This is a genomic window from Citrobacter sp. wls615 (assembly GCF_005281355.1).
GTDB classification, from domain to species: Bacteria; Pseudomonadota; Gammaproteobacteria; order Enterobacterales; family Enterobacteriaceae; genus Citrobacter; species Citrobacter werkmanii.
Genome location: NZ_SZXM01000066.1, coordinates 1 through 53,443, shown reverse-complemented (window position 1 = coordinate 53,443; position 53,443 = coordinate 1). Strand labels below are relative to the sequence as shown.

Sequence of the window (53,443 nt, the reverse complement as noted above, 5' to 3'; positions counted from 1 at the left end):
TCAGCCACTCGGACACCTCACCATATTGTATTGCTGCCTGACCGCTTGGGGGGCAACGGGGCGCTACTATAGGGAGTTGCGCTAAAACGGTCAAGCAGAATTTACGTGTTAACTCTCGTTTGGTTACACAGTGTACATATTCCTCCGCCCGAACCGGCGCGGAGGATATAATTAACGCTGAGAGTCCAGTTTTTCGCCGTTGGTCACAACTTCCTGGGCTTTGCTGTAGCTTTCGATCAGCAACTGATAAGCCGGGAAGACTTTGGTATACACTTCCGCCCACTCAGCGGCGTCTTCACGGTTCCATGTCCCCTGTATTTCAGAAGCGACTGCAGCGGTATCCATCGGCACGACACCAGCCTGAACCACGCGAGCCAGGGTGATTTCCTGCGCCATCTTGCTGTAGGTACCGGACGCGTCAATCACCGCGAAGACCTTGTAACCTTCAGCCACTGCGCTGATGGCCGGGAAAGCCATGCAGACACTGGTGATCGTACCGGCGATAATCAATGTCTTACGACCCGTTGCTTTTACCGCGTTCACGAAGTCTTCGTTATCCCAGGCGTTGATTTCACCTTTACGCGCTACGTATTGGGCATGCGGCGCATTGGCGTGGATCTCCGGGATCAACGGGCCGTTAGGTCCCTGCGGTACGGATGCCGTGGTAATCACCGGCATTTTCGCCAGGGTCGCCATTTTAGCCAGCGCAGCGGCACGTGCACGCAGTTCAGGCATTGGCATATCGCCGACGGTCTGGAAAAGCCCACTCTGATGATCGATAAGCAACATGACGGAATCATTCACATCGATAACCGGACGTGAGCCATTAAAGTTTGCAGGACTGGACATATTCTTCTCCTTCGATTCAGATTTGGCCAAAACGGCCGGAGTTAAAATCGCGTACAGCTTCAGCGATTTCTTGTTTCGTGTTCATAACAAACGGGCCGTAACCTACAATCGGCTCGTTCAACGGTTCGCCAGACAGCAGCAGCACGATGGCATCGCTGGTGGCTTCAATGTGCAGCGTTTTCCCCTGCTGGCTTAGCACTACCAGTTGCGCTTCGCTGGCTGGCGTGGTCCCGTTTACAGTGATATTGCCTTTCAGTACCACCAGTGCGGTGCTCCATCCTTCCGGCTGAGACAAAGTGAGCTGATGATTACGTTGTAGTCGCATATCCCAGACGTTCAGCGGCGAAAAGGTATGTGCAGGCCCTTTGGTTTCCTCGTAGCTACCCGCAATAACGCGAACGCTTCCTGTTTCATCAGGCAGAGCAACCGTGGGAATAACATCGCTGGTGATGCTCTGATAACCCGGCGCGGCCATTTTGTCTTTTGCCGGCAGGTTAACCCACAGCTGTACCATTTCCAGTTCGCCGCCCCGACGGGTAAATTCCGGTGAATGGAACTCTTCGTGTAATATTCCTGCACCTGCGGTCATCCACTGCACGTCGCCGGGACCGATAATGCCGCCGCGACCGGTTGAATCACGGTGTTCAACTTCGCCGCTGTAAACGATGGTCACCGTTTCAAAACCACGGTGAGGGTGTTCGCCGACGCCGCGCTTTTCGTTACCCGGTGTGAACGTATGCGGACCGGCGTAATCCAGCAGCAGGAATGGACTTAACTGCTCTGCATGAGACTGGTAAGAGAACATTGAGCGAACCGGAAATCCATCGCCAACCCAGTGTGGGCGAGGTGCGGTGTAGACGCCTGTTACTTGTTTCATTTGTGTCTCCTCAGTGGCGTTGTCTTGATGTGAATAAGCTTATATTCATGACAGCGAATTGAGTAGTCGCTAAAATGGTCTTCACTGTCTCATAAATAGGACAATAAAATGACAAAGCCGGATCTCAATGATTTTGCCTGGTTTGTACATGTTGTAGAGGAAGGTGGATTCGCAGCGGCGGGACGTGCGCTTGATGAACCGAAATCAAAACTGAGCCGACGTATTGCGCAACTTGAAGAGAGGTTGGGGGTTCGACTTATTCAGCGAACCACCCGGCAGTTTAACGTGACTGAAGTCGGACAAACATTTTACGAACACTGTAAGGCGATGCTGGTGGAAGCGCAGGCGGCGCAGGATGCTATTGCGGCTTTACAGGTTGAGCCGCGCGGCGTTGTAAAACTGACTTGTCCGGTCACCTTGTTGCATGTGCATATTGGGCCAATGCTCGCCCGATTTATGGCCCGTTATCCCGATGTTTCCGTGCAGCTTGAGGCGACGAACCGCCGCGTTGATGTGGTAGGCGAAGGCCTGGATGTGGCGATTCGCGTCAGACCTCGTCCATTTGAGGATAGCGACCTGGTGATGCGGGTACTTGCAGACAGGGGACACCGGTTATATGCCAGCCCGCGATTAATTGAACAAATGGGCGCGGTCAACTCTCCGGCGGAATTGACCCGTTGGCCGGGGCTGAGTCTGGCATCGGGTAAACATGTGCATCGCTGGGAGTTATTTGGCCCACAGGGCGCACGGGCGGAGGTGCATTTCACGCCGCGTATGATCACCACTGATATGCTGGCGTTACGTGAAGCTGCGGTTGCCGGTGTGGGGGTTGTACAACTGCCGCAACTGATGGTGAAAGAACAATTAGCGGCGGGTGAACTGGTGGCATTGCTCGATGGTTGGGAGCCTAAGCGGGAGATTATTCACGCAGTCTTTCCGTCTCGTCGGGGATTACTGCCCTCAGTACGCTCATTGGTGGACTTCTTAACAGAAGAATATGCGCGGATGTTTGAGGATTAAATACCTGTCCTCAGCCTATAAAAAAGGCCGGTTAAACCGACCTTTTATTATCTGGACGCCATTCGGGCGTTAAAAACAATCAGCGACTACGGAAGACAATGCGGCCTTTGCTCAGGTCGTACGGGGTCAGCTCAACAGTCACTTTGTCGCCCGTCAGGATGCGGATATAGTTTTTACGCATTTTACCGGAGATGTGTGCAGTAACCACGTGACCGTTTTCTAACTCTACGCGGAACATGGTATTAGGTAACGTATCGAGAACGGTACCCTGCATTTCAATATTGTCTTCTTTGGCCATCTAATCCTCTGGGGTATCACTACCGTAATTTGAACCGGCAAGATAATGCCGAAGTTCTTTTAATAAGTAAAGATTTGTGCGTTTAAAACACAGCAAATCGGGTTTGGCGCATTACTCTAACCGCACACGGCAAAGCCGCACTTAAAGCGTAACGTGTAAGGGAACGAGGAGATAAACGATAGGCGTTGCCTGGCGCGAACTGTTCCTTAACGGCGGCGGGGTAATGGGCTAAACCAACTCTGCGGCACAATTATAACACCCCGACAAAAAATGTGCCGAAAACATTCACCCCTGAGGCGAAAATAACGTCCTTGGTATCCAGAAATGGCTCGGTAGCCGCTGCTGACGCAGTATGCTCAGCTGCTCAAGGTACTCCCGCCGCGGGGTTTCGATGGCGCCCAGGGATGCTGTGTGGCTATTTAATACCTGGCAGTCGATTAATTTTCCGCCCTGACGGATAAATTCCGTGCAAAAAACAAGTAGTGCAGTCTTGGACGCATTTTCCTGACGACTGAACATTGATTCGCCACAAAACAGCGTACCTTGCGCCACGCCGTACATGCCGCCGACTAATTCATTTTGTCGCCATACTTCAATTGAATGCGCATGTCCCAGTTCGTGCAGACGATGGTAAGCGTCCACGACATCGTGTGTGATCCAGGTACCTTCTTCCCGATCGTTCGCACAGCCTTCAATCACCTGACCGAACGCGTAGTTGAGCGTCACACGATAAGGCGAATTTTTATGAAAGCGTTTCATGCTGCGACTGAGGTGAAAGTTCTCAGGCCAAAGAATGGCGCGCGGATCGGGTGACCACCACAGAATAGGGTCGCCGGGAGAAAACCACGGGAAAATACCGCGCTGGTAGGCCATCAACAGGCGGGCAGGGCTAAGATCGCCACCCAGCGCCAGTAGACCGTTAGGCTCGCGTAGAGCGCCTTCCGGTGATGGGAAGGCTATAGAATGGCGGGACAGTTGCACCAGGCGCATGACAGCGAAACTCCACTACGCGAGTTTGATCGTTCAATAATAGCTTACAGACGTTGCTTAAACTGGTAATAACGCCCCTGCCTGGCTAACAGATCTGCGTGATTACCTTGCTCAATAATTTGTCCGTTGTCCATCACTATTATTTGATCAAAACGCGACAATCCGCGCAGACGATGTGTGACCATCAGGACGGTTTTGTCCTGCATCACATCGCCAATTAATTCAAGCATTTGGCTTTCCGTTGTGGCATCAAGCCCTTCGGTAGGCTCGTCCAGCAGCATCAGCGGAGCATCGTGCAACAAGGCGCGGGCGATAGCCAGACGACGGAGTTCGCCGCCAGAAAGCTGACGACCACCTTCACCCAACCAGGCATTGAGTCCATCGCCATCAAGCAGTTTGTCCAGCCCGACGTGGCACAGGATCGCGGATAATGCTTCATCGCTGGCGTGCGGTGCTGCCAGCAGCAGGTTATCGCGAAGCGTAGCGCTGAACAGATGTACGCGCTGTGGCACGACGCTGATGATTTGACGCAGCGTGGCTTCATTCAGGGCTGAAAGCGGTCGATCGTTAATCAGGATTTCGCCACTCTGCGGATCCCATGCGCGGGTCAGCAATTGCAGCAATGTTGATTTTCCGCAGCCGGTGCGACCCAAAATAGCGATGTGCTCACCGGGTTTTGCCAGCAAGGAAAGGGTGTCGAGTGCTTTTTGCGTCTGCCCCGGATAGCTGAATGAAACCTCACGCAGGGTAAGGGTGAGCTGCTCAGAAACCGGAGATTGGGTATCCGGGAAGGTGACTTCTGGCTGCTGTTCGATCAGTTCGGTGATGCGTAATGCAGAGGCGATAACCTGGCCGAGATGCTGAAACGCGCCGGTGACAGGCGCTAATGCCTCAAACGCAGCCAGCGCACAGAAGACGAACAGCGCAATTAGCGCGCCTGGCTGAGTGTTGCCGCCCACGCCGCCTGAGGCCATCCATAACATCATAATCACCGCCAGCGCGCCGATTAACAGCATGATAGCCTGCGACAGTGCCGTTAATTCGGACTGACGTCGCTGCGCTTCATGCCACTGCAATTCGGTGGCTTCCATTTGAGCGCGGTAGCGTTCGCTGGCGCCGAAGATGGTCAATTCAGCCTGGCCCTGCAGCCAGGAAGTTAACTGCTGACGATATTGCCCGCGCAGATGCGTCAGGCTTTGCCCGGTACTCTTGCCTGCCTGATAAAAGAGTGGGGGCAGAATGAATAAGGTCAGCAGCATAATCCCGCCGAGGGTGACCGCCAGCGTGAAATCGAGAACGCTCAGTCCCAGCGTGACCACCATGATGACGACAAATGCTCCCACCAGCGGAGACAGAACGCGTAAATAAAGGTGATCAAGCGTGTCGACATCAGCCACGACGCGGTTAAGTAATTCACCTTGTCCATAGCGGGACAGGCCAGCAGGGGAGAGCGGTAGCAGCTTGCTGAAGGTATAAATACGCAAATGTTGCAGCACACGGAACGTGGCGTCGTGGCTGACCAGACGCTCGAAATAACGGCCTGCGGTTCGGGTGATTGCCGCACCACGGACGCCTGCGGCGGGGAGCATGTAGTTAAAACTGTAAATTCCGGTGACGCCCACCACCGCGGAAGCAGACAGGAACCAACCTGAGAGCGTCAGCAAGCCAATACTTGCAAGCAGCGTAACGATCGCCAGAACGATGCCCAGCGTTAACATCCATTTGTGACGTTTGTACAGCGTCAGATAGGGTAGCAAAGCGCGCATTTAGATATCCTCCTGACGATGAGCCAGTAGTGTTGCAAAAGCACCGTTGGCAGCGCTAAGTTCATCCCAGCTACCTTGTTCAACAATCTGACTATCCTGCATGACCCAGATAGCGTCCCAGTCGGCAAGATCTTCAAGCTGGTGTGTCACCATCAGCGTGGTCTGGCGGCGCGATGCTGCGTTCAATGCCTGCATCACGCGTTGTTCACTGTGGGCATCAAGGCTGGCTGCGGGTTCGTCCAGCAGAAGCAACTGACACGGATTAAGTAAGGCGCGCGCCACGGCCACGCGCTGCGCTTGACCAACAGAAAGTCGGGCCGCCTGATCGCCGACTGGCGTATCTACGCCCTGCGGCAACAGCGGTAAAAACTCGCTCACCCAGGCACTGTCGAGTGCGGCCTGAAGCTGTTCTTCACTGGCATCGGGCCGTGCCAGCAGTACGTTATCGCGTAATGTGGCGGCAGGGAGCTGCGGGTTTTGCCCAACCCAGGACAGCTGTTTGCGCCAGGAATCAGGCGACAGGTCGCGTAGTTCAAAACCGTTAATCCGCAGCGACCCCTGATAAGAAAGAAAGCCGGACAGAACATTCAGCAGCGAACTTTTTCCGGAGCCGCTACGCCCCACCACCACCGTACGTTGACCTGCTGCCAGGGTAAAGTTGAGCGGCCCCGCAAGCACTTTGCCTTCCGGCGAGGTGATGACCAGATCTTGCGCCTCAATTGAAACGGCATCTTTCGTCGCCAGCTCAATCTCACCACGCTCAGGGTGCGCCAGCGGGGTTTCCATAAAGGTTTTCAGACTGTCTGCAGCTCCAACGGCTTGTGCTTTGGCGTGATAAAACGTCCCAAGATCGCGCAGGGGTTGGAAAAACTCCGGTGCCAGAATGAGCGCCAGGAAACCAGACGCCAGCGTGACGCCCATGCCGTAGTGACCGAAGTCGAGCTCGCCGAGGTAGGAAAAACCGAAGTAAACCGCAACCAGCGCAATAGACAGCGACGTAAAGAACTCAAGGACGCCAGATGACAGGAATGCCAGGCGCAGGACTTCCATGGTGCGCTGGCGGAAATCCTGTGATGCTGCGCGAATACTTTCTGTTTCGGCTTCACCGCGACCAAATATTCTCAGCGTTTCCATACCCCGAAGGCGATCGAGGAAATGACCGCTGAGGCGGGCAAGCGCCTGAAAGTTGCGGCGGTTAGCGTCGGCTGCGCCCATACCGACCATCGCCATAAACAACGGGATCAGCGGGGCGGTTCCGAGCAGAATAAGCGCGGCTACCCAGTTTGACGGAAATACGGCCGCCACAATCAACAGGGGAACGCATACGGCCAGCGCCATTTGCGGCAAATAACGCGCATAGTAATCATGCATATCGTCAATCTGCTCGAGGATCAGCGTAGCCCAGCTCCCGGCTGGTTTACCCTGTATCCAGGCCGGACCCGCCTGTTGCAGGCGATCCAGAACCTGGCGACGAATCTCAAAGCGAATATGTTGCCCGGCGTGAAACCCGACGCGTTCGCGTAACCAGACAACCCATGCGCGCAGGATGAAAACCAAAATCAGCACGATGAAAGGGAGCAGCAGCGCCTCTCGGGGGATGTTGCCCATGATCATATGGTCCAGAATTCGGGCCATGAGCCAGGCCTGAGCGACAATTAACAGGCCGCTCACGAATCCCAGCAGGCGTGAAATATTCAGCCACCGTTGGGAAATTACACTTTGCTGTTTTAACCAGCGGGTCAGCTCTTTTTGACGGGTTTTATTCATTGCACGCTTAGCAGGTGAGTTATTGGAATTTTTGGGCAGGACAATGTTACAACGAGGCAAAAATAAAGGCGACTTATAGTCGCCTTTTTTACTTTTGTTACTGATTTGTAAAACTTATTTGCAAGCGTCTGCCAGACCGTCGAGATAACGTTCTGCGTCAAGCGCAGCCATACAACCCGTGCCCGCAGAAGTGATCGCCTGGCGATAAATATGGTCCATCACGTCACCGGCTGCGAAGACGCCTGGAATGCTGGTTTGCGTCGCATTGCCGTGAATACCGGACTGAACTTTAATGTAGCCGTTTTCCAGTTCGAGCTGACCGTCGAAAATGGCGGTATTCGGGCTGTGACCGATGGCGACAAACAATCCCGCAACGTCTAGTGATTCGACGTTGTCAGCATTTTGCGTATCGCGCAGGCGCAATCCGGTTACGCCCATTTGATCGCCAGTCACTTCTTCCAGCGTACGGTGCGTATGCAGCACGATGTTGCCGTTTTCCACTTTATCCATCAAACGCTTGATAAGAATTTTCTCAGCACGGAAGCTGTCGCGACGGTGAATCAAATGTACTTCAGACGCGATATTCGCCAGATACAACGCTTCTTCAACAGCGGTATTACCGCCGCCGATCACCGCAACTTTTTGGTTACGGTAGAAGAAACCGTCGCAGGTGGCACAAGCGGAAACGCCGCGGCCTTTAAATGCTTCCTCTGAAGGTAAGCCCAGGTAACGTGCTGACGCGCCGGTGGCGATGATCAATGCGTCGCAGGTGTATTCACCGCTGTCGCCGGTCAGACGGAAAGGGCGGTTTTGCAAATCAACTTTGCTGATGTGATCAAAAATGATTTCTGTCTCAAATTTGGATGCATGTTCGTGCATACGTTCCATCAGCAGCGGGCCAGTAAGATCGTGCGGATCGCCAGGCCAGTTTTCCACTTCTGTTGTTGTGGTCAGCTGACCACCTTTTTCCATACCGGTAATCAGTACCGGTTGCAGGTTAGCGCGTGCAGCGTAGACCGCAGCGGTATATCCCGCAGGGCCTGAGCCCAGAATAAGAAGTTTACTGTGTTTGGTTGCGCCCATGAGATCCCCATAGTTGTTGGCAGGCAATGAGCAGGATTGTAGGGAATTTACAGGCGTAAAAAAAGAGTATGGCGATTTTGTTAACAATATGTGTAATAGCGGAAACCGATGAACGGCAGATTTAGTCGTAACACTATAACGATTTCTACTTAAAATCGGTCAGTTATAAGGTGATAAAATGACGAATTTCCATCACCGCGACTGAATAACTGGCATGTTGTACTAAAAATCGATGTTTTGCTTTGACAATCCCCTGCTGTTTTGCGAAAACATTCAAGGAAGAAAAAAACTGTGTCATGTATGTGCTGCATAATCATGCATGTAGATACCATGTTTACCGTGTTAGCGAAATCTACGCATGGTGTGGACAGATGCCATTCGTGATGTCGATAGCCGCCGACAGGCAACGGTCTTCTCACCATAAACCCAGACATTGCGAGCCGTAAATCCCTCTGGGTTGCGGTTTATTTTGATGGGGAGCGACTCTGAACAGTGATGTTAGTAGAGTCAGGCAGGAGTAGGGAAGGAATACAGAGAGACAATAATAATGGTAGATAGTAAGAAGCGCCCTGGCAAAGATCTCGACCGTATCGATCGTAACATTCTTAATGAGCTGCAAAAGGATGGGCGTATTTCTAACGTCGAGCTTTCTAAACGTGTGGGACTTTCACCAACGCCCTGCCTTGAGCGTGTGCGTCGGTTGGAAAGACAGGGTTTCATTCAGGGCTATACAGCGCTGTTAAACCCACATTATCTGGATGCATCACTTCTGGTTTTTGTTGAGATAACTCTGAATCGTGGCGCCCCGGATGTGTTTGAACAATTTAACTCTGCAGTACAAAAACTTGAAGAAATTCAAGAGTGTCATTTGGTTTCCGGTGATTTCGACTATTTGCTGAAAACACGCGTACCGGATATGTCAGCATACCGTAAGCTGCTGGGGGAAACCCTGCTGCGTCTGCCTGGCGTAAATGACACACGTACTTATGTAGTAATGGAAGAAGTCAAACAGAGCAATCGTCTGGTAATTAAGACGCGCTAACACGGAACAGGTGCAAAATCGACGCAGTTTGATTACACTCCTGTTAATCCATACAGCAACAGTGCCGGGGCAACCCGGTGCTGTTGTCCGTTTTAGCATCGGGCAGGAAAAGCCTGAAACCTGGAGAGCCGTTTTTGAGCCAGGAATACACTGAAGACAAAGACGTCACATTGACGAAGTTAAGCAGCGGGCGCCGACTTCTGGAAGCGCTACTGATCCTTATTGCCCTTTTTGCCGTCTGGTTGATGGCTGCCTTACTCAGCTTTAACCCTTCGGATCCCAGTTGGTCGCAAACCGCGTGGCATGAACCTATCCATAACCTGGGAGGCATTCCCGGTGCATGGCTGGCGGACACGCTGTTCTTTATTTTTGGCGTCATGGCCTACACCATTCCGGTCATTATTGTCGGCGGCTGCTGGTTTGCCTGGCGACATCAGGCCAGCGACGAATACGTCGATTATTTTGCCGTTTCACTGCGCATTATTGGCGTTCTGGCGCTGATTCTCACTTCTTGCGGGCTGGCCGCCATTAACGCTGATGACATCTGGTATTTCGCCTCTGGCGGGGTGATTGGCAGCCTGCTCAGCACTACGCTACAGCCATTACTGCATAGTAGTGGCGGTACACTTACGCTTTTGTGCATCTGGGCTGCGGGATTAACGCTGTTTACCGGCTGGTCATGGGTGAGCATTGCTGAAAAACTGGGCGGCTGGTTACTTAATATCCTGACATTTGCCAGCAACCGTACCCGCCGCGACGATACCTGGGTCGATGACGAAGAATATGAAGATGAAGAAGAGTTTGTCGACGCCGCTGATGGCAAACCAAACGAATCGCGTCGGGCTCGAATTCTGCGCGGTGCGTTAGCGCGCCGTAAACGCCTGGCTGAGAAATTTACCAATCCGCTGGGCCGTCATACTGATGCTGCGCTGTTCTCCGGCAAACGCATGGATGATGAAGACGACATCGAATACAGCGCCCGTGGCGTGGCCGCCGATCCGAACGATGTGCTGTTCTCTGGTAATCGGGCAACATTGCCTGAATACGACGAACTCGATCCACTGCTGAACGGTCATTCGGTGACAGAGCCAGTAGCCGCCGCAGCAGCAGCCACAACGGCATCTCAGGCCTGGAGCGCGCCGGTCGACCCGCTGTTGCAAACGTCGCCAGTTACCAGCACCGTTATGGAACAGTCGACGCCAGCCGTTGCCTGGCAATCCGCGCCTGGCCCGCAAGCCGGTGAGGCGGTTATTGCGCCAGCGCCTGAAGGTTATCCGCAGCCAGCCGAATATGCTCAGCCTGCGGTGCAGCAGCCGTATGAGCCATGGCAACAGCCGGTTGCACAGGAAAATCCACAGCCGGAATATTACGCGCCACAGACGCCTGAGCCGGTATATGCGCAATCCGTCGCGCCGCAGCCGCAGGAATTCACTGCGCAGCAAAACTGGCAGTCGGAACCTGTTTATCACCCGGAGCCTGTGCCGCAACCTGTCTATCAGCAGGAGCCAGACTTCCAACAGCCTTCTGCGTTCCAGCAACCTGTGGTTGAACAACCTTCCGTGGTGGAACCTGAGCCAGTCGTTGAGGAGACGAAACCGTCTCGTCCGCCGCTCTACTATTTTGAAGAAGTCGAAGAGAAACGAGCGCGCGAGCGTGAGCAGTTGGCCGCCTGGTATCAGCCTATTCCAGAACCCGTTCAGGAGCCTGAGCGTGTTAAGCCGTCTATGCCATCTATGCCGACGGCAGCCTCCATTCCGCCCGTTGAGTCTGTTGCTGCCGTTGCGCCGATGGCTGCCGGCGTGAAAAGCGCCGCTTTGGGGGCAGGTGCCGCAGCCGCAGCACCTGTCTTTAGCCTTGCGGGTGGCGGTGCGCCGCGTCCGCAGGTAAAAGAAGGCATTGGCCCGCAGTTACCGCGTCCGAATCGTGTGCGTGTGCCTACTCGTCGTGAGCTGGCTTCATATGGCATAAAACTGCCCTCACAGCGTATGGCTGAAGAGAAAGCTCGCGAAGAGCAGCTTGATACAGATGCGTACAGTGACGATGAAATGGATGCAATGCAGCAGGACGAGCTGGCACGTCAGTTTGCCCAGTCTCAGCAGCATCGTTATGGCGAAGAGTATCAGGACGATACCCACCAGGCTGATGACGATGATTCAGCCGCAGAAGCGGAACTGGCTCGCCAGTTTGCCTCTTCCCAGCAGCAGCGCTATTCCGGCGAACAGCCTGCCGGGGCGAATCCGTTCTCGCTTGATGACTTTGAATTTTCGCCAATGAAAACGCTGGTGGATGACGGTCCGCATGAGCCGCTGTTTACGCCAGGCGTGATGCCGGAGCCTGCGCCGCAGTACCAGGAACCTGTCGCACCGCAGCAGCATTACCAGCAACCGGCACAGCCTGTCGCGCCGCAGCAGCATTACCAGCAGCCGGTACAGTCAGTTGCACCACCGCAGCATTATCAGCAACCGGCACAGCCTGTCGCGCCGCAGCAGCATTATCAGCAGCCGGCACAGCCTGTTACACCGCCGCCGCAGGATAGCCTGATCCATCCACTGTTGATGCGTAACGGCGACAGTCGTCCGGTTCAGCGTCCGAGTACGCCGCTGCCATCGTTAGATCTGCTCACGCCGCCGCCGAGTGAAGTTGAGCCGATTGATACTTTTGCACTTGAACAAATGGCGCGTCTGGTAGAAGCGCGTCTGGCGGACTTCCGTATTAAAGCCGATGTAGTGAACTACTCTCCTGGCCCGGTTATCACCCGCTTTGAGCTAAACCTGGCGCCAGGGGTTAAAGCCGCGCGCATTTCCAACCTGTCGCGAGATCTGGCGCGTTCGTTGTCAACTGCTGCGGTTCGCGTGGTCGAGGTTATTCCTGGCAAACCGTATGTCGGTCTGGAATTACCGAACAAAAAACGGCAAACCGTTTATCTGCGCGAAGTGTTAGATAACGCGAAATTCCGTGATAACTCGTCTCCGTTGACTGTGGTATTGGGTAAAGATATTGCGGGCGAACCGGTTGTTGCCGATCTGGCGAAAATGCCGCACCTGTTGGTGGCAGGGACTACTGGTTCCGGTAAGTCGGTTGGGGTGAACGCCATGATCCTCAGCATGCTGTACAAAGCGCAGCCAGAAGACGTTCGCTTTATCATGATTGACCCGAAAATGCTGGAGCTGTCGGTTTATGAAGGCATTCCGCATCTGTTGACTGAAGTTGTGACCGACATGAAAGATGCTGCCAACGCGCTGCGCTGGAGCGTCAATGAAATGGAACGTCGCTACAAGCTGATGTCGGCGCTTGGCGTACGTAACCTTGCCGGTTATAACGAGAAAATCGCTGAAGCAGCCCGTATGGGACGTCCGATTCCGGACCCATACTGGAAGCCAGGCGACAGCATGGATGTTCAGCATCCGGTGCTGGAAAAACTGCCGTATATCGTGGTGCTGGTGGATGAATTCGCCGACCTGATGATGACCGTTGGCAAAAAGGTGGAAGAACTGATTGCTCGTCTGGCGCAAAAAGCGCGTGCGGCGGGGATCCACCTGGTGCTGGCAACCCAGCGACCATCCGTTGACGTCATTACCGGTCTGATTAAAGCGAACATCCCGACGCGTATTGCCTTTACCGTGTCCAGCAAAATTGACTCACGTACTATTCTTGACCAAGGCGGCGCGGAATCGCTGTTGGGTATGGGCGACATGCTCTATTCGGCACCGAACTCGACGATTCCTGTGCGTGTACACGGCGCCTTTGTTCGTGATGAAGAAGTTCACGCGGTGGTTCAGGACTGGAAAGCGCGCGGGCGTCCGCAATATGTTGACGGTATTACCTCTGATAGCGAAAGCGAAGGTGGTGCTGGAGGCTTTGATGGTGGCGAAGAGTTAGATCCATTGTTCGATCAGGCGGTGAACTTTGTTACCCAAAAACGCAAAGCTTCCATCTCTGGTGTTCAACGACAATTCCGTATCGGCTACAACCGAGCGGCACGCATCATCGAACAGATGGAAGCGCAGGGAATTGTCAGTGAGCAAGGGCATAATGGTAATCGTGAAGTGTTGGCTCCGCCGCCCTTCGATTGATTGCAAAGTTAAGTAATTCAGTATTTTCTACTTTCCTCATGCTGATTTTTGGCCTGAAATGGATAGCAGAGGGATCTCCCCGTTGGGAGTGACGTATTTTGAGGAATAACGATGAAAAGAATCGCAATCACCTGTGCATTACTGTCGAGCTTTGTGGTCAGCAGCGTCTGGGCTGACGCTGCCAGCGACCTGAAAAGCCGCCTGGATAAAGTCAGTAGCTTCCATGCCAGCTTTACGCAGAAGGTTACGGACGGTAGCGGTGCGGCAGTGCAGGAGGGTCAGGGTGATTTATGGGTTAAACGTCCTAATCTGTTTAACTGGCACATGACGCAGCCTGACGAGAGCATCCTGGTCTCCGATGGTAAAACGCTGTGGTTCTTTAACCCGTTTGTTGAACAAGCTACTGCGACCTGGCTGAAAGACGCCACCGGCAACACGCCATTCATGCTGATTGCACGTAACCAGGCCAGCGACTGGCAGCAGTACAACATTAAGCAAAACGGCGATGATTTTGTGCTGACGCCGAAAACCAGCAACGGTAACCTGAAACAGTTTACGATCAATGTTGGGCGCGACGGGACGATCCATCAGTTTAGCGCCGTTGAGCAAGACGATCAGCGCAGCAGTTATCAGCTGAAATCGCAGCAGAATGGCGCGATTGAACCATCGAAATTCACCTTTACCCCGCCGCAAGGTGTAACGGTTGACGATCAACGTAAGTAGAGGCGTGTGAGTGAGCAATCTGTCGCTCGACTTTTCTGATAATACTTTTCAGCCACTGGCCGCGCGTATGCGGCCAGAAAATTTAGCGCAGTATATCGGCCAGCAGCATCTGCTGGCTACGGGTAAGCCTTTGCCGCGTGCCATCGAGGCCGGGCACCTGCACTCCATGATTTTATGGGGACCACCGGGAACGGGTAAGACCACCCTTGCCGAAGTCATTGCCCGTTACGCTAATGCCGATGTTGAACGAATTTCGGCTGTCACCTCTGGTGTGAAAGAAATTCGTGAAGCGATTGAGCGTGCGCGTCAGAACCGTAACGCTGGCCGACGCACAATATTGTTTGTGGACGAAGTCCATCGCTTTAATAAAAGCCAGCAGGATGCGTTTTTACCGCATATTGAAGACGGTACAATTACGTTTATTGGCGCTACCACCGAAAACCCCTCGTTTGAACTGAATTCGGCACTGCTGTCGCGGGCACGCGTTTATTTGCTGAAATCGTTAACCACCGACGATATTGAACAAGTACTGGATCAGGCGATGGCTGATAAAGCGCGGGGTTACGGTGGTCAGGATATTGTTCTGCCACAAGAGACGCGTCGGGCGATTGCTGAACTGGTTAATGGTGATGCGCGGCGGGCGCTGAATACGCTGGAAATGATGGCCGATATGGCCGAAGTTGATGATTCCGGCAAGCGCATATTGAAAGCGGAATTGCTGACCGAAATTGCCGGTGAACGCAGCGCGCGCTTTGATAATAAAGGCGATCGCTTTTACGATCTCATCTCAGCCTTACACAAGTCGGTACGTGGTAGCGCGCCGGATGCGGCGCTCTACTGGTATGCGCGAATCATTACCGCTGGCGGCGATCCGTTGTACGTTGCCCGTCGCTGCCTTGCGATTGCCTCTGAAGATGTGGGCAACGCAGATCCGCGCGCTATGCAGGTGGCGATTTCCGCGTGGGATTGTTTCACTCGCGTGGGACCCGCAGAAGGCGAACGGGCAATTGCTCAGGCGATTGTTTATCTGGCCTGTGCGCCGAAGAGTAACGCGGTTTACACCGCCTTCAAGGCCGCACTGGCCGATGCCCGTGAACGTCCGGATTACGACGTTCCCGTTCACCTGCGCAATGCGCCGACCAAGCTGATGAAAGAGATGGGCTACGGTCAGGAGTATCGTTACGCACATGATGAACCAAATGCCTATGCCGCCGGAGAAGAGTACTTCCCCCAGGAAATGGCACAAACGCGCTATTATCGCCCCACAAACAGAGGTCTTGAAGGCAAGATTGGCGAAAAGCTCGCCTGGCTCGCCGGACAGGATCAAAATAGCCCTATAAAACGCTACCGTTAGTGTTATCGTTGCGGTAATGTTGTCTCTGTATCCCTGTGACCGCAGGCTGTGGTCACTTTTCCCATTTTAATTCGATAAGCACAGGATAAGCATGCTCGATCCCAATCTGCTGCGTAATGAGCCAGACGCAGTCGCAGAAAAACTGGCAAGCCGGGGCTTTAAGCTGGATGTAGATAAGCTGCGCGCTCTTGAAGAGCGTCGTAAAGTTCTGCAGGTACAAACTGAAAACCTGCAGGCAGAGCGTAACTCTCGATCGAAATCCATTGGCCAGGCAAAAGCGCGCGGGGAAGATATCGAGTCTTTACGTCTGGAAGTGAACAAACTGGGCGAAGAGCTGGATGCCGCGAAAGCTGAACTTGATACCTTACAGGCCGAGATCCGCGACATTGCGCTGACCATTCCGAACCTGCCAGCGGATGAAGTTCCGGTGGGTAAAGATGAAAATGACAACGTCGAAGTCAGCCGCTGGGGTACACCGCGTGAGTTTGATTTCGAAGTTCGCGATCACGTTACCCTGGGTGAAATGCACACGGGTCTTGATTTCGCCGCTGCGGTGAAGCTGACCGGCTCTCGTTTCGTGGTCATGAAGGGGCAGATCGCACGTATGCATCGTGCGCTGTCTCAGTTCATGCTGGATCTGCATACCGAACAGCATGGTTACAGTGAAAACTATGTTCCGTATCTGGTTAACCATGACACGCTGTACGGTACAGGCCAACTGCCGAAATTCGCTGGCGATCTGTTCCATACCCGTCCGCTGGACGAAGAAGCTGACAGCAGTAACTACGCGCTGATCCCAACTGCCGAAGTTCCGCTGACCAACCTGGTGCGTGACGAAATCATTGACGAAGATGCGCTACCGATCAAAATGACTGCGCATACGCCGTGCTTCCGTTCTGAAGCTGGCTCTTACGGTCGTGATACCCGCGGTCTGATCCGTATGCACCAGTTCGATAAAGTTGAGATGGTGCAGATTGTTCGTCCGGAAGATTCAATGGACGCGCTGGAAGAGATGACCGGCCACGCCGAGAAGGTTCTTCAGCTTCTGGGTCTGCCGTACCGTAAGATCATTCTGTGCACCGGCGACATGGGCTTCGGCGCATGCAAAACCTACGATCTGGAAGTGTGGATCCCGGCGCAGAATACCTATCGTGAAATCTCTTCCTGCTCCAACGTGTGGGATTTCCAGGCCCGTCGCATGCAAGCGCGTTGCCGCAGCAAATCCGACAAAAAGACCCGTCTGGTGCATACGCTGAACGGTTCCGGTCTGGCAGTTGGACGTACGCTGGTGGCGGTAATGGAAAACTATCAGCAGGCAGATGGCCGCATTCAGGTTCCGGAAGTATTACGTCCGTACATGAATGGCCTGGAATTCATCGGCTAAGCTACCTTTTCTATGCGAAAAAGCGCCTTAGGGCGCTTTTTTTATGCCCGTTTGACGTCGGACAATAACCACTACCCACATAGGAGTAATACTGCCTTCGAATGAAAGTCAGTATCTACCAGTCTGTATATTAATACTAGCGATATATAAAAATATATACAACGAGTATTTATTGTTGGTTTATTGTGAGCAGCAGAGTGAGCCCCTATGAAAACTAAGATCCCCGATGCCGTGCTGGCAGCTGAGGTTAGTCGCCGCGGTTTGGTAAAAACGACGGCGATAGGCGGACTGGCGGTGGCCAGTAGCGCGTTTACCCTGCCATTTACCCGTATTGCCAATGCCGCCGAAGCCATTAATCCCACGCAGCGCAATGAGAAAGTCATCTGGAGCGCGTGTACGGTAAACTGCGGTAGCCGCTGTCCACTGCGGATGCATGTGGTAGACGGTGAAATAAAGTATGTCGAAACCGACAACACTGGCGATGACAACTATGACGGTCTGCACCAGGTGCGAGCTTGTCTGCGTGGTCGCTCGATGCGTCGTCGCGTTTATAATCCCGATCGTCTGAAATACCCGATGAAACGCGTCGGCAAGCGTGGCGAAGGCAAATTTGAGCGCATCAGTTGGGATGAGGCGTACGAGATTATTGCCAGCAACATGCAGCGTCTGATTAAAGACTATGGTAACGAATCTATCTATCTGAACTACGGCACCGGCACGCTGGGTGGCACCCTGACGCGCTCCTGGCCGCCGGGTAAAACCCTGGTAGCACGTCTGATGAACTGCTGTGGTGGTTACCTGAATCACTACGGGGACTACTCTTCGGCACAAATCGCTGCCGGGTTGAACTACACCTACGGCGGCTGGGCCGACGGTAACAGTCCGTCCGACATTGAAAACAGCAAGCTGGTTGTTTTGTTTGGTAATAACCCTGGCGAAACCCGTATGAGCGGGGGCGGGGTAACCTATTACCTTGAACAGGCGCGACAGAAATCCAATGCCCGGATGATTATTATCGATCCCCGCTATACCGATACCGGCGCGGGGCGTGAAGATGAATGGATCCCGATCCGTCCTGGTACAGATGCGGCGTTGGTTAATGGTCTGGCGTATGTCCTGATCACCGAAAACCTGGTGGACCAGGCGTTTCTCGACAAATACTGCGTGGGTTACGACGAGAAAACCTTGCCAGCTGACGCGCCGAAGAATGGCCACTATAAGGCGTATATTCTTGGTCAGGGGACTGACGGTGTTGCCAAGACCCCGGAATGGGCGGCACAGATTACCGGTATTCCCGCGGACCGTATCATCAAACTGGCGCGCGAAATTGGCAGCGCTAAACCGGCATACATCAGCCAGGGGTGGGGGCCGCAGCGTCATGCTAACGGTGAAATAGCGACCCGTGCTATTTCTATGCTGGCCATTCTGACCGGTAATGTTGGCATCAATGGCGGCAACAGCGGTGCGCGTGAAGGCTCTTACAGTCTGCCGTTTGAGCGTATGCCCACGCTGGAAAACCCTGTTGAAACCAGCATCTCAATGTTTATGTGGACGGACGCTATTGAGCGTGGTCCGGAGATGACGGCGCTGCGTGACGGCGTTCGCGGCAAAGATAAGCTTGATGTTCCGATTAAAATGATTTGGAACTATGCTGGTAACTGCTTGATTAACCAGCACTCTGATATTAACCGCACGCACGAAATCCTGCAGGATGACAAGAAGTGCGAGATGATTGTTGTCATCGACTGCCATATGACCTCCTCAGCGAAATATGCGGATATTTTGCTGCCAGACTGTACCGCTTCCGAACAGATGGACTTCGCGCTGGATGCGTCCTGCGGAAACATGTCCTATGTGATTTTCACCGATCAGGCGATCAAACCACGTTTCGAATGCAAGACTATCTACCAGATGACCAGCGAGCTGGCGAAACGCCTTGGCGTCGAGCAGCAGTTTACCGAAGGTCGTTCTCAGGAAGAGTGGATGCGTCATCTGTATGAGCAGTCGCGCAAAGCCATTCCTGAATTGCCTGGGTTTGAAGAGTTCCGTAAACAAGGCATCTTTAAGCAGCGAGATCCTGAGGGGCATCATGTGGCGTACAAAGCGTTCCGTGAGGATCCCAAAGCCAACCCGCTCACCACGCCGTCGGGTAAGATCGAAATTTATTCGCAGCAGCTTGCCGGGATCGCGGCAACCTGGGAACTGCCGGAAGGAGATGTGATCGATCCATTGCCGATTTATACCCCTGGCTTTGAAAGCTTAGGTGATCCGCTAGTGGAGAAATTCCCGCTGCAACTGACCGGCTTCCACTACAAATCTCGCGTCCACTCGACCTATGGCAACGTAGATGTTCTGAAAGCATCCTGCCGCCAGGAAATGTGGATCAATCCGTTGGATGCGCAGCGACGTGGCATTAACAACGGCGACAAGGTACGCATCTTTAACGATCGTGGCGAGGTGCATATCGAAGCGAAAGTGACGCCGCGTATGATGCCCGGCGTGGTGGCATTAGGCGAAGGGGCCTGGTACGACCCGGACACGAAGCGTGTGGATCAGGGCGGCTGTATTAACGTCCTGACGACTCAGCGTCCTTCTCCTCTCGCGAAGGGGAATCCGTCACATACGAACCTTGTTCAGGTTGAAAAGGTGTAAGGAGTAACCGATGACAACCCAGTATGGATTTTTTATTGATTCCAGCCGTTGCACCGGTTGCAAAACCTGCGAACTGGCCTGCAAAGACTTCAAAAATTTAACCCCGGATGTCAGTTTTCGCCGCATTTACGAGTACGCGGGTGGCGACTGGCAAGAAGACAATGGTGTCTGGCACCAAAACGTTTTTGCCTATTACCTCTCTATTGCCTGTAACCACTGTGAAGACCCGGCCTGCACCAAGGTATGTCCGAGCGGCGCGATGCACAAACGTGAAGATGGCTTTGTCGTCGTGGATGAAGACGTGTGCATTGGTTGTCGGTATTGTCACATGGCCTGTCCTTACGGTGCGCCCCAGTACAATGCGGAAAAAGGACATATGACCAAATGCGATGGCTGCCATGAGCGCGTCGCTGAAGGTAAGAAACCTATCTGCGTCGAGTCCTGCCCACTGCGTGCGTTGGATTTCGGTCCGATTGACGAACTGCGCAAAAAACACGGTACTCTGGCCGCTGTTGCGCCACTCCCGGGCGCGCACTTCACCAAACCGAGCATTGTCATCAAACCTAACGCCAATAGCCGCCCGACCGGGGATACCACGGGTTATCTGGCCAATCCGAAGGAGGTGTAAGATGGGAAGTGGATGGCATGAATGGCCGCTGATGATCTTTACGGTCTTCGGACAGTGTGTGGTTGGTGGCTTTATCGTTCTGGCATTGGCGTTAATGAAAGGGGACTTACGTCCTGAATTGCAGCAGCGGGTAATCGCCTGCATGTTCGGGCTGTGGGTACTGATGGGCATTGGCTTTATTGCTTCTATGCTTCACCTGGGCTCGCCGATGCGTGCCTTTAACTCGCTCAATCGCGTAGGCGCTTCTGCGCTGAGCAATGAAATCGCCAGCGGTTCAGTGTTCTTTGCCATTGGCGGCATCGGTTGGCTGCTGGCGATGTTGAAAAAAATGCCGCCCGCATTACGCAATCTGTGGTTAGTTGTCACCATGGTACTGGGCGTCATTTTTGTCTGGATGATGGTGCGTGTGTATAACACCATTGATACCGTGCCGACCTGGTACAGTGTCTGGACGCCGCTGGGTTTCTTCCTGACGCTGTTTATGGGCGGTCCGCTGCTGGGATATCTGCTATTGAGAATTGCCGGTATTGACGGTTGGGCGATGCGTCTGCTGCCAGCCATTTCAGTGCTTGCTCTGGTCGTGAGCGCCATTATGTCTGTAATGCAGGGTGCCGAACTGGCGACGATCCACAGTTCGATTCAACAGGCGTCTGCGCTGGTTCCGGATTATGGCTCGCTGATGGCCTGGCGGATCGTGGCACTGGCGTTAGCGCTGTGCTGCTGGATTGTACCGCAAGTCAAAGGTTACCAACCCGCAATACCACTGCTTTCCGTCGCGTTTATTCTGCTGATAGTCGGCGAGCTGATTGGTCGTGGCGTGTTCTATGGCCTGCATATGACCGTCGGTATGGCGGTTGCAAGCTAATCCATAATATGCCGGATGGCGGCTCGTGCCTTCTCCGGCCTACAGAACAGTAGGCCTTCACGCTGCTTGTCATCCGGCATTATGTCACGCCAGGTTTTTCGCCCCGGTTTTTTACTTCTGTTTGGTCAACGTGTCGTAACTGGTCATCAGATTGCGATAATCTGGAATGTGATTAGAGAACAACGTCGCCAGCCCTTCGATATCGTTACGCCAGTCGCGGTGCAGCTCACACGCGACGCCGAACCACGTCATCAATTGCGCACCAGCCTGCGACATCCGATCCCATGCTGAATGGCGGGTGATTTCGTTAAATGTACCCGAAGCATCCGTGACGACAAAGACGTCAAACCCTTCTTCTATTGCGGATAGCGCAGGGAAGGCGACGCAAACTTCCGTCACGACACCGGCGATAATCAGCTGCTTTTTGCCGGTCTCTTTTACTGCTTTCACGAAATCTTCGTTATCCCACGCGTTGATGTTTCCCGGGCGAGCAATATAGGGCGCATCGGGAAACTGAGCTTTCAGTTCCGGTACCAGCGGTCCGTTCGGCCCTGTTTCAAAACTGGTGGTCAGGATAGTCGGGAGTTTGAAGTACTTTGCCAAATCACCCAGGGCAAGCACGTTATTCTTGAATTTATCGGGATCGATATCCCGAACCAGAGAGAGCAAGCCAGCCTGATGATCGACCAGCAATACTGCCGCATTATCTTTATCAAGTCTTACGTAAGGTTTAGTCATGATATTTCTCCTGTTCGGCATCGGTGCGGGAAATTTGATGAGTTTAAGTCTGGGGAAAGAACGGTATCCGGACTGGAAGTATAAATAAGAACTTACTGTTCTATGTCGAAGACAATACCGCTCTGCATCTCGCATAGAGTTTAGTAAGAAATAAAAGTAAGGGGAGTCCATGAAATTTTTCGACTGAACGAAACGTGAGATTTTTGTTTTAGATCAATAAAAACAAGCAGATGTATTTTTCTGTTATTTATCCATTCACATTAAGAATCAGTAATACGAATCGATCGTCCAGAAAGCGCCTCAGCCCTCTGATTGCGCCGATTGACAATGTTTTTAGCAGTGGCATGATGCGCATGAAATTTGAGCTTCCTCACGGTTTTTATTCATGTCCATCTATACCCGTCCCGTCATGCTGCTGCTGTGCGGGCTGCTTCTGTTGACCCTGGCGATCGCCGTGTTAAACACGCTCGTCCCGCTTTGGCTCGCCCATGAAAATCTGCCAACCTGGCAGGTAGGTATGGTGAGTTCGTCCTACTTTACCGGTAATTTGGTAGGGACGTTGCTGACCGGGTATCTAATTAAACGCCTTGGTTTTAACCGCAGCTATTACATCGCCTCGTTTATTTTTGCCGCGGGCTGTGTTGGACTGGGGATTATGGTTGGATTCTGGAGCTGGATGACCTGGCGCTTCATTGCCGGCGTTGGCTGCGCCATGATTTGGGTGGTAGTGGAAAGTGCGCTGATGTGCAGTGGGACTTCGCGCAATCGCGGACGTTTGCTTGCCGCCTATATGATGATCTATTACGTGGGGACGTTTTTAGGGCAATTGCTGGTCAGTAAAGTATCAACAGAACTGATGAACGTGCTGCCGTGGGTGACGGGAACCATCCTGGCTGGGGTTCTGCCGCTGCTCTTTACGCGGATTGCCAATCAGCAGGGTAATGAACAGCACTCCACCCCTATTGTATCGATGCTGAAGCTGCGACAGGCGCGTCTGGGCGTTAATGGCTGCATTATTTCCGGGATTGTTCTGGGCTCTTTGTACGGCCTGATGCCGCTGTATCTGAACCATCAGGGAGTGAGCAATGCCAGCATTGGTTTCTGGATGGCAGTTTTGGTTAGCGCCGGTATTCTGGGGCAATGGCCGATTGGCCGCCTGGCGGACAAACTGGGACGCCTGCTGGTTTTACGCGTCCAGGTCTTTGTGGTTATCGTCGGGAGTATTGCTATGCTGAATCAGGCGGCGATGGCCCCCGCATTATTTATGTTGGGTGCGGCAGGTTTTACTCTCTATCCGGTCGCGATGGCATGGGCCTGTGAAAAGGTGGAACATCATCAACTGGTGGCCATGAATCAGGCTTTGCTATTAAGCTATACCGTTGGCAGTCTGCTTGGCCCGTCGTTTACCGCTATGCTGATGCAGAATTATTCAGATAGCTTGCTGTTTATCATGATTGCCAGCGTATCGTTTATTTATTTACTGATGCTGCTGCGCAAGACGGGCCACACGCCCAATTCTATCGCGCATATTTGACCTGTTTTAACAGAATACGAACAGGTACTGGTCGGGTTGGGATTGATTTTCCCGCTGCTGGCGAGAAGAGGGCATTAAGAAGGCGTTAGGTGGGTAACAGGTTTGTTACCCACCTGGAGACTTAATACATAACTTTATGACCATACTGCTCGAGAATGCCTTTTACGCGCTCCATGGTCTCTTTCTTCGGTGGTTTGACGCCATCCAGTTTGTACTCTTCGCCCATTGCCACCCATTTGTGTTTGCCCAGCTCGTGGTAAGGCAGCAGCTCAATTTTTTCAACGTTACCCATATCGCGGGTAAATTCGCCGAGGCGGTGTGCGGAGTCATCGTCATCAGACCAGCCAGGTACGACAACATAGCGGATCCACACTTTGATGTCTTTGTTTGACAGGTAACGCGCGAACTCCAGCGTACGATGGTTAGATACGCCGACCAGATTCTGATGGATTTCATCGTTCATCTGTTTGAGGTCGAGCATGACCAGGTCGGTGACTTCCAGCAGCTCATCGATCACCGGATCGTAGCGGCGAACAAAACCGTTGGTATCCAGACAGGTATGAATACCTTCTTTTTTACAAGCGCGGAACCAGTCACGTACGAACTCAGCCTGCAGGATAGCTTCGCCGCCAGACGCCGTCACGCCGCCGCCGGATGCGTTCATAAAGTGGCGATAGGTCACCACCTCTTTCATTAATTCGTCGACAGTGACTTCTTTACCGCCGTGCGTATCCCATGTGTCACGGTTATGGCAATACAGGCAGCGCATCAGGCAGCCCTGGAAGAAGGTAATAAAACGGATGCCCGGGCCGTCTACAGTGCCACAGGATTCAAAGGAGTGAATGCGACCAATAACTGACATTGCGGTGTTTCTCCAGATGTGGCCCATCCGGGGCCTGTGTTAGTGCACAGTTATTAACTGTGTCGAGTCTGTTTTGGCTGCTATCCATAAGTATAGATAGCAGCCAAAGCAGGCTATTAAAAAGGCCCCACTTACGTGGAGCCTTTATTGTACGCTTTTTAAAGTACGATTTCAGTCAAAACCAATTACATGGTCTGAGTGAAAGTACGAGTAATAACGTCCTGCTGCTGTTCTTTAGTCAGGGAGTTAAAACGTACTGCGTAGCCAGAAACGCGGATGGTCAGCTGCGGATATTTTTCCGGATGTTCCATCGCATCCAGCAGCATTTCACGGTTCATGACGTTCACGTTCAGGTGCTGACCACCTTCGATGGACGCTTCGTGGTGGAAGTAACCATCCATCAGACCAGCCAGGTTAGTCTTACGAACTTCGTCGTCTTTACCCAGTGCGTTCGGAACGATAGAGAAGGTATAAGAGATACCATCTTTCGCGTAAGCAAATGGCAGTTTAGCAACGGAAGTCAGAGAGGCAACAGCACCTTTCTGGTCACGACCGTGCATTGGGTTAGCACCCGGTCCGAACGGCGCGCCAGCACGACGACCGTCTGGGGTGTTACCCGTTTTCTTACCATAAACCACGTTAGAGGTGATGGTCAGAACAGACTGAGTCGGGATAGCGTTACGGTAAGTAGTCAGCTTCTGAATTTTCTTCATGAAACGTTCTACCAGGTCAACCGCCATGTCATCTACACGAGAGTCGTTGTTACCAAACTGCGGGTATTCGCCTTCGATTTCGAAGTCGATAGCCAGACCGTCTTCGTCACGAATCGGTTTAACTTTCGCATATTTGATTGCAGACAGGGAGTCAGCAGCAACGGACAGACCAGCGATACCACACGCCATGGTGCGGATAACGTCACGGTCGTGCAGCGCCATCAGAGAGGCTTCGTAGCTGTACTTGTCGTGCATGTAGTGGATAACGTTCAGCGCAGTGACGTACTGTTTAGCCAGCCAGTCCATGAAGTGATCCATACGGTCCATTACTTCATCGAAGTTCAGAACGTCGCCTTTGATCGGTTCAGATTTAGGACCAACCTGCATTTTCAGTTTTTCATCAACGCCGCCGTTGATTGCGTACAGCATGGTTTTCGCCAGGTTTGCACGCGCACCGAAGAACTGCATTTGTTTACCAACAACCATCGGGCTTACGCAGCAAGCGATAGCGTAATCGTCGTTGTTGAAGTCCGGACGCATCAGGTCATCGTTCTCGTACTGCAGAGAAGAGGTGTCGATGGACACTTTAGCGGCGAATTTCTTGAAGTTCAGAGGCAGTTTTTCAGACCACAGAACGGTGATGTTCGGCTCCGGAGAAGGACCCATGGTGTACAGGGTGTTCAGGAAGCGGAAGCTGTTTTTGGTAACCAGAGTACGGCCATCAACACCCATACCACCGATAGATTCAGTTGCCCAAATCGGGTCACCGGAGAACAGTTCATCATATTCCGGAGTACGCAGGAAGCGAACCATACGCAGTTTCATGACCAGGTGGTCAATCATTTCCTGAGCGTCTTGTTCAGTGATTTTGCCTGCTTTGATATCACGTTCGATGTATGCATCCAGGAAGGTGGATACGCGACCGAAGGACATTGCTGCGCCGTTCTGAGATTTAACCGCGGCCAGGTAGCCGAAGTAAGTCCACTGGATAGCTTCCTGAGCGTTGGTAGCCGGACCAGAGATATCGCAGCCATATTTCGCTGCCATTTCTTTGATCTGACCCAGCGCGCGGTGCTGTTCAGCGATTTCTTCACGCAGACGGATAGTCGCTTCCAGGTTTACGCCGTTTTCCAGGTCAGACTGCAGGGAAACAAACTGTGCGTATTTGTCTTTCATCAGGAAGTCGATACCGTACAGCGCAACGCGACGGTAGTCACCGATGATACGGCCACGGCCATACGCATCTGGCAGACCAGTCAGAACACCGGATTTACGGCAGTTCAGAATGTCTTTGGTATAAACATCGAATACGCCCTGGTTGTGGGTTTTACGGTATTCGGTGAAGATTTTTTTCAGCATCGGGTCCAGTTCGCGATTGTACGCTTTGCAGGAACCTTCAACCATTTTGATGCCGCCGAACGGAATGATCGCGCGTTTCAGCGGAGCTTCAGTCTGCAGACCAACAATTTTCTCCAGCGCTTTGTTGATGTAGCCAGCGTCGTGAGAAGTGATGGTAGAAGCAACGGAGGTGTCAAAGTCAACAGGCGCGTGAGTGCGGTTTTCCTGTTTAACGCCTTCCATTACGCTGTCCCACAGCTTGGTGGTCGCGTCAGTAGCGCCAGCCAGGAAGGACTCGTCACCCTCATACGGAGTGTAGTTTTTCTGAATGAAGTCACGTACGTTTACTTCATTCTGCCAGTCACCTTTGGTAAAACCTTCCCAGGCTGTGGCTAACTTTTCATTAAGCTCGGACATGTAACACCTACCTTCTTAAGTGGATTTTTTATTTACTGCGTGTAATGAGCATCAACAGATTAATGATGATCGTTACCACGCAGGTAAATGACCCAGTATGTCAACCCGACCAACAAACCGCCGCCGATAATATTACCGATCGTAACCGGAATCAGGTTATCGGTGATGAAATTCATCACGGTCAGGTGAGAAAAATTCTCCGGAGAAGAACCGACAGCGGTCCAGAATTCCGGGGTGGCGAAATCGCGTATTACAATACCCATAGGGATCATAAACATGTTTGCGATACTGTGCTCAAAACCGCTGGCAACAAACATTGCGACCGGTAATACCATGATAAACGCTTTGTCCATCAGGCTGCGACCTGAGTAGCTCATCCATACGGCCAGACACACCATCAGGTTAGCCAGAATACCGAGGCTTACCGCCTCAACAAAAGTATGATGCACTTTGTGGTCGGCTGTTTGCAGGACGTTGAGTCCCCACGCGCCGTTGGCGGTCATATACTCGCCGGAAAGCCACATAAGTAACACGAAGATCAGGGCGCCAATCAGGTTGCCGACATAAACGTTAAGCCAGTTTTTAGCCAACTGTCCCCAGGTAATACGACCACTGGCTTTAGCAACAACAATCAGTACGGTTGAGGTGAAGAGGTCTGCACCGCAGATAACACAAAGAATCAACCCCAGGGAAAAGCAGATACCACCTATTAATTTTGCCATGCCGAAGGGCATAGTACCGGTACCGGTAGTGGCGGTGATATAGAAAACAAAGGCAATTGAAATGAATACACCGGCAGTAATTGCCAGATAGAACGTCTTAAGCGGATGTTTCGTTGCTTTATAGACGCCTGCTTCTTCGGCAACTTTGGCCATTGCAGCAGGAAGTAAAAGATCAAAAGGGTTGTCAGCTTTCACACTAACTCTCTCTTTATTAAGTCGGCGACGAGATACTAACAAAGCATTATAGATGAGAATTTGATATAGATCATATCTCGCCTGGCTTATAGGCCCGCAAGACGCATGGTTTTTATGCGATTACGGAGTAACTTTTTGATTATCAAAATAAAAATAAATTTTAAAAATTATAAAGTGAGTTGAATTTTTTCTTTCAGCCTCCTGTTGGACGGTTAATTAATATGGAGTAATTGAGATAAAAAGCCACATTAATAAGCTATTTTTTTTAATATCAACCACTAATATTTAACCTTGCTTTTACATTTATTTTTTGATTTGACCAAAATAAAAAACAGGGCGCTTAAAGCGCCCCGTAATATAGCCCAGACAATACATTTAGCCTACTTAACGCAGGCTGTTTGGCACTATTTTGACCAGTGCGCTGCTTTCGCGCGCTGCAGTTTTTCATAGGCTTTCAGCAGAGACTGATGCGCCGGGAACGCGTGCAGATCGCTGTCTACTGGTTGAAGACCATAAAATGCGGCTTCACCACTCAATGCCGCACTTGCCGCTTCAACCGCATCGGCGCCGTACATGCGGACAAACGCGTTCAAATATTGCAGCGGCTGACGCTCCTCTTCCTGCGACAATAGCAGCAGCGTTTGCAGGCAACGGTAGTAGTTTGCACGTTCAGCGCTAAACACGGAGGCGTTGAATTCCATCGTCCATTCTGTCCATACCAGCGCTTGCTCCAGGTCACCACCGGCCAGCGCCAGCATCACTTTAAGCTCGCCAATGCGCAGAGTGTACCAACCGTTATCCGCACCGGTCGCCAGACCAAGCAGTTCGCGTACGCGGGTGAAGTCGTCAAAACCTTCTTCATCCAGTTGCTCGAGCAGATTGAGATAGTCTTCTTTATCCCACTCACTGCCAGGCAGAGAGAGGATTGTTTCGCGCAGATGGGCACCCATTGCGTTGTTGGCTAACCACAGATCTTCAGCCGGATAGATGTCAGACATGCCCGGAACGATAATGCGGCAGGCATATACCCCCAGATGTTCGTAGTCGGCGATATACACTTCTTTATCTTCTTGCTTGAAGATGGCCATCAGGGTGGCGAACTCTTCTTCCGTAGTGCCGGAGAAATTCCAGTCAACGAACGGATAATCAGCATCCTGCTTGAACAGATCCCAGGAGATCAGACCGCTGGAATCAATGAAGTGGGTTTCAAGGTTAGTGTGTTCAGCCACTTCTTCATCGTCGAAGGTCGGCGGGGTGAAGACATCAAGATCTTTCAAACCACGACCCTGCAGCAGTTCGGTAACGGTACGCTCCAGCGCAACACCGAAATCCGGGTGCGCGCCGAAGGACGCAAAGCAGGTACCGTTGGCCGGGTTGAACAGGACAACGCAAATCACCGGGTACTTGCCGCCCAGCGAGCCATCGTAGGCGAAAATCGGGAAACCTTCCGCTTCCAGTTTGGCGATAGACTCCACTACCGCCGGGTAGCGCGCCATCACCTCGGCCGGGATTTCCGGCAGACTAATGCTTTCCGCGATAATGCGGTTCTTCACATAACGTTCAAAGACTTCAGACAGGCCCTGAACGCGCGCTTCATTAGGCGTGTTACCCGCAGACATGCCGTTAGAAACGTACAGGTTGCCGATAATATTCATCGGAATATAGACGGTCTGGTTATCAGATTGACGGGTAAACGGCAGGCCGCAGACGCCACGATCTTCATTACCGGATTGCAGATCGATAAGCATGCTTCCGGTCAATTCGTTCTCTGGATCGTAAAACGCGCGCAGACGCGCATCCAGCAGACCTTCCGGCACGTCGTCGTCTTCCGTCAGCGGGAACCATTTTTCGTTCGGATAATGCACGAACGGGCCGTTGGCGACGGTTTCGCCCAGCCAGAAATCCGCAAAGAAGTAGTTCGTAGACAGACGCTCAAAATATTCACCCAGCGCGGAGGCCAGCGCCGCTTTTTTCGTCGCGCCTTTACCATTGGTAAAGCATAGCGCGCATTCTTTGTCGCGAATATGCACAGACCAAACGTTAGGCACAGGGTTCAACCATGAGGCTTCTTCAATCTGAAAACCAAGGTCGAGTAATTTTTGCTGGAAGCGAGCGATGGAGTCTTCCAGAGCGGCATCTTTGCCGGGAATAAATGTTTGCGTCATGAAAATCACTTTTGTCGTACGGAAAGCGCGCAATGATACGGGTTTTCAATGAACGGCGCTATCGCCGCCGGAGCCCAGGCGTAAATAAAACTATTGGCTATGCTTTCACACAGTCAACAATGTTAAGAGCACAAAATGAAAGCATTCGATTTACAGCGTATGGCACTGGATAAGGTGCCAATGGAGTTTCTTGGTGAGGTTGCGCTGCGCAGTCTCTATACCTTTATATTGGTTTTTCTGTTTTTAAAGCTTACAGGGCGGCGTGGCGTACGGCAGATGTCGCTTTTTGAAGTGCTGATTATTCTTACGCTGGGCTCTGCGGCGGGCGATGTGGCGTTTTATGACGATGTGCCGATGATTCCGGTGCTGGTGGTTTTTATTACCCTGGCGCTGCTTTATCGTCTTGTCATGTGGCTGATGTCACACAGCGAAAAGCTGGAAGATCTACTGGAAGGCAAGCCAGTGGTCATCATTGAAGACGGTGAATTGTCATGGTCAAAGCTTAATCGCGCCAATATGACGGAATTCGAATTCTTTATGGAGCTGCGTTTGAACGGCGTAGAGCAACTGGGGCAGGTGAAACTCGCTATTCTGGAGACGAATGGGCAGATCAGCGTTTACTTCTTTGCCGATGAAGACGTAAAACCGGGACTCAGTATCCTGCCTAAACATTGTACACAGCGATTTAAGGTGGTGCCTGAAACAGGCGACTATGCATGTGTACGGTGTAGTGAAGTGGTGCAAATGAGCGCGGGGGATCATCAATTATGTCCGCGCTGCGCAAATCCAGAATGGTCGAAGGCCAGTCGGGCAAAACGGGTCACCTGACAGCGAAAATATCGGTTTTTGTCCGTCAATCCGATAGATTCTGTTGTGTGATCGATGACTCATTTTTACCCCAGCCAGTTTTACCCATTGCGGCGCGTGTCACTGAATGATAAAACCGATATCCACAGGAATAACTTATACCCAATGTCTGTCGCAGGATTATCGTCAATGACAGGATGTTGATTGGATAACAACACAACGTGGTGAGGGGAAATGGCTCAGGTCTTCAATTTTAGTTCAGGTCCGGCAATGCTACCGGCGGAAGTACTTAAACTGGCTCAACAGGATCTTCGCGACTGGAACGGTCTTGGCACGTCGGTAATGGAAATTAGCCACCGGGGTAAAGAGTTTATCCAGGTTGCAGAGGAAGCAGAGCAGGATTTTCGCGATCTTCTCAGCATCCCCTCCAACTATAAAGTGTTGTTCTGCCATGGCGGTGGTCGCGGGCAGTTCGCGGGTATCCCGTTAAATATTCTGGGCGATAAAACCACCGCGGATTACGTCGATGCCGGTTATTGGGCCGCCAGCGCAATTAAAGAAGCGAAAAAATACTGCACGCCAAACGTTATTGATGCCAAAGTCACCGTGGACGGCCTGCGTGCTGTTAAGCCGATGAGTGAATGGCAGCTTTCTGATAACGCGGCATACCTGCACTATTGCCCGAACGAAACCATCGATGGCATTGCGATCGATGAAACGCCGAATTTTGCCAGCAACGTTGTGGTCACGGCGGATCTGTCCTCCACCATTCTTTCCGCACCGCTTGACGTTAGTCGTTATGGCGTAATTTATGCCGGGGCACAGAAAAATATCGGCCCGGCCGGTCTGACGATTGTCATCGTCCGTGAAGATTTACTGGGCAAAGCGCATGTCTCATGCCCGTCAATCCTCGACTATACCGTGCTGAATGACAACGATTCCATGTTCAATACGCCGCCAACCTTTGCCTGGTATCTGTCTGGTCTGGTCTTTAAGTGGCTGAAAGAGCAGGGCGGTGTTAGTGCGATGGATAAAATTAACCAGCAAAAAGCAGAGCTGTTGTATGGCGTGATCGACAACAGCGACTTCTATCGTAACGATGTCGCGAAGTCGAACCGTTCACGTATGAACGTCCCGTTCCAACTGGCTGACAGCGCCCTGGATAAACTCTTCCTGGAGGAGTCTTTCGCTGCGGGGCTGCATGCACTGAAAGGCCATCGTGTGGTCGGCGGTATGCGTGCGTCTATCTATAATGCGATGCCGCTTGAAGGCGTAAAAGCACTGACCGATTTCATGGTCGATTTCGAACGCCGCCGCGGTTAATCTGCTGTACTTTTCATCCCCACAGCCCGCCTGTGGGGTTTTTATATCTGTTTTGAGAGTTGAGTTTCATGGAATCCCTGACGTTACAACCCATTGCGCGGGTGGATGGCACCATCAATCTGCCTGGATCCAAAAGTGTATCTAACCGCGCTTTGCTGCTGGCCGCATTAGCAAATGGCACCACTGTTCTGACCAACCTGCTGGACAGCGACGATGTCCGTCATATGCTCAATGCACTGAATGCGTTAGGGATTAGCTATACCCTTTCCGCCGATCGCACCCGCTGCGAGATTATCGGCAACGGTGGCGCATTACATGCCGAAGGGGCAGTGGAACTGTTTCTTGGCAATGCCGGAACCGCTATGCGTCCACTGGCCGCTGCGCTGTGTCTGGGCAGTAATGACATCGTGTTGACGGGCGAACCGCGCATGAAGGAGCGTCCGATTGGCCATCTGGTTGATGCGTTGCGCCAGGGGGGGGCCAGCATTGAGTACCTGGAGCAGGAAAACTATCCTCCGCTTCGTCTGCGCGGTGGTTTTAGCGGTGGTCAGGTTGAGGTGGACGGCAGCGTATCCAGCCAGTTCCTCACTGCGCTACTGATGACTGCACCGTTGGCACCGCAAGATACGACGATCGTCATTAAGGGCGAGCTGGTATCCAAACCTTATATTGATATCACCCTGAATCTGATGAAGACGTTTGGTGTTGAAATTGAGAATCAGAACTACCAGCGCTTTGTTGTGCAGGGGCAGCAGCAGTATCAGTCACCGGGCGCCTATCTGGTTGAGGGCGATGCTTCTTCTGCTTCATACTTCCTCGCGGCGGGCGCCATTAAAGGCGGTACAGTGAAAGTCACTGGCATTGGCCGCAACAGTATGCAGGGCGATATTCGCTTCGCTGATGTACTGGAAAAAATGGGCGCGACCATTACCTGGGGCGATGACTTTATTGCCTGTACTCACGGTGAACTGAACGCTGTGGATATGGATATGAACCATATTCCCGACGCGGCGATGACTATTGCCACGACCGCGCTGTTTGCTAAAGGCACCACAACCCTACGCAACATCTACAACTGGCGCGTCAAAGAGACCGACCGTCTGTTTGCGATGGCGACGGAATTACGCAAAGTGGGCGCGGAAGTTGAAGAGGGGCATGACTTCATCCGCATCACACCACCAGCGACGCTGAAGTTTGCGGATATCGCAACCTATAACGATCACCGTATGGCGATGTGTTTCTCGCTGGTGGCGCTGTCTGATACCCCTGTCACCATTCTTGACCCCAAATGTACCGCCAAAACTTTCCCGGATTATTTCGAACAGTTGGCGCGTATTAGCGCGCCGGCCTGATTTTATTGCCGCACTATCAGGTGCGGCACATTCTGTCATCCCTGATTGTCTATTTCTTCTACACTCAGCTTCAATGATTCTGCATTTTTCACACAAAGATAACGATCGTTGCCGTTGGCGCGTATAATGCGCGGCGTTCACGTTAACGTATGCCCGTTTAAGGAGAAAAAGATGACGGCAATTGCCCCGGTTATTACCATTGATGGCCCAAGCGGTGCAGGTAAAGGCACCTTGTGCAAAGCAATGGCGGAAGCATTGCAATGGCATCTGTTAGATTCAGGCGCGATCTATCGCGTACTGGCGCTCGCAGCGTTACATCACCATGTTGATGTCACCTCTGAAGATGCTCTGGTACCGCTTGCCTCACATCTGGATGTGCGTTTTATCTCAACGGACGGCAACCTGGAAGTCATTCTGGAGGGTGAAGATGTTAGCGGCGAAATCCGCACTCAGGAAGTGGCGAATGCCGCATCCCAGGTGGCTGCTTTTCCCCGCGTGCGCGAAGCGCTTCTACGTCGTCAACGCGCATTTCGCGAAGCGCCAGGCCTGATTGCCGACGGACGCGATATGGGGACCGTCGTGTTCCCGGATGCGCCGGTGAAAATTTTTCTGGACGCCTCCTCGCACGAACGTGCGCATAGACGTATGCTACAGTTGCAGGAGAAGGGCTTTAGTGTTAACTTTGAACGCCTTTTGGCCGAGATCGAAGAACGCGATTACCGCGATCGTAATCGTGCTGTAGCGCCGCTGATTCCTGCTGCTGATGCTTTAGTTTTGGATTCAACCCGATTAAGCATTGAGCAAGTGATTGAAAAAGCGTTACAATATGCGCGCCAAAAACTGGCACTCGCTTAAGTGCGACCGAATTTGCAGTACCCCCGTTGCAATGGACTGACAGCGGGTATGTTAAACAACCCCATCCGGCATGGAGCCAGGTGGACGTTAAATATGAAACCTGAAGATTAAACATGACTGAATCTTTTGCTCAACTGTTTGAAGAATCCTTAAAAGAAATCGAAACCCGTCCGGGTTCCATCGTTCGTGGTGTTGTTGTTGCTATCGACAAAGACGTAGTACTGGTTGACGCTGGTCTGAAATCTGAGTCCGCCATTCCGGCAGAGCAGTTCAAAAACGCCCAGGGCGAGCTGGAAATCCAGGTTGGTGACGAAGTTGACGTTGCTCTGGATGCAGTAGAAGACGGCTTCGGTGAAACCCTGCTGTCCCGTGAGAAAGCTAAACGTCACGAAGCTTGGATCACGCTGGAAAAAGCTTACGAAGAAGCTGCAACCGTTACTGGTGTTATCAATGGCAAAGTCAAGGGTGGCTTCACTGTTGAGCTGAATGGTATTCGCGCGTTCCTGCCGGGTTCCCTGGTAGACGTTCGTCCGGTCCGCGACACGCTGCACCTGGAAGGCAAAGAGCTTGAGTTCAAAGTCATCAAGCTGGATCAGAAGCGTAACAACGTTGTTGTTTCCCGTCGTGCCGTTATCGAATCCGAAAACAGCGCAGAACGCGATCAGCTGCTGGAAAACCTGCAGGAAGGCATGGAAGTTAAAGGTATCGTTAAGAACCTCACTGACTACGGTGCATTCGTTGATCTGGGTGGCGTTGACGGCCTGCTGCACATCACCGACATGGCATGGAAACGCGTTAAGCATCCGAGCGAAATCGTAAACGTTGGCGACGAAATCACTGTTAAAGTGCTGAAGTTCGACCGCGAGCGTACTCGTGTATCTCTGGGCCTGAAACAGCTGGGCGAAGATCCATGGGTAGCTATCGCTAAGCGTTATCCGGAAGGTACCAAACTGACCGGTCGCGTGACCAACCTGACCGACTACGGCTGCTTCGTTGAAATCGAAGAAGGCGTTGAAGGCCTGGTTCACGTTTCCGAAATGGATTGGACCAACAAAAACATCCACCCGTCCAAAGTTGTTAACGTTGGCGATGTAGTGGAAGTTATGGTTCTGGATATCGACGAAGAACGTCGTCGTATCTCCCTGGGTCTGAAGCAGTGCAAAAACAACCCATGGCAGCAGTTCGCGGAAACCCACAACAAGGGCGACCGTGTTGAAGGTAAAATCAAGTCTATCACTGACTTCGGTATCTTCATCGGCCTGGACGGCGGCATCGACGGCCTGGTTCACCTGTCTGACATCTCCTGGAATGTTGCAGGCGAAGAAGCAGTACGTGAATACAAAAAAGGCGACGAAATCGCAGCAGTTGTTCTGCAGGTTGACGCAGAGCGTGAGCGTATCTCTCTGGGCGTTAAACAGCTCGCAGAAGATCCGTTCAACAACTGGGTTGCACTGAACAAGAAAGGCGCAATCGTAAACGGTAAAGTCACTGCAGTTGACGCCAAAGGCGCAACCGTAGAACTGGCTGACGGCGTTGAAGGTTACCTGCGCGCTTCTGAAGCTTCCCGTGACCGCGTTGAAGATGCAACTCTGGTTCTGAGCGTAGGCGACGACGTTGAAGCTAAATTCACCGGCGTTGATCGTAAGAACCGTGCAATCAGCCTGTCTGTTCGTGCTAAAGACGAAGCTGATGAGAAAGATGCAATCGCGACTGTTAACAAACAGGAAGATGCAAACTTCTCTAACAACGCAATGGCTGAAGCTTTCAAAGCAGCTAAAGGCGAGTAATATCGAGTTCTCTAAATCCTTTGTGCCGTTAACAGCACAAAGGGTGACGAGTAGCTTGACAGATTACAGGATTCGTCCTGTAATCAATGACAAAGGGCGGCTACGGCCGCCCTTAATCAATGCAGCAGCTAATTATGCCTTTAAGGAACCGGAGGAATCATGACCAAGTCAGAATTGATTGAAAGACTTGCAACCCAGCAACCTCATATTCCCGCGAAAGCGGTTGAAGATGCAGTAAAAGAGATGCTGGAACATATGGCCTCGACTCTTGCGCAGGGCGAGCGTATTGAAATCCGCGGTTTCGGCAGCTTCTCTTTGCATTACCGCGCACCTCGCACCGGACGTAATCCGAAGACCGGCGATAAAGTGGATCTGGAAGGGAAATACGTTCCGCACTTTAAACCAGGTAAAGAACTGCGCGATCGCGCCAATATTTACGGTTAAGTTTTTAGCGAGACTTAACGCCGAGAAAAGCACCTGTATGGGTGCTTTTTTCATTTCTGCAGGTTCATACTGGAATCCTCATCCCAGTTAATTCGCACGTTACATCCGCTGCTGAATATCAGCGGAACGCGTGCCGTATAACAGTAAATTGTCGCCAGACAACCGTTGAGTATTACTGCACACTTCCCGCAACAGGGAGGTATTGATGAAAATAACAACGGTGAGTACGTGTGCATTGTGCGGCATTCTCCCTCTGATGCTATTACCCGCGCTGCCTGAAATGCTGAGCATCGGCGTTGTATTTTGTCTGGCATGCCTGCTCTGTCTTTTTCCCCACAAACATATGCGTCTCGCCGGATTAACCGTGCTGTTTTTTCTTTGGGGAATAATGGCGGCGAAAGATGCGCTTTGGGCGGGTAATACGCTTCCTGCTAAAAACCAGCAGGCAATCGTGCGCATAACCGGAACCGACAATATGACCACGCACTACGGTCAGATCACGCACCTGCAGGGGCGGCGAATCTTTCCAGCGCAAGGAATTGTTCTGTATGGGCAGTACCTGCCCGGCGACGTTTGCGCGGGCCAGACATGGGCGATGACGCTTAAAGTTCGCGCCGTACACGGCCAATTGAACGAGGGGGGATTTGACAGTCAACGTTATGCGTTAGCACAGCATCAGCCGCTGACGGGACGGTTCTTGCAGGCTTCGGTCATCGCGCCACAATGTAGCTTACGTTCGAAGTATCTCTCTTCGTTGAAAATCCAGCTCGCCAACTATCCCTGGCAGCAGGTCATACTGGGTCTGGGAATGGGGGAGCGCCTGTCCGTGTCACAAGAGGTAAAAGCCATTATGCGTGATACCGGCACGGCGCATTTGATGGCTATCTCCGGGCTGCATATTGCGTTTGCCGCACTTCTGGCGGGAGGACTGATTCGCGGTGGACAATTTTTTATGCCAACCAAATGGATTTGCTGGCAGGTTCCGTTGGTTGGCGGGATTATCTGTGCGACATTCTATGCCTGGTTAACGGGGCTTCAGCCTCCTGCATTGCGCACGATAGTCGCGCTGATGGTCTGGGGGGCGCTGAAGCTAAGCGGCAGGCAGTGGAGCGGATGGTCGGTCTGGGTCTGTTGTCTCGCAGCCATCGTGGTGGCGGATCCTCTCGCTATTCTGTCACAGAGTCTGTGGTTATCTGCTTTTGCCGTCGCGGCGCTGATATTCTGGTATCAGTGGGTACCTTTACCTGCCTGGTCTCTCTCTCGCATTGGACGCATACTGCTGGCCCTAGCGCATCTGCAACTGGGGATCACGATTCTGCTTCTGCCTGTGCAAATTTCGATGTTTCACGGCATCAGCCTGACTTCATTGGTGGCTAATTTATTTGCCGTACCGCTGGTCACGTTTGTTTCCGTACCGCTGATATTAGCCGGCATGCTGGTGCATTTAACCAGTCTGGGAGGGCTGGAATCGGGACTGTGGTATTTAGCCGATCGCTCTCTGGCGCTGTTATTTTGGGGACTTAATGCTCTGCCTCAGGGCTGGATCAATATAGATGCTCGCTGGCAATGGCTTGCATTGGCACCTGGGCTGATGCTCATCGCATGGCGACTGAATGCCTGGCGTACTCTACCGATGCTTTGTTTCACAGTGCTATTTTTGCTGAGTGAACCGCTCTGGCGGGCGCCACGCACGGATGCATGGCAAGTGCATATGCTGGACGTCGGGCAGGGACTGGCGATGGTGATCGCCCGCAATGGGAAAGCGATCCTATATGATACGGGTCTGGCATGGCCTGAGGGAGATAGCGCGCAGCAATTGATCATTCCCTGGTTACGCTGGCACAACCTCAAGCCAGAAGGGATAATTTTAAGCCACGAGCATATGGATCACCGGGGTGGGTTGCGCTCGCTGCAACAAGCGTGGCCATTCTTATGGATAAGAAGCCCACTAGGCTGGAAAGGTCATCTCCCGTGTTTTCGCGGGGAACGCTGGCAATGGCAAGGATTAACGTTCAGTGCACACTGGCCCCTGCGCGGAAATAAAGCGCGGGGGAATAACCAATCCTGCGTGGTTAAAGTCGATGACGGATACCAGAGTATTCTTCTGACCGGTGATATTGAGTCTCCCGCTGAACAAAAAATGCTAAGTCACTACTGGTCGCATCTGCAGTCAACCGTTATGCAGGTTCCACACCATGGCAGCAATACTTCGTCATCACTGGCGCTGATTCAGCGTGTTGGCGGACAGGCGGCGTTGGCCTCGGCATCCCGTTACAATGCCTGGCGACTGCCATCCTTGAAGGTGAAGCGGCGCTATCGGCAACAAGATTATCAATGGCTTGACACGCCACATCAGGGGCAGATTACGCTGGATTTTTACCCACAAACCTGGCAAATGCGCAGCATGCGGGATCAGATTTTACCCCGTTGGTATCATCAGTGGTTTGGCGTGTCGGAGGATAACGGGTAGAATATGCGGCTATTCTAACAAATGCTGGTTTTTTGAATGCATAACGATAAAGATCTCTCTACGTGGCAGACGTTTCGCCGACTATGGCCAACCATAGCGCCTTTTAAATCGGGTCTGATCGTGGCGGGTATAGCGTTAGTCCTTAACGCGGCCAGCGATACCTTCATGTTATCGCTCCTCAAGCCATTACTGGATGATGGTTTTGGTAAAACTGACCGCTCGGTGCTGCTGTGGATGCCGCTGGTGGTCATTGGGCTGATGATAGTTCGTGGTTTAACCAGCTATGTCTCCAGCTATTGTATCTCATGGGTGTCGGGCAAAGTGGTTATGACCATGCGCCGTCGCCTGTTTGGTCACATGATGGGCATGCCAGTCTCCTTTTTCGATAAACAGTCTACAGGTACGTTGCTGTCACGTATTACCTATGATTCAGAGCAGGTAGCGTCATCGTCTTCCGGCGCGCTGATCACCGTGGTACGTGAAGGGGCCTCAATTATTGGCCTGTTCATCATGATGTTCTATTACAGCTGGCAGCTGTCATTGATTCTGATAGTACTGGCGCCAATTGTATCAGTGGCGATTCGTGTGGTTTCTAAGCGCTTTCGTAGCATCAGTAAAAACATGCAAAACACCATGGGGCAGGTTACGACCAGTGCGGAGCAGATGCTGAAAGGCCACAAAGAAGTTCTGATTTTTGGTGGGCAGGAAGTCGAAACTAAACGCTTTGATAAAGTCAGCAACAAGATGCGTTTACAGGGTATGAAGATGGTTTCCGCCTCTTCTATCTCCGATCCTATCATCCAGTTGATTGCGTCTCTGGCTCTGGCCTTCGTGTTATATGCAGCCAGTTTCCCAAGCGTCATGGAAAACCTGACGGCAGGGACCATTACCGTTGTCTTCTCGTCAATGATCGCGCTGATGCGTCCGTTGAAATCGCTAACTAACGTCAACGCGCAGTTCCAGCGTGGTATGGCGGCATGCCAGACCTTATTCACGATTCTGGATAGCGAACAGGAGAAAGACGAAGGTAAACGCGTTATCGAACGCGCTACCGGCGATCTGGAATTCCGCAATGTGACCTTTACTTATCCGGGACGTGAAGTCCCTGCGCTGCGTAACATCAACCTGAATATTCCGGCGGGTAAAACCGTCGCTCTGGTTGGTCGTTCGGGTTCAGGTAAATCTACCATCGCCAGTCTGATCACGCGCTTCTACGATATCGATGAAGGGCAGATTCTGATGGACGGACACGATCTGCGCGAATATACCCTGGCATCCCTGCGCGATCAGGTTGCTTTGGTTTCGCAGAATGTGCACCTGTTTAACGATACGGTCGCGAATAACATCGCCTACGCGCGTACCGATTTATACAGCCGTGAGCAGATTGAAAAAGCGGCGCAGATGGCCTATGCCATGGATTTCATCAATAAGATGGATAATGGTCTGGATACGGTGATTGGTGAAAACGGCGTATTGCTTTCCGGCGGACAGCGTCAACGTATCGCTATCGCCCGTGCCTTACTGCGTGACAGTCCGATCCTGATCCTTGATGAAGCTACGTCGGCTCTTGATACTGAATCTGAACGCGCGATTCAGGCTGCACTGGATGAGCTACAGAAAAACCGTACTTCTCTGGTCATTGCACACCGTCTTTCTACCATTGAGCAGGCGGACGAAATCATCGTGGTGGAAGACGGGGTGATTGTTGAGCGCGGAACCCATAACGAGCTGATTGAGCAACGCGGCGTGTATGCGCAATTACACAAAATGCAATTTGGTCAATGATCGCACGTATCTGGTCTGGTGAATCGCCGCTGTGGCGCTTATTACTTCCACTTTCCTGGCTGTATGGTCTGGTGAGTGGGGGGATCCGCTTATGCTACAAACTTGGACTCAAGCGCGCATGGCGTGCGCCGGTACCAGTAGTCGTAGTGGGAAACCTTACCGCAGGCGGGAACGGTAAAACGCCGGTGGTGATTTGGCTGGTTGAACGACTACAACAACGTGGTATCCGCGTGGGCGTGGTTTCTCGTGGTTATGGTGGAAAAGCCGCGGCTTACCCGCTGTTGTTGACAATAGATACTACGACTGCAGAAGCGGGCGATGAACCAGTGCTCATCTACCAGCGTACAGGCGTGCCTGTAGCGGTCTCTCCGAACAGAGCGGATGCGGTAAAAGCCATTTTGGCGCATCATGATGTGCAGATTATTGTGACGGACGATGGTCTACAGCATTATCGTCTGGCGCGAGATGTTGAAATCGTGGTGATTGACGGCGAACGTCGGTTTGGCAATGGCTGGTGGCTTCCGGCCGGTCCAATGCGGGAACGCGCAGGTCGGCTTAAATCGGTGGATGCGACAATCGTTAACGGTGGCAGTCCGCAGCCGGGGGAAATCCCCATGCGACTTGAACCAGGGCTGGCCGTTAATTTACGCACGGGTGAACGTCGTGATGTGGCAAAGCTAAGCAATATTGTTGCCATGGCGGGTATTGGCCATCCGCCCCGTTTTTTTGCCACGCTTGAAGCGTGCGGAGCCAAACCACAAAAATGTATTGCGCTGGCAGATCATCAATCTCTGACCTACAGTGACGTCAGTGCGTTTTCAGACGCAGGGCAAACGCTGGTGATGACGGAAAAAGATGCGGTTAAATGCCGCGCATTTGCTGATGATAACTGGTGGTATTTACCCGTGGACGCACATTTGTCAGGCGAACGGCCTGATATGTTGCTGGATAGCTTAATCTCGCTGACTCGCTAACGGATTCAAGCTGCGGCAGCGAATCATTTATGAGGTCATAAATGTCGTTGCCGCACCTTTCTCTGACGGATGCTCGTCATCTTCATCTTGCCGCCCAAGGGCTGCTGAAAAAAACACGCCGCCAGGCATCTCCTGCCGATATTCTTGCCACCATTTCGCGCATGTCTTTATTGCAAATCGATACCATTAATATTGTGGCGCGTAGTCCTTACCTGGTGCTGTTCAGTCGATTGGGTGATTATTCCCCGCAATGGCTGGATGACTCGCTACGGCAGGGTGAGCTGATGGAGTACTGGGCGCACGAGGCCTGCTTTATGCCGCGCAGTGACTTTATGCTGATACGCCACCGCATGCTGACGCCGGAGAAGATGGGCTGGAAATATAAAGCGGCGTGGATGACAGAACATGCCCATGAGATTGAGCAGTTGCTCCAGCATATCCACCATAACGGGCCGGTACGCTCAGTCGATTTTGAACATCCCCGTAAGGGAGCCAACGGCTGGTGGGAATGGAAGCCGCATAAGCGACACCTTGAAGGACTGTTTACTGCCGGGAAAGTGATGGTGGTGGAGCGGCGTAATTTCCAGCGAGTCTATGATTTAACCCATCGCGTCATGCCGCACTGGGATGATGAACGTGACAGGCTTTCACAAGAGGAAGCCGAAATTATCATGCTGGATAACAGCGCCCGTAGTCTGGGGATTTTTCGCGAACAGTGGCTGGCAGACTACTATCGCCTGAAGCGCCCGGAGTTAAAAAACTGGTGTGATGTGCGCAAGGAGCAGCAACAAATTATCCCGGTCGACGTTGAAGGGCTGGGAACCCTGTGGTTGCATAGCGATCTTCAACCGCAGCTTGAGCAGGCACTGGGGGGGAAATTAACGGCAACGCATAGCACGGTTTTATCACCGTTTGATCCGGTGGTCTGGGATCGCAAACGGGCAGAGCAGCTATTCGATTTTAGCTATCGGCTGGAATGTTATACGCCAGCAACGAAACGTCAGTACGGTTATTTTGTCCTGCCGTTGCTGCATCGTGGACAGTTAGTGGGGCGGATGGATGCCAAAATGCACCGTAAAACAGGTGTGCTGGAGGTGATTTCGCTATGGTTACAGGATGGGGTCAAACCTGGCGTTACTTTGCAAAAAGGGTTGTTCCAGGCGATTGATGATTTTGCCCGTTGGCAGCAGGCAACGCGCGTGACGCTGGGGCGCTACCCTGAAGGTTTATTTGCTGGCGCACGTCATGGTTGGGAAATAGCCCCAGCCCGTTAAGCGATTATGTTAATATTTACGGATTCACAATCCGGTCCATCTGGAGGAACTATGGATCATCGTCTGCTTGAAATCATTGCCTGCCCGGTATGCAATGGCAAACTCTGGTTTAACCAGGAAAAACAGGAACTGATTTGTAAACTGGATAACCTTGCTTTCCCACTGCGTGATGGCATTCCCGTTTTACTGGAAACTGAAGCCCGCGTTCTGACTGCGGATGAGAGTAAATCATGAGTTTTGTGGTCATTATTCCTGCGCGTTATGCGTCTACACGTTTGCCGGGCAAGCCGCTGCTGGATATCAACGGCAAGCCGATGATCGTGCATGTGCTGGAGCGTGCGCGTGAATCTGGCGCTGAGCGCATTATCGTTGCCACCGATCATGAAGATGTCGCTCGTGCGGTAGAAGCGGTGGGAGGGGAAGTTTGCATGACCCGGGCCGATCACCAGTCGGGTACCGAGCGTCTGGCGGAAGTCGTCGAGAAATGTGGCTTTAGCGATGATACCGTTATTGTGAACGTTCAGGGTGATGAGCCGATGATCCCAGCGGTCATTATTCGTCAGGTGGCCGAAAATCTGGCGCAACGCCAGGTTGGCATGGCGACCCTTGCGGCTCCCATTCATAGTGCGGAAGAAGCATTTAATCCGAATGCGGTTAAAGTCGTTCTGGACAACGAAGGCTATGCGCTCTATTTTTCACGCGCAACCATCCCCTGGGATCGTGACCGTTTTGCCAAAAGCCTGGAAACGGTAGGCGATACCTTCCTGCGTCATCTGGGGATTTACGGTTATCGCGCCGGTTTTATTCGCCGCTATGTTAACTGGCAGCCCAGCCCGCTTGAGCATATTGAAATGCTGGAGCAACTGCGTGTGCTGTGGTACGGCGAAAAAATTCACGTGGCCGTCGCTAAAGAAGTACCGGGTACTGGCGTAGACACTGCCGAGGATCTTGAGCGCGTTCGCGCCGAAATGCGTTAGTTTTTCTCATGGCACTCCCCCCATGATGCCGCGTATTTTTGGGAGGAGTGTCGTATCGTTACGTTTTCCCTGTGCTTTTCTTTTCATCAATTGATCTCATCCGGGTGACATCTGTCTGCGCGACGCTCATTATGAAAGCAGTAGCTTTTATGAGGGCAATCTGAAATGGAACAGTTGCGTGCCGAACTCAGCCATCTGCTGGGTGAAAAACTCAGTCGTATTGAATGCGTGAATGAAAAAGTGGATACCGCTCTGTGGTCATTGTACGACAGTCAGGGCAATCCGATGCCGCTGATGGCGAGAAGTTTCACCACGCCGGGGATGGCGCAGCAGCTGGCATGGAAAACCTCCATGCTGGCGCGCAGTGGCACGGTACGTATGCCGGTCATTTATGGCGTCTTAACGCATGAGGAGCATCCCGGTCCTGATGTGCTCTTGCTTGAGCGTCTACGCGGCGTGCCGGTGGAAGCGCCTGCCCGAACGCCCGAGCGCTGGGAACATTTAAAAGATCAAATCGTAGAAGGGTTGCTGTCATGGCATCGGCAGGATAGCCGCGGCTGCGTGGGAGCGGTGGATAACACGCAAGAGAATATCTGGCCGTCCTGGTATCGCCAGCGTGTCGAGGTATTGTGGAGCACGTTGAATCAGTTCAACAATACTGGGCTGACGATGCAGGACAAGCGGATTCTGTTCCGCACCCGTGAATGTTTACCCGACTTATTTGCCGGATTTAATGATAACTGCGTGCTGATCCACGGCAATTTCAGTTTACGCAGCATGCTCAAAGATGCTCGTAGCGATCAGCTTCTGGCGATGGTGGGACCGGGCTTGATGCTATGGGCGCCAAGAGAATATGAATTGTTCCGCTTAATGGACAATGCGCTGGCGGAGAGCCTGCTTTGGCAATATCTGCAACGCGCGCCAGTGGCGGAGTCATTCATCTGGCGGCGCTGGTTGTATGTGTTATGGGATGAGGTGGCGCAACTGGTCAATACCGGACGCTTTAATCGTGCCAACTTTGATCTGGCGACAAAATCACTGCTGCCGTGGCTCGCCTGACTATCCGGCCTGGAATTCTGCGCTGAATCTGTAGGCCTGATAAGAGGCAACATTTCTGTCAATGTTCCGTTCCTTTCAGCCACTGCCAGATGCGTCCCAGCGTTTCGTATCCGACACGATCGCTGTGCATTAACCAGACGGGCGAGGGAATTGCCCGCTCCCATGGATTAAGCGGGGAATCAATCGCTAACTGATTGGCAGGTGCTGGCAGCGGGTGTAGCCCGGCCTGCTGGAAGAAAATCATGGCACGCGGTAAGTGCGACGCGGAGGTCACCAGCAGAAACGGTGCGTTGCCGATGGCCTGCTTTACTGCCACTGCTTCTTCTTCAGTATCTTTGGGTTGATCCAGCGTGATGATGTCACCCGGCGGCACCCCCAGCGACTGTGCTACGCGGGCGCCAGCTTCCGCGGTACTAACGTTATTCGTTTTTGCGGCGGCACCGGTAAAGATAAGCTTCGACCCTGGATTCGCGCGCCATAGGCGAATACCTTCATTCAAGCGTGGAAGGCTATTGCTAATCAGGTTTGAGCTCGGCGCCCACTGTGGGTTCCAGGTATATCCTCCGCCCAGCACCACAACATATTCTACTTTTTGCGTATCCTGCCAGGTGGGATAGCTATCCTCAATAGGTTTCAGCAAGCTGTCGGCGACGGGTTGCAAGCTCAGGAGTAATAGCGCCAGCCAACTCAGGCTGATACACACTTTCCCTGTTTTTTGAAAGCGGCTAAACCAGACCAGCGCCAGGCCAATACCCATCATCGTTAGCATCAGCGGAAGCGGCAGCATCATACCGCCAATCACTTTCTTCAGCGTAAAAAGCATCCTTTTTGGTTCCTTTTTTAACCATACAGCAGGGGATCTGCAGGGATATTACACCAGGAAGGTTCATTCTCGGCGTGGGTGTGACAAAATAGCGGTTTTACTTAGTCACCCTAAAGCCAGCATGTGGAGAGCCCGATGCGGGATCGCAATTTTGATGACATTGCAGAGAAGTTTTCCCGTAACATTTACGGCACCACCAAAGGTCAATTAAGACAGGCTATCCTTTGGCAGGATTTGGATCGATTATTAGCGACATTCGGTGAGCAAAAATTGCACATTCTGGATGCCGGCGGTGGTGAAGGGCAAACGGCCATCAAGATGGCACAACGTGGGCACTTCGTGACATTATGCGATCTGTCAGGCGAAATGATCGCCCGTGCGAAACAGGCGGCAGAGGCAAAAGGTGTGAGCGGAAACATGCATTTTATACAATGCGCCGCTCAGGACGTTACTGCGCATTTGGAAACCCCGGTTGATCTGATATTGTTTCATGCTGTGCTGGAATGGGTGACGGATCCCGTCAGCGTATTACAGACGCTGTGGTCAGTATTGCGTCCCGGCGGCGCGCTGTCGTTAATGTTCTACAATGCTAACGGTCTGTTGATGCATAACATGGTCGCAGGGAACTTTGACTATGTGCAGGTGGGGATGCCGAAACGTAAAAAGCGTACGCTTTCACCGGACTACCCACGCGATCCGGGGCAGGTTTACCAGTGGCTGGAAGAGATCGGTTGGCAGATAACGAGTAAAACCGGCGTCCGTGTGTTTCATGATTATCTGCGGGATAAGCATAAACAGCATGACGACTACGAAATGTTACTTGAGTTAGAAACGCGCTATTGCCGCCAGGAACCGTATATCAGCCTTGGGCGCTATATTCATGTCACCGCGATTAAAAGTCCGGCCCGAGCCGCAGATGCAAGGATAACCTATGAGTGAATTTTCCCAGACAGTCCCCGAACTGGTTGCCTGGGCCAGAAAAAATGACTTCTCCATCTCTCTGCCGGTAGACAGACTTTCGTTCCTGCTGGCGGTCGCCACTCTGAACGGCGAGCGACTTGACGGCGAGATGAGTGAAGGTGAGCTGGTGGATGCGTTCCGCCATGTGAGTGATGCGTTTGAGCAAACCAGCGAAACCATTGGCGTACGCGCGAACAACGCGATCAACGATATGGTGCGTCAACGTCTGCTGAACCGCTTTACCAGCGAGCAGGCAGAAGGAAACGCGATTTATCGTTTGACGCCGCTCGGCATTGGCATCACCGATTATTATATTCGTCAACGCGAATTCTCTACACTGCGTCTTTCTATGCAGTTGTCGATTGTGGCCGGTGAATTGAAGCGCGCGGCGGATGCGGCAGAGGAAGGTGGCGATGAGTTCCACTGGCATCGCAATGTTTATGCGCCACTGAAATATTCGGTGGCGGAGATTTTTGACAGTATCGATCTCACCCAGCGCATCATGGATGAACAGCAGCAGCAAGTGAAAGACGATATCGCGCAGTTGCTGAATAAAGACTGGCGGGCGGCGATTTCCAGCTGTGAACTGCTGCTTTCTGAAACTTCCGGGACGCTGCGCGAACTGCAGGATACGTTGGAAGCGGCTGGCGATAAGCTACAGGCAAACCTGTTACGCATCCAGGATGCCACGATGACGCATGACGATTTGCATTTTGTCGACAGGCTGGTGTTTGACTTACAAAGCAAACTCGACCGCATTATCAGCTGGGGTCAGCAGTCTATTGATTTGTGGATCGGTTACGATCGTCACGTGCATAAGTTTATCCGTACCGCGATTGATATGGATAAAAACCGCGTCTTTGCCCAGCGTTTGCGCCAGTCCGTGCAGACTTATTTTGACGATCCGTGGGCGCTGACTTATGCCAACGCCGACCGTCTGCTGGATATGCGTGATGAAGAGATGGTCCTGCGTGACGAAGAGGTCACCGGTGAGCTTCCGACAGATCTGGAATATGAAGAATTTAACGAGATCCGTGAGCAACTGGCGGCGATTATCGAAGAACAGTTGGCTATCTACAAATCCAGACAAACGCCACTGGATCTCGGTTTGGTAGTGCGCGAGTATCTGGCGCAATATCCACGTGCGCGTCACTTCGACGTCGCGCGTATTGTTATCGATCAGGCGGTACGTCTTGGCGTAGCGCAAGCAGATTTCACCGGACTGCCAGCCAAATGGCAGCCGATTAATGATTACGGAGCCAAGGTACAGGCGCATGTCATTGACAAATATTGAACAAGTGATGCCGGTAAAGCTGGCGCAGGCGCTGGCGAATCCGTTATTTCCGGCGCTGGATAGCGCCTTACGTTCGGGCCGACATATCGGCCTGGATGAACTGGATAATCATGCCTTCCTGATGGATTTTCAGGAGTATTTTGAAGAATTTTACAGCCGCTATAACGTGGAACTGATCCGCGCGCCGGAAGGATTCTTCTATCTTCGCCCGCGTTCAACGACGCTCATTCCGCGTTCGGTTCTGTCCGAACTGGATATGATGGTGGGTAAAATTCTTTGCTATCTCTATCTCAGCCCGGAACGCCTGGCGAATGAAGGGATTTTTACCCAACAAGAGTTGTACGACGAGCTGTTGACGCTGGCGGACGAAGCGAAACTGCTGAAGCTGGTGAACAATCGTTCAACCGGTTCGGACGTTGACCGTCAGAAGCTACAGGAAAAGGTACGTTCTTCGCTAAACCGTCTGCGTCGCTTAGGTATGGTGTGGTTTCTGGGCCACGACAGCAGCAAATTCCGTATTACGGAATCGGTCTTCCGCTTTGGCGCAGACGTGCGCAGCGGTGACGATTCGCGTGAAGCCCAGCGTCGCTTAATTCGTGATGGCGAAGCGATGCCGGTCGAGAACCGCCTGCAGCTCAACGATGAGCCCGAAGAGAATCAGCCGGACAGTGGAGAAGAAGAATAATGATTGAACGCGGTAAATTTCGCTCACTTACGCTGATTAACTGGAATGGTTTTTTTGCCCGTACGTTCGACCTGGATGAACTGGTCACCACGCTGTCCGGCGGTAACGGTGCGGGTAAATCCACGACCATGGCGGCATTTGTTACGGCGCTCATCCCGGATTTAACCCTGCTGCATTTCCGTAATACCACCGAAGCCGGTGCGACCAGCGGTTCACGTGACAAAGGTCTGCACGGTAAGCTGAAAGCGGGTGTCTGTTACTCAATGCTCGACGTCCTCAACTCCCGCCATCAGCGCGTGGTTGTTGGCGTTCGTCTGCAACAGGTTGCCGGTCGCGATCGTAAAGTGGATATCAAGCCGTTTGCCATTCAGGGGTTGCCGATGTCGGTGCAACCCACTCAGTTGGTTACGGAAACGCTGAACGAACGCCAGGCGCGCGTCCTGTCTCTCCCTGAGCTGAAAGAGAAGCTTGATGAGATGGAAGGCGTGCAGTTTAAGCAGTTCAACTCGATAACGGATTATCACTCGCTGATGTTCGATCTGGGCATCATTGCCCGTCGTCTGCGCTCTGCGTCCGATCGTAGTAAATTCTATCGTCTGATTGAAGCCTCGCTGTATGGCGGTATCTCCAGCGCCATTACTCGCTCACTGCGTGATTACCTGCTGCCAGAAAACGGTGGCGTGCGCAAAGCGTTCCAGGATATGGAAGCCGCGCTGCGTGAAAACCGCATGACGCTGGAAGCTATTCGCGTAACCCAGTCTGACCGCGATCTGTTTAAGCATTTGATCAGCGAAGCGACCAACTACGTGGCAGCAGATTATATGCGCCATGCCAACGAGCGCCGTATTCATCTGGATAAAGCGCTGGAATATCGTCGTGAACTGCATACCTCACGCAAGCAGTTGGCTGCTGAGCAGTATAAACACGTAGATATGGCGCGCGAGCTGGGCGAGCATAATGGCGCGGAAGGCGATCTGGAGGCTGATTACCAGGCCGCGAGCGATCACCTCAACCTGGTGCAAACCGCGCTGCGTCAGCAAGAAAAAATTGAACGCTATGAAGCGGATCTCGAGGAATTACAGATCCGTCTCGAAGAACAAAATGAGGTCGTCGCGGAAGCCGTTGACCGCCAGGATGAAAACGAAGCCCGCGCGGAAGCTGCTGAGCTGGAGGTGGATGAGCTGAAAAGTCAGCTTGCCGATTACCAGCAGGCGCTGGATGTCCAGCAAACGCGAGCTATCCAGTATGCCCAGGCAATTCAGGCGTTAAGCCGGGCCAAAGAGCTGTGTCACTTACCGGATCTGACAGCCGACAGCGCTGCTGAATGGCTGGAAACCTTCCAGGCCAAAGAGCAGGAAGCTACAGAAAAACTGTTGACGCTGGAACAAAAAATGAGCGTGGCGCAAACCGCGCACAGTCAGTTTGAACAGGCTTATCAGCTGGTGGCGGCGATCAACGGCCCACTGGCGCGTGGTGAGGCCTGGAGCGTGGCGCGTGAACTGCTGCGGGAAGGTGTTGAGCAGCGTCACCTGGCGGAACAGGTTCAGCCGTTGCGTATGCGACTCAGCGAGCTGGAACAGCGTCTGCGCGAACAGCAAGACGCCGAACGTCTTCTGGCGGAATTCTGCAAGCGTCAGGGTAAACAGTTCGATATCGATGAGCTGGAAGCGCTGCACCAGGAGCTGGAAGCGCGCATCGCCGCCTTGTCGGACAGCGTATCGTCAGCCAGCGAACAGCGAATGACGCTGCGTCAGGAACAGGAACAGCTGCAGTCGCGTATCCAGCATTTGATGAAACGCGCACCGGTCTGGCTGGCCGCGCAAAATAGCCTGAATCAACTTAGCGAACAGTGCGGCGAAGAGTTTACTTCAAGCCAGGACGTGACCGAATATCTGCAGCAATTGCTGGAGCGCGAGCGTGAGGCCATTGTTGAGCGCGATGAAGTTGGCGCGCGCAAAAACGCGGTTGATGAAGAAATTGAACGTTTAAGTCAGCCGGGCGGGGCGGAAGATCAACGTCTGAACGCGCTGGCGGAACGCTTCGGTGGCGTGCTGCTGTCAGAAATTTATGACGACGTTAGCCTTGAAGATGCGCCGTACTTCTCCGCGCTGTACGGTCCATCGCGCCATGCTATCGTGGTGCCGGATCTGTCGCTGATTACCGAACAACTTGAAGGCCTGACGGATTGTCCGGAAGATCTCTATTTTATCGAAGGGGATCCGCAGTCGTTTGATGACAGTGTTTTCAGCGTTGATGAGCTGGAAAAAGCGGTGGTGGTGAAAACCGCCGAACGTCAGTGGCGTTATTCCCGCTTCCCGACGGTGCCGATTTTTGGTCGTGCGGCGCGCGAAAGCCGTATCGAAACCCTGCATGCCGAGCGTGAAGGGCTGTCTGAACGTTTTGCCACGCTCTCTTTTGACGTCCAGAAAACCCAGCGCCTGCATCAGGCGTTCAGCCGCTTTATCGGCAGCCATTTGTCGGTGGCGTTTGAAGCCGATCCAGAAGCGGAAATTCGTCAGTTGAACAGCCGCCGCGTTGAGCTGGAGCGTGCGCTGACCAATCATGAAAATGATAACCAGCAAAGCCGTATGCAGTTTGAACAGGCGAAAGAGGGGGTTTCTGCGCTGAACCGCCTGCTGCCGCGTTTAAATCTGCTGGCCGATGACACGCTGGCCGATCGCGTGGACGAAATTCGCGAGCGTCTGGATGAAGCTCAGGAAGCGGCGCGTTTTGTGCAGCAGCACGGTAATCAGTTAGCCAAACTGGAACCGATGGTCTCGGTTCTGCAAAATGACCCTGAGCAGTTTGAACAACTGAAGGAAGATTACGCGTATTCCCAGCAGATGCAGCGTGATGCGCGTCAGCAGGCGTTTGCGCTGACTGAGGTCGTACAACGCCGGGCGCACTTTAGCTATTCCGATTCAGCCGAAATGCTGAGCGGAAACAGCGATCTGAACGAAAAACTGCGCCAGCGTCTGGAACAGGCGGAAGCTGAACGTACCCGCGCTCGTGAAGCGCTGCGCAGCCACGCCGCGCAGTTAAGCCAGTACAACCAGGTCATGGCGTCGCTGAAAAGCTCCTATGACACTAAAAAAGAACTGCTCAACGATTTACAACGTGAACTGCAGGATATCGGCGTTCGTGCTGACAGCGGCGCGGAAGAGCGTGCCCGTATCCGTCGTGATGAACTGCATGCGCAGCTCAGTAACAACCGTGCGCGCCGTAACCAACTGGAAAAAGCGCTGACCTTCTGCGAAGCGGAGATGGATAACCTGACTCGCAAATTGCGCAAACTGGAACGCGATTATTTTGAGATGCGCGAACAGGTGGTCACCGCGAAAGCCGGCTGGTGTGCGGTCATGCGCATGGTGAAAGACAATGGCGTTGAACGCCGTCTGCACCGTCGCGAGCTGGCGTATCTTTCTGGCGATGAACTGCGTTCGATGTCGGATAAGGCGTTGGGCGCGCTGCGTCTGGCGGTGGCGGATAACGAACACCTGCGTGATGTGTTGCGCATGTCTGAAGATCCGAAGCGCCCGGAACGTAAAATTCAGTTCTTTGTCGCGGTTTATCAACATCTGCGTGAACGTATTCGTCAGGATATTATTCGCACCGACGATCCGGTGGAAGCGATTGAACAGATGGAGATCGAACTGAGCCGTCTGACGGAAGAATTAACCTCGCGTGAACAGAAGTTGGCGATCAGCTCCCGCAGCGTGGCGAACATCATTCGTAAGACGATTCAGCGCGAACAAAACCGTATCCGTATGTTGAACCAGGGTCTGCAAAGCGTATCGTTTGGCCAGGTAAATAGCGTTCGTCTGAACGTCAACGTGCGTGAAACCCACGCCACCTTGCTGGACGTACTTTCCGAGCAGCATGAACAGCATCAGGATCTGTTTAACAGCAACCGTCTGACCTTCTCTGAAGCGCTGGCGAAGCTGTATCAGCGTCTGAATCCGCAGATTGATATGGGGCAACGCACGCCGCAAACCATTGGTGAAGAGCTGCTGGACTACCGTAACTATCTGGAAATGGAAGTTGAGGTTAACCGTGGTTCAGACGGCTGGCTGCGTGCTGAATCTGGCGCACTGTCAACCGGTGAGGCGATCGGGACCGGGATGTCGATCCTGGTGATGGTTGTACAAAGCTGGGAAGATGAAGGTCGCAGACTGCGCGGGAAAGATATCTCGCCTTGTCGTCTGCTGTTCCTTGATGAAGCTGCGCGACTTGATGCCCGCTCTATCGCGACCCTGTTTGAACTGTGCGAGCGTTTGCAGATGCAGCTGATTATCGCTGCGCCGGAAAACATCAGCCCGGAGAAAGGCACCACCTACAAACTGGTGCGTAAAGTCTTCCAGAACACCGAGCACGTTCACGTGGTGGGTCTGCGTGGGTTTGCCCCGCAGTTACCTGAGCCACTGCCAGGAACTGAAGACGCTTCCTCGCAGGCAAGTTAAGTAAGAAGGCGGCTAAATAGCCGCCTTCTTCTTGTGCACAGAAAACCCCCAGCTAGGCT

40 protein-coding genes and 1 pseudogene are annotated in these 53,443 nt (G+C 52.6%); 27 read left to right on the top strand and 14 right to left on the bottom strand.

Annotation, left to right across the window (positions count from 1 at the left end; all coding sequences use genetic code 11):
* Positions 1-171: 171 nt before the first annotated feature.
* Together FDX04_RS18470 and FDX04_RS18465 are read right to left on the bottom strand one after the other, a co-directional pair.
* Complete coding sequence (locus FDX04_RS18470; RefSeq protein WP_042309503.1) at positions 172-849, bottom strand: isochorismatase family protein; 678 nt, start codon at positions 847-849, stop codon at positions 172-174.
* Positions 850-865: 16 nt separating this feature from the next.
* Positions 866-1,726: a pirin family protein gene (locus FDX04_RS18465; protein ID WP_042309501.1), complete on the bottom strand. Its 861-nt coding sequence runs from the start codon at positions 1,724-1,726 to the stop codon at positions 866-868.
* Positions 1,727-1,834: 108 nt separating this feature from the next.
* Here FDX04_RS18465 and FDX04_RS18460 point away from each other — a divergent pair, with 108 nt between their 5' ends.
* Positions 1,835-2,746: a LysR family transcriptional regulator gene (locus FDX04_RS18460; RefSeq protein ID WP_137371316.1), complete on the top strand. Its 912-nt coding sequence runs from the start codon at positions 1,835-1,837 to the stop codon at positions 2,744-2,746.
* Positions 2,747-2,825: 79 nt separating this feature from the next.
* Here the strand turns inward: FDX04_RS18460 and infA are convergent, their stop codons facing one another.
* The 6 genes and pseudogenes from infA to trxB all read right to left on the bottom strand — a co-directional run bounded on the left by infA (position 2,826) and on the right by trxB (position 8,650).
* The gene (gene infA / locus FDX04_RS18455) at positions 2,826-3,044 is read right to left on the bottom strand and encodes a translation initiation factor IF-1 (RefSeq protein ID WP_002211347.1); all 219 of its coding nucleotides are present in this window, start codon (positions 3,042-3,044) and stop codon (positions 2,826-2,828) included.
* Positions 2,972-3,329, bottom strand: a pseudogene (locus tag FDX04_RS18450) (hypothetical protein). The gene infA and the pseudogene FDX04_RS18450 overlap by 73 nt, the downstream one beginning before the upstream one ends.
* The gene (aat, locus tag FDX04_RS18445; RefSeq protein ID WP_042309498.1) at positions 3,330-4,034 is read right to left on the bottom strand and encodes a leucyl/phenylalanyl-tRNA--protein transferase; all 705 of its coding nucleotides are present in this window, start codon (positions 4,032-4,034) and stop codon (positions 3,330-3,332) included.
* Between the two features lie 44 nt (positions 4,035-4,078).
* Positions 4,079-5,800: a cysteine/glutathione ABC transporter ATP-binding protein/permease CydC gene (gene cydC / locus FDX04_RS18440; RefSeq protein ID WP_137371315.1), complete on the bottom strand. Its 1,722-nt coding sequence runs from the start codon at positions 5,798-5,800 to the stop codon at positions 4,079-4,081.
* On the bottom strand, positions 5,801-7,567 hold the full coding sequence (gene cydD / locus FDX04_RS18435) for a cysteine/glutathione ABC transporter permease/ATP-binding protein CydD (protein ID WP_137371314.1): 1,767 nt from the start codon (positions 7,565-7,567) through the stop codon (positions 5,801-5,803). It abuts the gene before it with no gap.
* Between the two features lie 114 nt (positions 7,568-7,681).
* On the bottom strand, positions 7,682-8,650 hold the full coding sequence (trxB, locus tag FDX04_RS18430; RefSeq protein ID WP_137359925.1) for a thioredoxin-disulfide reductase: 969 nt from the start codon (positions 8,648-8,650) through the stop codon (positions 7,682-7,684).
* A 547-nt stretch (positions 8,651-9,197) separates the two neighbouring features.
* On the opposite strand from trxB, the gene lrp reads away from it, so the two are divergent.
* The 8 genes from lrp to FDX04_RS18390 all read left to right on the top strand — a co-directional run bounded on the left by lrp (position 9,198) and on the right by FDX04_RS18390 (position 21,371).
* Positions 9,198-9,692: a leucine-responsive transcriptional regulator Lrp gene (gene lrp / locus FDX04_RS18425; RefSeq protein WP_002439523.1), complete on the top strand. Its 495-nt coding sequence runs from the start codon at positions 9,198-9,200 to the stop codon at positions 9,690-9,692.
* 134 nt (positions 9,693-9,826) lie between these two features.
* A complete protein-coding gene (gene ftsK / locus FDX04_RS18420; RefSeq protein ID WP_137371313.1) occupies positions 9,827-13,765 on the top strand; it encodes a DNA translocase FtsK in 3,939 nt (1,312 codons plus the stop codon).
* 111 nt (positions 13,766-13,876) lie between these two features.
* Positions 13,877-14,488, top strand: coding sequence for an outer membrane lipoprotein chaperone LolA (gene lolA, locus FDX04_RS18415; protein ID WP_085049191.1), 612 nt, complete (start codon positions 13,877-13,879; stop codon positions 14,486-14,488).
* Between the two features lie 10 nt (positions 14,489-14,498).
* Positions 14,499-15,842 carry a replication-associated recombination protein RarA gene (gene rarA / locus FDX04_RS18410; protein ID WP_137349295.1) on the top strand — a complete coding sequence of 448 codons (1,344 nt, stop codon included), beginning with the start codon at positions 14,499-14,501 and terminating at the stop codon, positions 15,840-15,842.
* Between the two features lie 91 nt (positions 15,843-15,933).
* Positions 15,934-17,226 (top strand): serine--tRNA ligase, encoded by a 1,293-nt coding sequence (gene serS / locus FDX04_RS18405; protein ID WP_003836908.1) that lies wholly within the window; start codon positions 15,934-15,936, stop codon positions 17,224-17,226.
* A gap of 207 nt (positions 17,227-17,433) precedes the next feature.
* On the top strand, positions 17,434-19,878 hold the full coding sequence (gene dmsA / locus FDX04_RS18400; RefSeq protein ID WP_137359927.1) for a dimethylsulfoxide reductase subunit A: 2,445 nt from the start codon (positions 17,434-17,436) through the stop codon (positions 19,876-19,878).
* A gap of 10 nt (positions 19,879-19,888) precedes the next feature.
* A complete protein-coding gene (locus FDX04_RS18395) occupies positions 19,889-20,506 on the top strand; it encodes a DMSO/selenate family reductase complex B subunit (protein ID WP_038639290.1) in 618 nt (205 codons plus the stop codon).
* A 1-nt stretch (position 20,507) separates the two neighbouring features.
* Positions 20,508-21,371, top strand: coding sequence for a dimethyl sulfoxide reductase anchor subunit family protein (locus FDX04_RS18390; protein ID WP_137359928.1), 864 nt, complete (start codon positions 20,508-20,510; stop codon positions 21,369-21,371).
* 111 nt (positions 21,372-21,482) lie between these two features.
* On the opposite strand, the gene ycaC is transcribed toward FDX04_RS18390, so the two are convergent.
* Positions 21,483-22,109, bottom strand: a complete 627-nt coding sequence (gene ycaC, locus FDX04_RS18385; protein WP_137359929.1) for an isochorismate family cysteine hydrolase YcaC — start codon at positions 22,107-22,109, stop codon at positions 21,483-21,485.
* Between the two features lie 385 nt (positions 22,110-22,494).
* Between ycaC and FDX04_RS18380 the strand changes: the two genes are divergently transcribed.
* Positions 22,495-23,643: an MFS transporter gene (locus tag FDX04_RS18380; protein ID WP_042309480.1), complete on the top strand. Its 1,149-nt coding sequence runs from the start codon at positions 22,495-22,497 to the stop codon at positions 23,641-23,643.
* Positions 23,644-23,764: 121 nt separating this feature from the next.
* On the opposite strand, the gene pflA is transcribed toward FDX04_RS18380, so the two are convergent.
* The 4 genes from pflA to ycaO form a co-directional block, all read right to left on the bottom strand.
* Positions 23,765-24,505, bottom strand: a complete 741-nt coding sequence (gene pflA / locus FDX04_RS18375; RefSeq protein ID WP_003035751.1) for a pyruvate formate lyase 1-activating protein — start codon at positions 24,503-24,505, stop codon at positions 23,765-23,767.
* Positions 24,506-24,690: 185 nt separating this feature from the next.
* Complete coding sequence (pflB, locus tag FDX04_RS18370; RefSeq protein ID WP_006685273.1) at positions 24,691-26,973, bottom strand: formate C-acetyltransferase; 2,283 nt, start codon at positions 26,971-26,973, stop codon at positions 24,691-24,693.
* A 59-nt stretch (positions 26,974-27,032) separates the two neighbouring features.
* The gene (gene focA, locus FDX04_RS18365) at positions 27,033-27,890 is read right to left on the bottom strand and encodes a formate transporter FocA (RefSeq protein WP_032939923.1); all 858 of its coding nucleotides are present in this window, start codon (positions 27,888-27,890) and stop codon (positions 27,033-27,035) included.
* A 404-nt stretch (positions 27,891-28,294) separates the two neighbouring features.
* Positions 28,295-30,055 carry a 30S ribosomal protein S12 methylthiotransferase accessory factor YcaO gene (ycaO, locus tag FDX04_RS18360; protein ID WP_137359930.1) on the bottom strand — a complete coding sequence of 587 codons (1,761 nt, stop codon included), beginning with the start codon at positions 30,053-30,055 and terminating at the stop codon, positions 28,295-28,297.
* Positions 30,056-30,190: 135 nt separating this feature from the next.
* On the opposite strand from ycaO, the gene FDX04_RS18355 reads away from it, so the two are divergent.
* The 13 genes from FDX04_RS18355 to FDX04_RS18295 all read left to right on the top strand — a co-directional run bounded on the left by FDX04_RS18355 (position 30,191) and on the right by FDX04_RS18295 (position 45,162).
* The gene (locus tag FDX04_RS18355) at positions 30,191-30,883 is read left to right on the top strand and encodes a DUF421 domain-containing protein (RefSeq protein ID WP_038639302.1); all 693 of its coding nucleotides are present in this window, start codon (positions 30,191-30,193) and stop codon (positions 30,881-30,883) included.
* Between the two features lie 213 nt (positions 30,884-31,096).
* Entirely contained in the window at positions 31,097-32,185 is a 1,089-nt protein-coding gene (gene serC, locus FDX04_RS18350) for a 3-phosphoserine/phosphohydroxythreonine transaminase (RefSeq protein WP_137349300.1), read from the top strand.
* A gap of 68 nt (positions 32,186-32,253) precedes the next feature.
* Positions 32,254-33,537 carry a 3-phosphoshikimate 1-carboxyvinyltransferase gene (gene aroA, locus FDX04_RS18345; protein ID WP_137359932.1) on the top strand — a complete coding sequence of 428 codons (1,284 nt, stop codon included), beginning with the start codon at positions 32,254-32,256 and terminating at the stop codon, positions 33,535-33,537.
* 171 nt (positions 33,538-33,708) lie between these two features.
* A complete protein-coding gene (gene cmk / locus FDX04_RS18340; RefSeq protein WP_061381864.1) occupies positions 33,709-34,392 on the top strand; it encodes a (d)CMP kinase in 684 nt (227 codons plus the stop codon).
* A gap of 113 nt (positions 34,393-34,505) precedes the next feature.
* Positions 34,506-36,179, top strand: a complete 1,674-nt coding sequence (gene rpsA, locus FDX04_RS18335) for a 30S ribosomal protein S1 (RefSeq protein WP_003035776.1) — start codon at positions 34,506-34,508, stop codon at positions 36,177-36,179.
* Between the two features lie 159 nt (positions 36,180-36,338).
* The gene (gene ihfB, locus FDX04_RS18330) at positions 36,339-36,623 is read left to right on the top strand and encodes an integration host factor subunit beta (protein ID WP_003035780.1); all 285 of its coding nucleotides are present in this window, start codon (positions 36,339-36,341) and stop codon (positions 36,621-36,623) included.
* A 205-nt stretch (positions 36,624-36,828) separates the two neighbouring features.
* The gene (locus tag FDX04_RS18325) at positions 36,829-39,093 is read left to right on the top strand and encodes a ComEC family protein (RefSeq protein WP_137359933.1); all 2,265 of its coding nucleotides are present in this window, start codon (positions 36,829-36,831) and stop codon (positions 39,091-39,093) included.
* A gap of 36 nt (positions 39,094-39,129) precedes the next feature.
* Positions 39,130-40,878 (top strand): lipid A ABC transporter ATP-binding protein/permease MsbA, encoded by a 1,749-nt coding sequence (gene msbA / locus FDX04_RS18320; protein ID WP_042309449.1) that lies wholly within the window; start codon positions 39,130-39,132, stop codon positions 40,876-40,878.
* Complete coding sequence (lpxK, locus tag FDX04_RS18315) at positions 40,875-41,852, top strand: tetraacyldisaccharide 4'-kinase (protein ID WP_137359934.1); 978 nt, start codon at positions 40,875-40,877, stop codon at positions 41,850-41,852. Before msbA ends, lpxK begins: the two co-directional genes overlap by 4 nt.
* Positions 41,853-41,893: 41 nt before the next feature.
* Positions 41,894-43,126, top strand: a complete 1,233-nt coding sequence (locus FDX04_RS18310; protein ID WP_137359935.1) for a winged helix-turn-helix domain-containing protein — start codon at positions 41,894-41,896, stop codon at positions 43,124-43,126.
* 51 nt (positions 43,127-43,177) lie between these two features.
* The gene (ycaR, locus tag FDX04_RS18305) at positions 43,178-43,360 is read left to right on the top strand and encodes a protein YcaR (RefSeq protein ID WP_003035793.1); all 183 of its coding nucleotides are present in this window, start codon (positions 43,178-43,180) and stop codon (positions 43,358-43,360) included.
* Positions 43,357-44,103 (top strand): 3-deoxy-manno-octulosonate cytidylyltransferase, encoded by a 747-nt coding sequence (gene kdsB, locus FDX04_RS18300; protein ID WP_042309444.1) that lies wholly within the window; start codon positions 43,357-43,359, stop codon positions 44,101-44,103. Before ycaR ends, kdsB begins: the two co-directional genes overlap by 4 nt.
* 165 nt (positions 44,104-44,268) lie before the next feature.
* Positions 44,269-45,162: a YcbJ family phosphotransferase gene (locus tag FDX04_RS18295; RefSeq protein WP_137359936.1), complete on the top strand. Its 894-nt coding sequence runs from the start codon at positions 44,269-44,271 to the stop codon at positions 45,160-45,162.
* Positions 45,163-45,220: 58 nt separating this feature from the next.
* Here the strand turns inward: FDX04_RS18295 and elyC are convergent, their stop codons facing one another.
* Entirely contained in the window at positions 45,221-45,985 is a 765-nt protein-coding gene (elyC, locus tag FDX04_RS18290) for an envelope biogenesis factor ElyC (RefSeq protein ID WP_137359937.1), read from the bottom strand.
* 135 nt (positions 45,986-46,120) lie between these two features.
* Here elyC and cmoM point away from each other — a divergent pair, with 135 nt between their 5' ends.
* From cmoM to mukB, 4 genes are read left to right on the top strand one after another with little or no spacing between them, the layout of a single operon-like run.
* Positions 46,121-46,924 carry a tRNA uridine 5-oxyacetic acid(34) methyltransferase CmoM gene (gene cmoM / locus FDX04_RS18285; RefSeq protein ID WP_042309438.1) on the top strand — a complete coding sequence of 268 codons (804 nt, stop codon included), beginning with the start codon at positions 46,121-46,123 and terminating at the stop codon, positions 46,922-46,924.
* Complete coding sequence (gene mukF, locus FDX04_RS18280; RefSeq protein ID WP_137359938.1) at positions 46,917-48,239, top strand: chromosome partition protein MukF; 1,323 nt, start codon at positions 46,917-46,919, stop codon at positions 48,237-48,239. Before cmoM ends, mukF begins: the two co-directional genes overlap by 8 nt.
* The gene (gene mukE, locus FDX04_RS18275; protein ID WP_137371312.1) at positions 48,220-48,924 is read left to right on the top strand and encodes a chromosome partition protein MukE; all 705 of its coding nucleotides are present in this window, start codon (positions 48,220-48,222) and stop codon (positions 48,922-48,924) included. The genes mukF and mukE overlap by 20 nt, the downstream gene beginning before the upstream one ends.
* Complete coding sequence (gene mukB, locus FDX04_RS18270) at positions 48,924-53,384, top strand: chromosome partition protein MukB (RefSeq protein ID WP_137349307.1); 4,461 nt, start codon at positions 48,924-48,926, stop codon at positions 53,382-53,384. The genes mukE and mukB overlap by 1 nt, the downstream gene beginning before the upstream one ends.
* Positions 53,385-53,443 lie beyond the last annotated feature (59 nt).

Bases quoted from the DNA above. Each gene is read 5' to 3' on its own strand.
- FDX04_RS18470 (WP_042309503.1), bottom strand. From the start codon at position 849: ATGTCCAGTCCTGCAAACTTTAATGGCTCACGTCCGGTTATCGATGTG.
- FDX04_RS18465 (WP_042309501.1), bottom strand. From the start codon at position 1,726: ATGAAACAAGTAACAGGCGTCTACACCGCACCTCGCCCACACTGGGTT.
- FDX04_RS18460 (WP_137371316.1), top strand. From the start codon at position 1,835: ATGACAAAGCCGGATCTCAATGATTTTGCCTGGTTTGTACATGTTGTA.
- infA (WP_002211347.1), bottom strand. From the start codon at position 3,044: ATGGCCAAAGAAGACAATATTGAAATGCAGGGTACCGTTCTCGATACG.
- aat (WP_042309498.1), bottom strand. From the start codon at position 4,034: ATGCGCCTGGTGCAACTGTCCCGCCATTCTATAGCCTTCCCATCACCG.
- cydC (WP_137371315.1), bottom strand. From the start codon at position 5,800: ATGCGCGCTTTGCTACCCTATCTGACGCTGTACAAACGTCACAAATGG.
- cydD (WP_137371314.1), bottom strand. From the start codon at position 7,567: ATGAATAAAACCCGTCAAAAAGAGCTGACCCGCTGGTTAAAACAGCAA.
- trxB (WP_137359925.1), bottom strand. From the start codon at position 8,650: ATGGGCGCAACCAAACACAGTAAACTTCTTATTCTGGGCTCAGGCCCT.
- lrp (WP_002439523.1), top strand. From the start codon at position 9,198: ATGGTAGATAGTAAGAAGCGCCCTGGCAAAGATCTCGACCGTATCGAT.
- lolA (WP_085049191.1), top strand. From the start codon at position 13,877: ATGAAAAGAATCGCAATCACCTGTGCATTACTGTCGAGCTTTGTGGTC.
- serS (WP_003836908.1), top strand. From the start codon at position 15,934: ATGCTCGATCCCAATCTGCTGCGTAATGAGCCAGACGCAGTCGCAGAA.
- dmsA (WP_137359927.1), top strand. From the start codon at position 17,434: ATGAAAACTAAGATCCCCGATGCCGTGCTGGCAGCTGAGGTTAGTCGC.
- FDX04_RS18395 (WP_038639290.1), top strand. From the start codon at position 19,889: ATGACAACCCAGTATGGATTTTTTATTGATTCCAGCCGTTGCACCGGT.
- FDX04_RS18390 (WP_137359928.1), top strand. From the start codon at position 20,508: ATGGGAAGTGGATGGCATGAATGGCCGCTGATGATCTTTACGGTCTTC.
- ycaC (WP_137359929.1), bottom strand. From the start codon at position 22,109: ATGACTAAACCTTACGTAAGACTTGATAAAGATAATGCGGCAGTATTG.
- FDX04_RS18380 (WP_042309480.1), top strand. From the start codon at position 22,495: ATGTCCATCTATACCCGTCCCGTCATGCTGCTGCTGTGCGGGCTGCTT.
- pflA (WP_003035751.1), bottom strand. From the start codon at position 24,505: ATGTCAGTTATTGGTCGCATTCACTCCTTTGAATCCTGTGGCACTGTA.
- pflB (WP_006685273.1), bottom strand. From the start codon at position 26,973: ATGTCCGAGCTTAATGAAAAGTTAGCCACAGCCTGGGAAGGTTTTACC.
- ycaO (WP_137359930.1), bottom strand. From the start codon at position 30,055: ATGACGCAAACATTTATTCCCGGCAAAGATGCCGCTCTGGAAGACTCC.
- FDX04_RS18355 (WP_038639302.1), top strand. From the start codon at position 30,191: ATGAAAGCATTCGATTTACAGCGTATGGCACTGGATAAGGTGCCAATG.
- serC (WP_137349300.1), top strand. From the start codon at position 31,097: ATGGCTCAGGTCTTCAATTTTAGTTCAGGTCCGGCAATGCTACCGGCG.
- aroA (WP_137359932.1), top strand. From the start codon at position 32,254: ATGGAATCCCTGACGTTACAACCCATTGCGCGGGTGGATGGCACCATC.
- cmk (WP_061381864.1), top strand. From the start codon at position 33,709: ATGACGGCAATTGCCCCGGTTATTACCATTGATGGCCCAAGCGGTGCA.
- rpsA (WP_003035776.1), top strand. From the start codon at position 34,506: ATGACTGAATCTTTTGCTCAACTGTTTGAAGAATCCTTAAAAGAAATC.
- ihfB (WP_003035780.1), top strand. From the start codon at position 36,339: ATGACCAAGTCAGAATTGATTGAAAGACTTGCAACCCAGCAACCTCAT.
- FDX04_RS18325 (WP_137359933.1), top strand. From the start codon at position 36,829: ATGAAAATAACAACGGTGAGTACGTGTGCATTGTGCGGCATTCTCCCT.
- msbA (WP_042309449.1), top strand. From the start codon at position 39,130: ATGCATAACGATAAAGATCTCTCTACGTGGCAGACGTTTCGCCGACTA.
- lpxK (WP_137359934.1), top strand. From the start codon at position 40,875: ATGATCGCACGTATCTGGTCTGGTGAATCGCCGCTGTGGCGCTTATTA.
- FDX04_RS18310 (WP_137359935.1), top strand. From the start codon at position 41,894: ATGTCGTTGCCGCACCTTTCTCTGACGGATGCTCGTCATCTTCATCTT.
- ycaR (WP_003035793.1), top strand. From the start codon at position 43,178: ATGGATCATCGTCTGCTTGAAATCATTGCCTGCCCGGTATGCAATGGC.
- kdsB (WP_042309444.1), top strand. From the start codon at position 43,357: ATGAGTTTTGTGGTCATTATTCCTGCGCGTTATGCGTCTACACGTTTG.
- FDX04_RS18295 (WP_137359936.1), top strand. From the start codon at position 44,269: ATGGAACAGTTGCGTGCCGAACTCAGCCATCTGCTGGGTGAAAAACTC.
- elyC (WP_137359937.1), bottom strand. From the start codon at position 45,985: ATGCTTTTTACGCTGAAGAAAGTGATTGGCGGTATGATGCTGCCGCTT.
- cmoM (WP_042309438.1), top strand. From the start codon at position 46,121: ATGCGGGATCGCAATTTTGATGACATTGCAGAGAAGTTTTCCCGTAAC.
- mukF (WP_137359938.1), top strand. From the start codon at position 46,917: ATGAGTGAATTTTCCCAGACAGTCCCCGAACTGGTTGCCTGGGCCAGA.
- mukE (WP_137371312.1), top strand. From the start codon at position 48,220: ATGTCATTGACAAATATTGAACAAGTGATGCCGGTAAAGCTGGCGCAG.
- mukB (WP_137349307.1), top strand. From the start codon at position 48,924: ATGATTGAACGCGGTAAATTTCGCTCACTTACGCTGATTAACTGGAAT.